The organism is Mycobacterium sp. PTI7, assembly GCF_056679845.1.
In genome coordinates this window covers 5,226,973-5,284,643 of the sequence record NZ_CM155252.1, presented here as the reverse complement: position 1 = coordinate 5,284,643, position 57,671 = coordinate 5,226,973, and the positions used below count along the sequence as shown (strand labels likewise).

Here is a 57,671-nt window from a genome sequence, read left to right as displayed (position 1 = left end):
ACCGAAGCCGGTGGAGCCCACCACCAGGGTGCCGGGCGTGGGACGGGCCATCCGCAGTGCGAAGTAGTCCTCGAGGTGCTCGGCGGGCAGGTCGGCGGCCGTGATCTCCTCGACGTCCTCGTCGAGCAACCGGCTGTGCGCGTGGGCGTGCACCACGATCAGGTGGTCCTCACCGAGCAGGAGTGCGTTGAGGCTCGCGTCGGGGTACAGCTCCCGCAGTTGTGCCACTGCGCGACGAACCGCCTCGGCGAGCGTGGGCGCCGATCGACGGTGCTGGCGGATCAGACCGAAGTACCGCTCGCTGTCGGTGGTGCCGCGCAGCGACGCGGTGACGTCGTCGTCCAGCAGCTCCCCGAGTGGGCCGATCGGCTTGATGGACCCGTTGTGCGCCATGGCGATGCCGTCGGCGACGAACGGGTGGGAGTTCTGCGGCTGCACCGCCAGGCCGTTGGTGGCCCACCGCAGATGCACCATGGACGCCGCCGCCCGCAGGTCGCCGGTCGCGGCGGCGAAGTCGGGGTCGTGCAGTGCGTTGCCGGCCGACACGTGGACCGCGGGGTCCGCCGGGGCGTGCTCGGTGGGTGCGCGGTCCATGGTGGCGACGCCCCACCCGTCGCCGTGGACCTTGGTCAGCGCGAGGAAGTCCGCCAGCACCTCACTGCCCACGGCGTCGACGACCGAGATCGAGGAGGTGGACACGACACCCAGCAGGCGACACATGATCAGCATCCTCCGGTGCAGCGTCTAATGAATCAAACGAAATCTGCCGAATTTAAACATCCTGAAACATTCATGACATAGCTTTCTCGGAGACTCACAGTCCGAACCACCCCCGCGGAAGGAGTCCGGATGCCAGTCGGCGACGCCGAAGGTGAACGGTCACCGGTCGATGCCCGGATCGACGACCTGGTCGCCGACGAGGTCGTCCTGGTCGTCGGATCGATCACCGATCCCGCGGGCGTGACCCGGGGCAAGTACGTCCCCGTGCGGCGCCTGGGCGACTTTCAGCGCTCCGGCATGGGCGTCTCGCCGTCGTGGAGCGTCTTCTGCGTCGACACCGGCATCGCCTTCACCCCCGCCATCGGCGTGACCGGCGACCTCAGGATCCGCATCGACCCCGCCGACGTCCGGCTGATCGGGGACGGAATCGCTTGGGCGCCTGGCTCACTCGGTGATCAGCACGGCGAGCCGGCTGCGCTGTGCACGAGGTCGCTGCTCGCGCGTGCCGAGGCAGCGGCCGCCGACCGCGGGCTCACCGTACGCGTCGGCGGCGAACTCGAGTGCACGATGCTGGCGGCCGACGGCAGCCCCGCGTCCGCCGAACCCTGGTCGCCCTACGGGATCCGCACCTCGCTCGATCGCTCCGCCTTCCTGGTGGACCTCGCCACCACCGCCGAGCGGGCCGGACTCGCCGTCGAGCAGATCCACACCGAGTACGGCCACGATCAACTCGAGGTGTCGCTCGCGCCGGACACCCCAGTCGCCACCGCCGACGCGGTGATCCTGGCGCGCATCGTGCTCGGTCGCGCCGCGGCGCGTCACGGGCTGCGAATCTCGTTCTCTCCCGTGCCGTTCGAGGGTGCGGCGGGCAACGGGGCGCACCTGCACCTCTCGCTGGCCGACGCCGAGGGCCCGCTGTTCTCGGGCGGCAGGGGGCCGCACGGCATCCGGCCCCATGGCGGGTCGGCCATCGCGGGCGTGCTCGACACCCTGCCGGACCTCGTCGGCGTCTACGCCGGTTCCGCCGTCTCCCCGTTGCGGCTCAAGCCCGGCAACTGGGCGGGCGCCTCCGCGTGCTGGGGTCTCGAGAACCGCGAGGCGGCGGTGCGTTTCATCGCCGCGACGCCCGGCAGCCCGCACGGCGCCAACGCCGAACTCAAGCTCGTCGACCCGAGCGCCAACCCCTACCTGGCCACTGCGGCGTTCCTCTCCAGCGCGCTGCGCGGCATCGACCGCGAACTCGACCTCCCCGACGAGATCCCGGTGGACCCGTCGACCGTCGCCGTGACACCACCCCCGCTGCAGACCGCGCAAGCGGCGGCAATCGACGCCCTCGAGAACTCCGCCGTGGCAGCCGAACTGCTCACCCCCGAGGTCGTCGAGGCCCTCGTCGCGGTCCGGCGGCACGAGATCCGCACCTACGGCGACCTGTCGCCTGCCGACGTCACCGAGGCGCTACGCCTCGCCTGGAGCTGTTGACCCCACCCGAACGGAGACAACGATGAGCACGAACGTATCGGCCGACCCACCCGCCGAGGAGTCGCAGCTCCCCCACCGGCGACTGCCGTTCTGGGTCGCGTTGGCGATGTCCGTCGCCCTGGTCGGCCCCACCCTCGCCATGTCCGGCAACGGGCAGGGCCTGATCGCCACCGTGGGCAAGGCCATCCCCCTGGTGTTCCTGATCGGTCTGATCGGCGTCTCGCTGGTGGGGTACAGCTTCATCCGGCTGACCCGCCACCTGAACCACGCCGGCTCGGCCTACGGACTGGTCGGCGGCACCATCGGTCCGCGTGCCGGGTTCTTCTCCGGCTTCGCGATGCTCGGCGCATACGTCGGCTTCGCGATCGGGACACTCGCGCTGACGGCGGCGTTCACCAACGCCTTCATCGCCCAGCTGCAACCCGACGACGAGACCCCGTATCAGGTGCCCTGGCCGGCGGTCGTCGTGGTCGGCGCCATCATCTCGTTCCTCCTCGCCGGCCGCGACATCCGCCTGCTCGCGAAGATCCTGCTCGTGATCGAGGGCATCGGCATCCTGTCGATGGTCGTGCTGGTGGTCGTGATCTTCGCCAAGGGCGGCGCATCGACCACCGGCATCGACTTCAGCGTCTTCACGTTCGACGGCGTCTCCGCGTCCGCGGTGATCAGCGGCGTGGTGGCGGCCTTCCTGTCCTGGGCCGGCTTCGAGGCATGCGCGTCGATGGGCGAGGAGACCGACGACCCGGGCCGCAACATCCCGCGCGCCCTGGCGGGCACGCTGATCCTCACCGGCGTGCTGTTCGTCGTCGTGATGTTCGCGCAGGTGATCGGATTCGGCACGGACGCAGCGGGTCTCGAGGCGTTCCAGGGATCGGGCAACACGCTCGGCGACCTCGGCAGCAGCTACGTCGGCCAGTGGTTCAGCCTGCTGATCATCTTCACCGCGACGGTCGCGGCATTCGGCTGCCACCTCGCCACGTCCGCGACGTCGGGTCGCATGCTGTACGCGTTCGGCCGCGACGGATTCGGACCCAAGGCGCTCGCGACCATCCACGAGGGCACCGGCGGGCCGCGTCTGGCCACCTGGCTGGTGGTGGGCGTCGCGCTGGTGGTCGACCTCGTCTGCGCTGCGCTCGGCTGGCCCGACATGGGCACCGGCAACGCGGCGATCGACACCTATTTCCTGTTCGCCGTGGCGGGTTCGGTGTGCCTGATGGTCTGCTACCTGCTCGTCGAGATCGCGGCCGCCTGGTTCACCACCGCACCGAGGTTCGCCCGGGTGCACGGCGGCAAGGGCAAGGTACTCGGACTGGTGCTGCCGCTCCTGGGTGCCGTCGTGATCGCGGTCGTGCTGTGGTTCAACGTCAAGGACGCCGAGACGTGGTCGGCCGCTCCGCTGCTCGGACTGTACTGGTGCCTGATCGGTCTCGTGATCGCCATCGCCGCCTCGCGCATCGCGAAACGCGTCGGCGAGTCCCTGAGCCGCGAACTGGACCTCACGGCCGCGGCCGCCGAGCAGGGACCCGCGGCCGGCCGATGAGCACCCTCTACGCACGCGACGAGGCCGCCGTCGCCGGCATCGAGAAGTTGCGCTTCTTCCCGCTGGAGGTGGTGTCGGGTCACGGCTCGACGCTGGTCACCCCCGACGGCCGGGAGCTGATCGACCTCTCGGCCACGTGGACCGCCTCCGGTCTGGGGCACGGTCATCCGGCGATCGTGGAGGCGGTGAGCCGCGCCGTCCGCACCGCACCCGGGTCCGGGGGCCTGTCGGCGGTGCACCCCGACTCCGTGGGCCTCGCCGAGGACCTGCTGGCCCTGGTTCCCGGGGACGGGGAGCGACGGGTGTATCTGGGTCACGCCGGATCCGACGCCAACGACGTGGCGCTGCGGGCATGCCGGCACGCCACCGGACGGCGCACCGTGCTGGCCTTCGAGCACGGCTACCACGGTGGCGTGGGCGTCGCGATGGGCGTCTCCGGCGTGCACGTCGACGCCGGCGTGCCGGCCGACCCGGACGCGGTGTTCATCCCCTACCCCAACCCGTTTCGGCCGGACGGGGGTGCGGGCGACGACCCGGCGGCGGTCGACGCCGACGAGGCCGCCAGCCTGGCGCGGGCGGAGCAGGCGCTGTCGGACCACGCGATCGCCTGCCTGATCGTCGAGCCGATCCTGTCCGACGGCGGCCTCGTCGTACCGCCCGACGGGTTCCTCCGCCGACTGCACGACCTGTGCCGCGCGCACGAGGTGCCGATGATCTGCGACGAGGTGAAGATGGGCCTCGGGCGGCCGGGCACGCTGCACGCGTTCGAGCACGACGGCGTCGTCCCGGACATCGTGACGTTCGGCAAGGTGCTGGGCGGCGGGCTGCCGCTGTCGGCGGCGGTGGGGCCTGCGGAGATCCTCGACCACCCGCCCGCCGCAGCACTGCTCACCACCGCGGGCAACCCGGTCTGCGCCGCGGCGGGACGCGCGGTTCTCGCGACGATCGTCGGCGACGGACTGGCCGAGCGCGCCGCGACCACCGGTGCGCTGCTGGCGGATTCGCTGCGGGGCCTCACCGGCTCCCCCGGCGCCGACCGCATCGGCGACGTCCGCGGGCGCGGCCTCGCGATCGGGGTCGAACTCGTCGATCCCGCGACCGGTGCGCGCGATCCCCGGCTCGCCGCGCAGGTCGTCTACCGTGCGTGGGAGTTGGGTGCGGTCGTCTACTACGTTGGCGGCAACGTCCTGGAGATCACGCCGCCGCTGGTGCTCGACGAGGCAGAGGCAGGCCGGGCGGTCGAGATCCTCGGCGCGGCACTCGCCGACGCCGCCGCGGGACGCGTCGACGCCGAGGAGGTGGCGAAGTATGCCGGTTGGTGAGTTGCAGGACGTGTTCGGCGGGGTCGACGTCCCCGACGGGGTCGCGGACCACCTGCGCACCGTCACGCTGATCGACCACCACGTGCACGGCGCGTACGACAAGCCCGTCGACAGAGCCGGTTTCGAGGCGGCCATCAACGAGGGCTCGACGGATCCGGTGCCGTCGTTCATGACCCAGTTCGACTCCCCGCTCGGCCTGTCGATCCGGCGGTGGTGCGCGCCGCTCATCGGGCTCGACGCGCTGGCGGGCGCCGACGACTACTGGGCGCGCCGCAGCGAATACTCCCCCGACGAGCTGGCCCGCGTGATGCTGCCCGCGGCGGGCGTCTCGCGGTGGATCGTCGACACCGGGTTCAAGGGCGACCTGATCACCACGCCCGAGCGGCTGACCGATCTCAGCGGAGTGCCGTCGTCGGAGATCCTGCGGCTGGAACGGCTGGCCGAGGACCTGCTGGAGGGCGGGACGGCACCGGACGACTACCCGGCGGCCTTCCGGGCGGCACTTCGGGCCGCCGCCGACTCCCCGGACGTGGTCGGCACCAAGACGATCGTCGCGTACCGCACGGGCTTCGACGTCGACTGGTCGCGGCCCGACGACGCCGACGTGGTCGCGCGCGCCCGCGCCCTGAGCGGACGGCCCCGCCCGCTGCGACTCGACGACCCGCTGCTGATCGCGTTCGGGGTGCACGAGGCTGCGGCACGAGGACTTCCGATCCAGGTGCACGTGGGGTTCGGCGACCGCGACCTCGACCTGAACCGCACCGACCCCCTGCTGCTGCTGCCGCTGCTGCGCACCATGACTCCCGTCCCGGTGCTGCTGCTGCACTGCTATCCGTTCCAGCGGCAGGCCGGGTACCTCGCGCAGGCCTTCGACCACGTGAACTTCGACGTTGGTCTGGCCATCAACTACCTCGGCGTCCGGTCGACGGGATTGGTCGCCGAGGCGCTCGAAACCGCTCCGTTCGCGAAACAGCTGTACTCGTCGGATGCCTTCGGCCCACCGGAGCTGCACGTGCTGGGATCGGTGCTCTGGCGACGGTCGATGGGCATCGTGCTCGGCGAGTGGGTGCGCGCGGGCGACTGCACGGAGTCCGACGCCGTGCGGATCGTCGACATGATCGGTGTCCACAACGCCGAACGCGTCTACGGGCCGTGACGCACGCGTCGGCGCCACTGTTCGAATCGCTGCGGCGCTTCGTCGAGCGCGACCAGGCACCGTTCTACAGCCCCGGCCACAAGGGTGGCCGGACGTTGGATCCCTGGTTCCGCGACCACATCGCGGCGATGGATCTGAACAACCTCCCCGACACCGACACACTGCACTGCCCGGAGGGGCCGATCCTGGAGGCGGAGCGGCTGATCGCCGACGCCTGGGGCGTGGGCGAGAGCTTCATCCTCGTGCAGGGGTCCACGTCGGGCAACGTGACCGTCGCGCTGTCGGCGCTGCGGCCGGACGAGCCGGTCCTGGTGGCGCGCAACGCGCACAAGTCCGTGCTCGCCGGGCTCGTCCAGGTCGGCGCCCGGCCGGTGTGGCTCGAACCGCGGTGGGACGCACGATTCGGCGTCGCGCACGGGCTGGACGTCGCGGTGGTCGAACGGGCCTTCGAACGCGTTGCGGCGCAGGCACTCTGGATCCTGCACCCCACCTACTACGGCACCACCGGCGACGTCGCGGCGCTCGCGGACACCTGCCGGCGGCACGGCGCCCGGCTCCTCGTCGACGGCGCGCACTCGCCGCACTTCGCGTTCCACCCCGACCTGCCGACACCGGGCGAGCGGGCCGGGGCCGCCGCGACCGTGCAGTCGGTGCACAAGATCCTGTCCGGGCTGAGCCAGGCGGCGGTGCTGCACGTCGACCCCGCCCAGCTCGACACCGCCTCGGTACGCCGGGCGCTGCAGCTCGTCCAGACCACCAGCCCGCACTTCGCGATCATGGCGTCGATCGACCTGGCGCGGCGCGAGATGATGCTGAGCGGACCTGCCCTGCTCGACGACGCCCTCGAACGGGCGCGCCGCACCGCCGAACGGATCTCCGCCATCCCGGGTCTGAGCGTGCTGCGCCGCGACCACCTCGACGGGCCGGGCACCGGCCTGCATCAGCTCGACGAGACGAAGCTGCTGATCGGTACCGCGGGCCTGGCGGCGCCGGCACGGGAGGTGGTGGCCCGCCTGAACCGCGACCACGGTGTCCAGCCCGAGCTGAGCGGCGCCGGACACCTGCTGTGCATCACGACGATCGGGAACACCGACGCCGACGTTGACCGATTGGTGGCGGGTCTGACGGCCATCGCGGCCGACGTCGGGACGCGGGCCGAGGATGACGAGAGCGGCCTGCTCGAGGACCTGCTGGCCGTCCGCCCGGCGACGGTCCTGACCCCGCGCGAGGCGTTCTTCGCCGCCGAGGTCTCGGTGCCGCTCTCGGAGGCGACGGGCCGCGTGGCGGCCGAAGCCGTCACGCCCTACCCACCCGGTATCCCGCTGGTGATGCCCGGTGAGCGCTTCGACGCCGACGTGATCGCACTGCTGCTGGCGTTGCGCCGGGCGGGCAATCCGATCAGCGCGTCGGATCCGACGCTGGACCTGGTAAAGGTGGTGCGCTGATCAGCAGCGCGGCGAGCGGCCCTTCGTGCCCGCCACCCGCAGCACCGATCCGTCGACCCGGCCCATGTCCAGCTCGCCGCCGTTGACGGCGCTCTCCAGCCTGTCCAGCACCGCGGGCACCTCGTCGGTGGTGATCCACAGCGCCACGTCGGCACCGGCCTGCAGTGACTTCAGCACGGCTTCGGCGACGCCGTAGCGCTGGTTGATCGCGCCCATGCTGGACAGGTCGTCGGTGTATACGAGGCCGCCGAACGGAGCACCGCCGTACCCGCCGGAGCGCAGCAGGTCGTACGCCGCCGGGCTGAGGCTGGCGGGCAGGTCGCCGGTGAGTCCCGGAACCTGCATGTGGCCGACCATCACGGCCACGTTGCCCTGCATGGTCAGCGGACCGTAGGGGATCAGGTCGTTGGCCTTGAGCGCGTCGAGCGGGGGCGTGACGACGCCGCCGACGTGCGAGTCGCCCGAGGCGTGGCCGTGGCCGGGGAAGTGCTTGATCACCGGCAGGATGCCCGCGTCGCGCAGGCCCTGGGCGTAGGCGCCGGCGAACTCGACGACCGCCGCGGGATCGGACCCGAAGGACCGGTCGCCGATCACCTCGTCGTCGGACTCGTCGGTGACGTCGACGACGGGCGCGAAGTCGACCGTGATGCCGAGGTTGCGCATCGCCTGGCCGCGCTGGAAGGCGATCGCGCGCACCTCCTCGGGCGTCTTGGTCTGTGCCAGCACGCGCGGCGACGCCTGCACGCCGATGACCGACTTCAGCCGGGACACCCGGCCGCCCTCCTCGTCCACGCTGACGCTCGGCGGCAGCGGCGACGCGGTGTCGGCGAGTGCGGGCATCGTGCCGTCGGACAGCATGCCGAGGTCGGTCCAGCTGCCGATCATGATGCCGCCGACGTGCTGCTGGTCGACGACGGCCGTCGCGTCGGCGGCGCCGGTCACGCCGACGGTGAGCAGCTGGGCGAGCTTGTCGCGGGTCGACAGCGACGCCAGCAGTTCGGCGCCGGCACCGCACGCGGGGCCGCCCGGCGTCACCGGCAGCGTCGTCGAGGTCGAGACGGGCGTGGGTGCGGCGGCGCTGGTCGAGTCGGGGGGCGTCGCACCGCCGGACCCGCACGCCACGGTCATCGCGGAGGCGGCCACCACGGCGCAGAGGGCGCGGGTCCGGGTTCGAGACGGAGTACGGGACGCAGCTCGGGTCGGTGCGAGAGACGGAACCATGGACATCGAGGCTAACGGGTCGCCGTGCTACTTTGGCCCAGTGGATCGGTTCGTCTTGCCTGCAGCGGCCAGCATCGTGGTCGGCCTGCTCCTGGGAGCGGCCGCCATCTTCGGTCTGACGCTGATGGTCCAGCAGGACACCAAGCCCCCGCTCCAGGCGGGCGATCCGGCGTCGTCGGTGCTCAACAGGGTCGAGTACGGCGACCGTACGTAGCACCCCGGCGCACAACTCTCCCGTGTCCCGTCGCTGGCTGTGGTTGGTCGGTGCCGTCGCTCTCGTCCTGAGCTTCGCGCAGTCCCCCGGCCTGATTGCGCCGGACACCAAACTCGACCTCACCGCTAATCCGCTGCGGTTCCTCGCGCGCGCCGCCCACCTGTGGAACGGCGACCTGCCCTTCGGCCAGGCCCAGAACCAGGCCTACGGCTACCTCTTCCCCCACGGCGCGTTCTTCCTCGCCGGCGACGTCGTCGGGCTGCCCGGCTGGGTGACGCAGCGGCTGTGGTGGGCCCTGCTGCTGGTGGTGGGCTTCTGGGGTCTGCTGCGGGTTGCGGAGGCGCTCGGCATCGGCACCACGTCGTCCCGCGTGGTCGGCGCGCTCGCGTTCGCGCTGTCGCCGCGGGTGCTGACCACCATCGGCGCGATCTCGTCGGAGACGCTGCCGATGATGCTCGCGCCGTGGGTGCTGCTGCCGGTGATCCTCGCGCTGCGCGGTGATCCCCGGCTGCGCACGCTGGCCGCCCGGTCGGCGCTCGCGGTGGCGCTGATGGGCGCGGTGAACGCGGTTGCGACACTCACGGGCTGCCTGGCGGCGATCATCTGGTGGGCCGCACACCGGCCCAACCGGCTGTGGTGGCGCTTCACCGGGTGGTGGGCGCTGTGCGGCGCCCTCGCCGTCACCTGGTGGGTGATCGCCCTGCTGATGCTCGGCCGGATCAGCCCGCCGTTCCTCGACTTCATCGAATCGTCCGGCGTCACCACGCAGTGGCTGTCGCTGACCGAGGTCCTGCGCGGCACGTACAGCTGGACGCCGTTCGTCGCGCCCACCGCGACCGCCGGATCCTCGCTGGTGACCGGTTCCGTCGCGGTGCTGGCGACGACGCTGGTGGCCGCGGCCGGACTGGCCGGGCTGGCCCTGCGGTCGATGCCGGCCCGCGGGCGCCTGATCACGATGCTGCTGCTCGGCCTGGCGCTGCTCGCGGTCGGCTACTCCGGGTCGCTGGGCTCGCCGCTCGCCCAGCAGGTGCAGGCCTTCCTCGACGCGTCGGGCACCCCGCTGCGCAACGTGCACAAGCTCGAACCGCTGCTGCGCCTGCCGCTGGCCCTCGGCCTCGCCCATCTCCTGGGCCGCATCCCGTTGCCCGGCAGCGTCCCCCGCACCCGGTGGGTGGCCGGACTCGCCCACCCCGAACGGGACCGGCGCGTCGCCGTCGGCGTCGTGGTGCTCGTCGCGCTGACCGCGGCGACGTCACTCGCCTGGACCGGACGCCTCACTCCGCCGGGCGGTTTCACCGCGATCCCCGGCTACTGGCACGACACCGCGGCCTGGCTAGACGAGCACAACGCGCCGAACCCGGGTCGGGTGCTCGTCGTCCCGGGTGCGCCGTTCGCCACGCAGGTCTGGGGCAACAGCCACGACGAGCCGCTGCAGGTGCTGGGGTCGAGTCCGTGGGGCGTGCGCGATTCGATCCCGCTGACCCCGCCGCAGACCATCCGCGCGCTCGACTCCGTGCAGCGCCTGTTCGCCGCGGGCCGCCCGTCCGCCGGCCTCGCCGAGACGCTTGCCCGACAGGGCATCTCGTACGTCGTCGTGCGCAACGACCTCGATCCCGAGAGTTCGCGGTCGGCCCGCCCGCTCCTGGTGCACCGCGCGCTCGACGGATCGCCCGGACTCGCCGAGGTCGCCCGCTTCGGTGACCCGGTGGGCCCCGGGCTGCTCACCGGGTTCATCAGCGACAGCGGCCTGCGGCCGCCCTACCCCGCGGTCCAGATCTACCGCGTGACCGCGTCGACCCCCACCCGCCCGTACCTCGCCGACGCCGACGCGATGGCACGCGTCGACGGCGCACCCGAGGCGCTGCTGCGCCTCGACGAACGACGGAACCTGCTGGGCGAGAAGCCCCTCGGACCCATGCTGCTCACCGGCGACGCCGAACGCGCCGGGCTGCCCACGCCGCTGGTGACCGTGACCGACACCCCCGCCGCCCGCGAGACCGACTACGGCCGGGTCGACGACCACTCGTCGGCGATCCGCGCCCCCGACGACCCGCGGCGCACCTACAACCGCGTGATGGACTACCCCGCGCCGGCCACCGACCCCGTCTACGGCGCGTGGCCGGGCGGACGCCTCACCGCGTCGAGTTCGGCGGCCGATTCGACCGCGCTGCCCAACGTCGCACCCGCTACCGGCCCGGCCGCGGCCATCGACGGCGACTCGTCGACCAGTTGGGTGTCCAACGCCCTGCAGGCCGCGCTCGGCCAGTGGCTTCGGGTGGACCTCGACCGGCCGATCACCAACGCGACCGTCACGCTGACACCGAGCGCGACGGCCGTCGGCGCACAGGTTCGCCGCATCGAGGTGTCGACGGCCACCGGCACCAGCACGCTGAGGTTCGACGAGGCCGGCAAGCCCCTGACCGTCGCACTGCCCTACGGCGAGACGCCGTGGGTGAAGTTCACCGCGGTCGGCACCGACGACGGCTCGGCGGGCGTGCAGTTCGGCATCACCGACTTCTCGATCACGCAGTACGACGCGTCCGGGTTCGCCCAGCCCGTCAACCTCCGCCACACCGTCGAGGTCCCCGGCCCGCCGCCGAATGCCGATGTGGCGCAATGGGATCTGGGGTCCGACCTGCTAGGCCGGCCGGGCTGTGCGGACGGTCCCGTCGCCGTCCTGTGCGCCGCGGCGATGGCACTGTCCCCCGAGGAACCCGTCAACCTCAGCCGCACGCTCACCGTGCCCGAGGCGACGACGGTGACGCCGACGGTGTGGGTGCGCGCCCGGCAGGGGCCCAACCTCGCCGACCTCATCCGGCCGCCCGGCACCACGCGCGCGGTGGGCGACGCCGATCCGATCGACGTCCTCGGCTCCGCCTACGCCGCCACCGACGGCGACCCGCGCACGTCGTGGACGGCACCCCAGGGCGTCGTACAGCACCGCACCGGCGTCAACCTCGAACTGCGCCTACCGCGCCCCACCGAGGTCACCGGCCTGCGCCTGACGCCGAGCCGGTCGGCGCTGCCTGCCCACCCGACACTGGTCGCCATCGATCTCGGCGACGGCCCGCAGGTGCGGTCCCTCGACCCCGAGGGCGGCGAGCAGACCGTGGCGCTGCACCCGCGCACCACCGACGTCGTCGCACTGTCGATCCTGGACTGGTCGGACGTGATCGACCGCACCGCACTGGGATTCGATCAGGTCAAACCACCCGGCCTGGCAGAGGTGACCGTGCTGGACGACCGCGGCAGGCCCATCGCCGCCGCCGATGCCGCGGCCAACCGCGCGCGGACCATCGACCTGCCGTGCGGCAGGGGCCCGGTCATCGGCATCGCGGGCCAGTTCGTGCAGACGTCGGTGGACGCACGCGTCGACGACCTCCTCGACGGACGGCCCATCCCGGCCCGACCGTGCCGGACCACGCCGATCGCGCTGCCCGCCGGTCAGCAGGAACTGCTCGTCAGCCCCGGCACGGCCTTCGTCGTCGACGGTGTCCAACTTGCAGGTCCCCGGGCGCCACAGGTGCGGCCCGCGCCGACGACGGTCGCCCAGACCGGCGAGTGGTCCAACGACCGTCGCGTGGTCGACGTCGCGGCCGCCGCCGCCGAGCGCGTGCTGGTGGTGCCCGAGAGCGTGAACCCGGGCTGGCGTGCCCGCGGTCCGGACGGGACCACGCTGACCCCCGTGACCGTGAACGGCTGGCAGCAGGGCTGGGTGGTGCCCGCGAACACGTCGGGCACCGTCACGCTCGAGTTCGCGTCCAACGTGCCGTACCGGATCGGGCTGTTCGGCGGCCTCGCGCTGCTGCCGCTGCTGGCGCTGCTGGCGTTCTGGCCGGTCCGCCGACGCGTCACGCTCGAGGCCCCCGAACCCTGGTCGGTGCCGCCCGCCGTCGCCGGAGCGGCGATGCTCGCCGTCGGATGGCTGATCTCCGGGTTCGTCGGCGTCGCCGTCGTGGGCGGGTGTTTCCTCGCGCGGTACCTGCTGCGGTCTTGGCGGTGGCTGGACCGCGCCACCCTGATCGTCGCCGCGGGCGGGCCGATCCTGGCCGGGGCCGGCCTCAGCCAGAACCCGTGGCGGTCGGTCGACGGGTACGCCGGACACGACTGGCAACTGCAGATGTTGGCTCTCGTCGGGGTCGCCGCGCTCGCCGCCTCGATCGTGTGGCGGTCCCGCGACGACTCCTCTTGAAACACTCACGGCCGAGCCGGATTCGGCCGTAGCATCGCGATGGTCGACGGGAGCAGCGATGCAGACGGTGAACACCGCGGCCGGCGCGATAGAGATCGGCGACCTGGGCGTCGTGCTGATGCACGAGCACGTCTTCATCATGACCACCGAGGTCGTGCAGAACTACCCCGAGGGCTGGGGCGACGGCGGTAGACGCGAGGCCGACGCCGTCCGCAGGCTGAACGAACTCAAGGCGCGCGGCGTCGACACCATCGTCGACCTCACGGTGATCGGGCTGGGCCGCTACATCCCCCGCATCGCACGGATCGCCGCACGGACCGACCTCAACGTCGTGGTCGCCACGGGGCTCTACACGTTCAACGACCTGCCGATGCACTTCCACTACCGCGGCCCCGGGGCACCGCTCGGCGGACCCGAGATCATGACCGAGATGTTCGTCCGGGACATCGAGCACGGCGTCGCCGACACGGGCATCAAGGCCGCGATCCTCAAGTGCGCCACCGACGAACCGGGCCTGACCCCGGGGGTCGAACGCGTGCTGCGGGCCGTCGCGCAGGCACACCGCCACACCGGTGTGCCGATCTCCACGCACACCCACGCCGCGTCCCGGCGCGGACTCGACCAGCAGCGCATCTTCGCCGAGGAGGGCGTCGACCCGTCCCGCGTCGTGATCGGTCACTCCGGCGACACCACGGACATCGCCTACCTCGAAGAACTGATCGCCGAGGGCTCCTACCTCGGCATGGACCGGTTCGGCGTCGACGCGTTCCTGTCGACGGAGGAGCGCGTCGCGACGGTGGCCACCATGTGCGAGCGCGGCCATGCCGACCGAATGGTGTTGTCCCACGACGCGTCCTGCTACTTCGACGCGCTACCCGAGGAGACGCTTCCGATCGCCATGCCCAACTGGCACTACCTGCACATCCACGACGACGTCATCCCGGCGCTGCGGGCGCGCGGCGTGACCGACGAGCAGCTCACCACGATGCTGGTCGACAATCCGCGGCGCATCTTCGCCGCCACGGGCGGGTACTGACGGGGTCGACCCGACGATCGAGAACATCACGATGTTCTGGTCGCGGTGCGGGTCCCGGAGGCTGTCGCAGGCCAGCGTCAACGCGCCGAGGTCGGGGTGGTCGAGCCGCTTGATCATGTGCGTCACGGTGACGACGGTGGCGTCGTCCCACAATTCGGCGAACTCGGCGCTGCCGGCCAGCAGATCCGAGATCAGCTCGCGGGTCCTCGGGTCGCGGGGGTAACGGGCTGCGGTCGCCCGCAACTGACCCGCCACGATGCGGGAGAACTCAGCCGCCTCGGTCATGCCGTAGTGCTGCACGACGTTCCCCGTCGGCATGAAGTGCCGCCGTGCGACGTTGCGCTCGCCCGGAGGCAGCGCACCGAAGTCCTCCAGGAGGGTCACGGCCTGGGCGTTCCAGGCCAGCACGTCGAAGCGCGCGCTCAGCACGATCGCGGCGGTGGTGCCGAGCCCGCGCACCAGCTCTGCGACGCTCGGCGTCACCTCCATGCTGGGCTCCGCACCCCGCGGGACGTCCCGGCCCACCAGCAGGAAGAGGTGCCGTCGCGCATCGTCGTCCAACCGCAGTGCCTCGGCTATCGCCTCGACCACCTGCTCGGACGGGCCGCCGCCGCGACCGCGTTCCAGGTTGGTGTAGTGCTCGACCGAGACGTGCGCGAGTTCGGCCACCTCGGAGCGCCGGAGGCCCGGGGTGCGCCTGCCGTGGCCGCCGAACCCGAAGTCGCTGGGATCGAGCCCTTCTCGCACGGCCCGCAGGAACCGCCCGGCCGCCTGTCCATCCATCCCTCGATAGTGGCACGGTCGGGCGGAGGTGCGCATCGTCGTCACCAGTCGACGACCTCGCCCTGATCGCTGAAGAACTGGCCGGTGCGCCACTCGTCGGCCAGGGCGATGGCCACGATGGCCGCCGCGCCCTCGGCGGGATCGCCGGCCCCCGGCGTGGGAGCGCCCTTGGCCAGCCCCGTGGCCCGGTATCCCGGACTCACCGAGAGAACCGAGATCTTCTCGTCGGCAAGCTCTTTGGCGTAGAGCACCGTCAGCATGTCCAGCGCGCTCTTGGAGGCCTGGTAGCCGGCCACGGCGACGTCCGAGTGCGGCCAGTCCGGATCGTTGACCAGCCGGGTCGATCCCAATTCGCTGGACACGTTGAGGATCCGCGGCCGCTCCGAGGCCCGCAGCAACGGCAGGAACGCGTTGGTGACGGCGGTGACCCCCGCGGTGTTGGTGTCGAACGTCTCGAGCAGCGACGCCCGACTCACCGCGGTGGGGGGTTGAGCGTCGCCCACGATGGCGGCGTTGTTGATCAGGATGTCGACCCGCCCGTATCCCTCGGTGACGCGGGCGACGGCAGCGGCGATGGTCGCGTCGTCGGTGACGTCGAGGGTCACTGGGTCGACCTCGAGCCCGCGGGCCTCGAATTCGGTTGCGGCGGCCCTTCCGCGGTCGGGGTCGCGCGAGCCGAGCAGGACGCGTACGCCGGCGGCGGCGAGTTGTTCTGCGAGATGGCGGCCGATGCCGGCGTTCGCGCCGGTCACCAGGGCAACGGGGAGATCAGATGTGGTCATGACTCCATCACAGCGCGGACCGGCCCCGCCAGGGAGGCAGAGCCGATACCACCCTGGGCGGGAATACGGGCGCCACCCACCCGATCAGCGCGCGCGGGCGGGCTCGGTCGCGTCGGTGACCGAGCTGTCCAGCGGCGACGGCCTCCGCCGAAGTTCCCACCGCCGCAGCGCCTCTCGGCACGGTGACTCCACCAGCGCGTAGCTCACCGCGGCGATCGCGAAGCCGAACACCAGCGTGAGCGCCAGCACCACCGGCATGTGACCGTTGAACGCGAACTCGCCGATCACGGGGAACACCATCGCCAGCGCCGCGAGGTGCCAGACGAACAGGCCGTACGACCAGCGGCCCAGCGTCACCATCACCCGACTGCCCAGCCAGCGGTGCGGGGTGTCGGGACGGTCGAGCACCAGCGGCGCGAGCAGCGCGGCGGCCATGAGCGCACCCATCGCCGTCTTGACCACGAACTGGCCGACCGTGCCGGGGGTCAGACCCTCGGGCCCGGCGATCGGCGACGCCGCCACCGCGAAGGTGACCACCACGACGGCGGCCATCAGGCCGCGCCGCCGCGCCAACCGGTGCAGCCGGCCCACGGGACTGACGGTGAGTTCGGCGACGAGCATGCCCGCGGCGAACCAGGAGAAGAACGCCGGCGGCCAGTTCAGCGGATTCACGCCGTACGGCGCGTCGAGGGGCAACAGACCCCACCCGAGGCTGGCGACGGCGACGGCCGCGATCACGGGGATGCGGGCGCGCACCGGCAGCCGGCGGGCGAACAGCGCCAGCAGCGGTAGGACCAGGTAGAAGCTGACCTCGACCGACAGGCTCCACATCTGCGTGAGCCCGGCCGTCAGCGTCAGCGGCACGTAGATCTGTGTCAGGGTCAGGTTGGCGAGCCACACCGTGAGGTCGGCGTTGACGTCGGGCAGCAGCGACAGGATCACCACCACGGCGACCAGGTAGCCGGGCATGATGCGGACGATGCGCGAGCGCAGGTAGTGCCCGGTGGGGGGCCGGTGCCGCAGTCCGCGCGCCGCCGCCGCGTGACCCCGCCAGAGCAGGAATCCCGACAGCGCGAAGAACACGGCGACCGCCAGGTCGAACCTGCCCAGCACCCGGCCGGTGAACCCCGAGGTGTGGCCGGTCTGGAACGCGACGTGGGTGACCACGACGCCGATGGCTGCGCAGGCGCGCATGCCCTCGACGGCAGGCAGGAAGCTGCGGGTGCCGCTGACCTCGTTTCGCGGGTCGCTGCGCTGGAACCGCGCTTGCGCGGACTGCCCACCGTTCGTCACGCGCCCAGTGTGCCCGACGCAGTCCTAGCAGGGCTTCCGGTAAGGACTGCCCTTAGTGCGGGCTGTTAGGGTCAGACGGGTTTGCCCTTGCAGACGTCGAGCGGTGTGCTCGCCCGGTGAAGAAGGAGCACGGTTTGAACCGCGCTGTGGCGCTACGTATCGCGGCGTGCGGGCTGATGGGCCTGGGTGCTGCCCTCCTCATCGCTGCACTCCTGCTGTCCACCTATACCAAGGGCAAGATCGCCAAGATCCCCCTCGACATCGATGCCACGCTGGTCAGCGACGGCACCGGCACGTCGTTCGACCCTGCCTCGCTGGTCGCCGAGAAGTTCGTCGTCAACGAGAACGTCCCGCTGGTCATGCAGCAGGAAGTCAGCGTGGAGGCGCCGTCGAACGCCGACGTGGTCACGCTGCAGGTAGGCGACACGCTTCGCCGCACCGACAAGCAGCAGGAAAACGGTCTCCTGCTCGCGATGGTCGACACCGTCACCCTCGACCGCAAGTCCGCGCTCGCGGTCTCCAGCGACACGAACCCCGGTGGCTCGGTGCAGAAGCCGCGCAGCATCGAGGACGAGGCGCCGCCGACCAACGTCGCGCTGCCCCACGACGGGCTGTCGTACCGCTTCCCGTTCGACACGGAGAAGAAGACGTACCCCTTCTTCGACCCGATCGCGCAGAAGGCGTACGACGCCAACTACGAGGGCGAAGAAGACGTCAACGGGCTGACCACCTACCGCTTCACGCAGAACGTGGGATACGACGACGACGGCACGCTCGTCGACCCGATCCCGTACGCGTCGCTGTACGACAACGACGAGGACAGCCAGGTCACCGCGCGCGCCGAGCTGTGGGGCGTGCCCGCCGAGGATCCCGCCGATCCCGTCACGATGGACCGCTTCTACGCCGCTCAGCGCACCTTCTGGGTCGATCCGGTGTCGGGCACGATCGTGAAGAAGCAGGACCACGGCTACCACTACTACGCCCGCGATCCCCTCAAGCCGGAGGTCACGTTCGCCGACTTCACGCTGACGTCGAACGAGGAGACCGTCGAGTCGCAGGTCGCGGTGGCACGCGACGAGGGTGACACCGTCGGACTGTGGGGCCGCATCCTGCCCATCACGTTCACCGCGCTGGGCCTGGTCGGACTGGTCGGCGGCGTGCTGCTCGGCTCGTTCACGCTGCGTGCCGAGTCGGCGCTCATCGATCCGGGCCTCGACGAGGCCGACCACGGCTTCTTCGGCCGGCGCCCCACCGACACCGGGCCGATGCCCGCGGCGGAGGCGCAGACCGAGAAGTTGCCCACCCAGCGACCGTCGTCCGACCCACCGCCGGACAGACCGGTCTGATCCGGCGCGGTTGGGCGGCGCCGGCATACGCGCTGGCACTCACCCTGCTGATCACCGGGCCGCTGCTGGCCCCGGGTTACCTGCTGCTGCGCGACGCGGTGTCGACGCCGCGGTCCTTCCTGACCGACGCCGCGCTCGGCCTGTCCGAGGCGGCGCCGCGCGCGCTGCCGCAGGACTTCCTGGTCGCGGTGCTGTCGTCGGTCCTCGACGGCGGCGTGGTGGTCAAGGCGCTCCTGGTCGCCGGACTGTGGGCGGCCGGCTGGGGTGCGGCGCACCTGGTGGCGACGGTGGTCCCCGATGCCGGCCTGCCCGGCCGGTTCGTCGCGGCGACGCTGGCGATCTGGAACCCCTACGTCGCCGAACGGCTGCTGCAGGGCCACTGGAGTCTGCTCGTCGGCTACGGCGCCCTGCCGTGGGTGGCGGCGGCCGTGCTGCGGGCGCGCAGCGGCACCGGCGGCTGGTGGCCGGTGATCGGGTCGATCGCCGTGGCCGGGCTGACGCCGACGGGTCTGATGCTCGCCGCGGTGGTCGCGTTGGCGTCGTGCGCGGCGCCGGGTGACGGGCGGCCCCGCTGGGCCTGTGCGGCGGTGTCGCTGGGCGCCGCGGTCGCCGGGGCCCTCCCGTGGCTGGTGGCGTCGACCGCCGCGGATTCGCTCGCGTCGTCGCAGGCCGTCGGCATCTCGGCGTTCGCCGCGCGGGCCGAGCCGGGCCTGGCCACGCTGGGCAGCCTCGCCGGCCTGGGCGGCATCTGGAACGCCGACGCGGTCCCGTCGTCGCGGACGTCGCCGTTCGCGGTGCTCGCCACCGTCGTACTGCTGGCCGTCGTGGCGATGGGCGTGCCGACGGCGCTGCGCCGCCCGGGCGCGGTCCCGCTGCTGGTGCTCGCAGCGCTCGCCGTCGTCGTGCCCGCGCTGATGGCGACCGGTCCGGGGCTGGCGGCCGTCGAGTCGGTCGTGCGCACGGTCCCGGGCCTCGGCGTGCTGCGGGACGGCCAGAAGTGGGTGGCGCTCGCCGTCCCCGGCTACGTGGTGGCCGCGGGCGCCGCGACCGTCGCGCTGCGGCACCGGGTGCCGGCCGTGGCGACCGGCGCCGTGTGCTGCGCGGCGCTGGTGGCGGTGCTGCCCGATCTGGCCTGGGGTGTCGGCGGCAAGATGACCGCGGTGCACTACCCGGCCGGGTGGACCGCAATGGCCGCCGCCGTGAACGCCGATCCGCGGCCCGTCGCCGTGCTCCCGCCGGACAGCATGCGGACCTTCGAATGGTCAGGCAGCGCACCGGTTCTCGATCCGCTGCCACGCTGGCTGTCGGCCGACGTGCTCAGCACCGGCGACCTGGTGATCGGCGGCGAACTGATCCCCGGCGAGGGGACGCGGGCCCGCGAGGTCCAGCGTCTGCTGCTCACAGGGGCCGACGCCGACGCACTGGCCCGGGCGGGCGTGGGTTGGGTGGTGGTCGAGTCGGGTGCCGCGGCACTGGACCTGCCGACGGCCTACCGGGACGACGATCTCGTGCTGTACCGGGTGGGCGGTGACCAGCCGCCCGCCGCGCACCGGGGGCTGCTGATCGCGGCGCACCTGGTGTGGCTGGCGACGATCGCCGCGGCGGTCGTGGGTGCGATCGTCGGGGCGGTGCGTCGCCGCGGGGCCGCTAGACCAGCCCGCTGACGGTGCGCCCGTCGACTACCGCGTCGAGCACGGTCCGCATCGCGTCGGCGCTCTGCGCCCAGGAGAACTCGCCGCTGCGCAGCTGCGCCTTCACGCCGAGCTGCTCGCGCTGCACGGTGTCGGACAGGAGTTGCCGCAGCAGTGCGACGAGGTCGTCGACGTCGTCGGCCAGCAGTCCGGTGACGCCGTCGACGATCGAATCGGTGAGCCCACCCGACGACCGGTAGCCGATGGTGGGCACGGCGTGCTGGGCGGCCTCGATCACCGCGAGCCCCCACCCCTCCTTACGCGACGGCAGCACGTGCACCCAGCTGCGTTGCAGGACGTCGTGTTTGGTCCACTCGTCGACGTGGCCGTGGAACACGACGGCGTCGGTGATGCCGAGTCGTGCGACGTGGGCAATCAGCTTGTCGTCCCACCAGCCGCCGCCGAGCACCTCGAGCCGCAGCCCCGGCACGTCCGGCAGCAGGCGCGCGACGGCGTCGAGTACGTCCTCGATCTGCTTGTGGGGCACCAGCCGCGACAGCACGGCGACGGTGGGGGTGCTCGCCCGCGGCGAGGTCAGGGTGTCGGCGGGCGCCTCGTCGACGCCGTTGCGGACCACGGCGACGTCACCCGGCCGCACCCCGAGGTCGGCCAGGTCGCGCGCGGAGGGCAGCGACACCGTCACGTACTGGTTGCCGCGGTGGGCGCGCGGCGACAGCCACGATTCGACGAACCAGCCGATGCGGCTCAGCACCGGACCGGCGACCGGCCACTGCTCCCGATGGCAGTGGTGGACCAGGACCACGGCGCGGCGGCCGAACGCGACGCGGGCCAGGAAGGGGATGCCGTTCTGGGTGTCGAGCACGACGTCGGGCCGGGTGGCGCGCAGCGGGCCCAGCCCGATCCGCGCGGCCAGCATCGCGAGCATCGCCAGGACGTACACGCTGTAGGGCCCGCCGGCGCGATGGATCGCGACGCCGTCGACCACCTCGCGGCGGGCGGCGCCCGCGTAGCGCGCGGTGCGGAGGGTGACGTCGACCCCGGATGCGGCGAGCCGCGCGCCGATGCGCTGCAGGTACGTCTCGCTGCCCCCACCCTGCGGGTGCCCGGTGTCGCGCCAGCACAGCAGCAGCACCGAGCGGACGGGCCGCGGGCTGACGTGGGTGGACGGGGACATCGAGGAGCCAGCTTAGTCGCCCGTCGAGTGGCCGGTTATGGCACGCTGGCCGCCCAGATCCGCGTGACAAGTGGCCACTCGGCAACGGATGGAGGCGACCGGTGCAGGCCCTGACGACGTTCGCCCGGCGCGCCACCCTCGCCCGGTCGGTGCGACTGCTCGGCGAGTTCCGTTTCGAGCAGAGCGATCCGGCCCGCTTCTACGGGGCATTGGCCGACGACACCGTCGCGCTCGTCGAGGACCTGTGGACCGGCGTCACCGGAGCGGCGCCTCGCGGACAGACCGTCCTCGACGTCGGCGGCGGTCCGGGGTACTTCGCCAGCGCCTTCTCCCGCGCCGGCCTGCGGTACGTCGGCGTCGAGCCCGATCCCAGCGAGATGCACGCCGGACCGGCGGGCGACCCCGGCGCCGGGACCTTCGTACGGGCCTCCGGCACGGCGCTGCCGATCGCGACCGGCAGTGTGGACGTCTGCCTGTCGTCCAACGTCGCCGAACACGTCCGCGACCCGTGGCGGCTGGGTGCCGAGATGCTGCGCGTCACCCGGCCCGGCGGCCTGGTGGTGCTGTCGTACACCGTGTGGCTCGGCCCGTTCGGCGGCCACGAGATGGGGTTGACGCACTACCTCGGCGGCGCCCGCGCGGCCGAGCGGTACGCCCGCAGACACGGCCACCGACCCAAGAACGACTACGGCTCGTCGTTGTTCGCGGTCTCGGCCGCCGAGGGCCTCGACTGGGCGGCGAGTACGGGCGCCCTCGTCGCCGCATTTCCCCGCTACCACCCGCGATGGGCGTGGTGGACGGTGCGGGCACCCCTGCTCCGCGAGTTCGCCACGAGCAATCTGGTGCTGGTGTTGCAGCCGTCCTGAATCCGCGAACTGCAACAGGTTCTCGTTTCACGATCCGGTCGGTACTGTGACACACATGACACAGAGCACGGCGTTCAAGACCGAATGGGACAAGCTGTTCATCGGCGGCAAGTGGGTGGAGCCGTCCACGTCGGACGTCATCGAGGTGCGCTCGCCCGCCACCGACGAGGTCGTCGGAAGGGTGCCGCTGGCGTCGGAGGCCGACGTCAACGCCGCATGCGCCGCGGCGCGAAAGGCGTTCGACGAGGGTCCATGGCCGCAGATGTCGCCGCAGGAGCGCGGTGACGTGCTCGCCGCCGCGGTGAAGATCATGGAGGAGCGTGCCGACGAGCTGAAGTTCCTGCTCGGCGCCGAGACCGGCCAGCCGCCGACGATCGTCGACATGATGCAGTACGGCGCCGCGATGTCGGCGTTCCAGCACTACGCGGGTGCCGCCGACAAGTTCACCTGGCGCGACTTCCGCGACGGGGTCTACGGACAGACCATGGTCGTGCGCGAGCCGATCGGCGTCGTCGGCGCCGTCACCGCGTGGAACGTGCCGTTCTTCCTGGCCGCCAACAAGCTGGGTCCCGCGCTGCTGGCCGGCTGCACCATCGTGCTCAAGCCCGCCTCCGAGACGCCGCTGTCGGTGTTCGCGATGGCCCAGATGTTCGCCGAGGCCGGCCTGCCCGAGGGCGTGCTGTCGGTCGTGCCGGGCGGCGCGGAGACGGGCCGGGCGCTGACCGCGAACCCCGAACTCGACAAGTACACGTTCACCGGCAGCAGCGCCGTCGGCAAGGAGATCGCGAAGATCGCCGCCGAGAACCTCAAGGCCTGCACGCTGGAACTCGGCGGCAAGTCCGCAGCGATCATCCTCGAGGACGCCGACCTCGACTCGACGCTGCCGATGCTGGTGTTCTCCGGCCTGATGAACACCGGGCAGGCCTGCGTGGGCCAGACCCGCATCCTCGCGCCGCGGTCGCGCTACGACGAGGTGGTCGAGAAGCTGTCGGCGGCCGTCGCGGCGATGCCGGTCGGGCGTTCCGACGACGCCGGCGCGATGATCGGCCCGCTGATCTCCGAGAAGCAGCGCGAGCGCGTCGAGGGCTACATCAAGCAGGGCGTCGACGAGGGTGCGCGGATCGTCACCGGCGGCGGCCGTCCCGAGGGCCTCGACAGCGGCTGGTTCGTCGAGCCGACCGTGTTCGCCGACGTCGACAACTCGATGGTGATCGCGCAGGAGGAGATCTTCGGTCCCGTCCTCGCGGTGATTCCCTACGAGACCGAGGAGGATGCGATCCGCATCGCCAACGACTCGGTCTACGGCCTCGCGGGCAGCGTCTACACCCAGGACAACGACAAGGCGATGAAGATCGCGTCGAAGATCCGCACGGGCACCTATGCCGTCAACATGTACGCCTTCGATCCGGGCGCCCCGTTCGGTGGCTACAAGAACTCCGGCATCGGTCGCGAGAACGGCTGGGAGGGCATCGAGTCGTACTGCGAGCAGAAGAGCATCCTGCTGCCGTTCGGCTACACCCCGGAGTAGCGCCCCACCCCCGCACGAACCTCCGCCGAACGTTGGTTACCGTCACGCTTTTTCCGAAATACCGTGACGGTAACCAACGTTCGCGGCGTTTCTGGGGCTAGAAGGCGTTCTCGGCGAGGTCCATCGCGGTCAGGTCGGCATCGGCGATGACGGCCCGCACGGCGGACAGCCGCGGCAGCACGTTGGCGGCGAAGAACCGTCCGACGGCGACCTTGCCGCGGTAGAAGTCCGCGTCGCGATCCGACGGCGCCGCCTCGAGCGCAGTCAGCGCGATGTCGGCGTGCCACAGCAGGAGCCAGCCGATCAGCAGGTCGCCGACCGCCAGCAGGAACGGCACCGACTGCAGGCCCACCCGGTACACCTCGCGCGGCTCCTCGCTCGACGCGGCGAGGTAGCCGGTGAGCGAGGCGACCATCGCGCGGACGTCGGCCAGCGCGGCCGCCAGCGTGATGCGGGCCGTCTTCAACTCCACGCGCTCGGCCGAGTCGGTCACGAACGCGTCGATGCGGCCCAGCACGTGGTCGAGCGCCCGCCCCTTGTCGCGGACGATCTTGCGGAAGAAGAAGTCCTGCGCCTGGATCGCGGTCGTGCCCTCGTAGAGGGAGTCGATCTTCGCGTCGCGGACGTACTGCTCGATCGGATAGTCCTGCAGGTAGCCCGAACCACCCAGCGTCTGCAGGCATTCGGTGAGGCACTCGTAGGAGCGCTCGGAGCCGACGCCCTTCACCAGCGGCAGCAGCAGGTCGTCGACGCGGTGGGCCATGGCGGCGTCGGCGCCCGAGACGATGCCGGCGGCGACGGGGTCCTGGTGCGCGGCGGTGTAGAGGTACAGCGCGCGCAGTCCCTCGGCGTAGGCCTTCTGCGTCATCAGCGACCGCCGGACGTCGGGATGGGAGACGATCGGCACCCGCGGGGCGGCCTTGTCGGTCATCTGCACGAGGTCGGACCCCTGCACGCGCTGCCGGGCGTAGTCCAGCGCGTTGAGGTAGCCCGTCGACAGGGTGGCGATCGCCTTGGCGCCGACGGCCATTCGCGCGAACTCCATGACCTTGAACATCTGCACGATGCCGTTGTGCACGTCGCCGACCAGCCAGCCGACGGCAGGCCGGTCGTGGGCGCCGAACGTGAGTTCACACGTCGCCGACGCGGTCAGCCCCATCTTGTGTTCGAGTCCGGTGACGTAGACGCCGTTGCGCTCGCCGGGCTCGGCCGTCTGCGGGTCGGGCAGGAACTTCGGCACGAAGAACAGGCTCAACCCCTTGGTGCCGGGCACCGCGCCGACCGGCCGGGCCAGCACCAGGTGGGCGATGTTCTCGAACAGGTCGTCGCAGTCGCCGGAGGTGATGAAGCGCTTTACGCCGTCGAGATGCCATGTGCCGTCCGGTTGTTCGACGGCCCGGGTGCGTCCCGCCCCGACGTCGGAGCCCGCGTCGGGTTCGGTGAGCACCATCGTTGCGCCCCAGTTGCGTTCGACGGCCAGCGCGGCCCAGTGCCGCTGCTGGGCGTTGCCCTCGTGGAAGAGCACGTCCATCATGGGCGGGCCGTCGAGGTAGAAGAACGCCGCGGGCTGCCCGCCGACCAGGAATTCGTTGATGGCCCAGCGGATCATGGCCGGGGCGGGCGTGCCGCCGATCTCCTCGGCCAGCCCGATGCGGGTCCAGCCGCCGCGCTGCCAGACGCGGACAGACTCCTTGAACGACTCGGGCAGCGACACCGAGTGCGTGGCCGGGTCGAACGTCGGCGGGTCGCGGTCGCCGTCGGCGAAGGCGGCGGCCAGCGGCCCCTCGGCCTGGCGGGCGGCCTCGTCGAGCATGTCGCGCACGGTGCCGGCGTCGAGATCGCCGTAATCGCCTGCGCCGAGGACCTCGTCGAGGCGCAGCACCTCGAAGAGGTTGAACGCCAGGTCGCGACCGTTGGCCCGGTAGTGGCCCACGACGTCAGAACCCGTCTTCGTCGAGGTCCATCGCCACCAGGTCGGCGGCTGCGACGATGCCACGGTCGGCGGTGAGGCGCGGCAACACGTTCTGCGCGAAGAAGCGTGCCGCAGTGATCTTTCCGGCGTAGAAGTCCCGGTCCCGTTCGGACGGCGACGCGTCCAGCGCGTGCAGGGCGACCTCGGCGCCGCGCAGCAGCAGCCAGCCGATCACCAGGTCGCCGACGGCGAACAGGAACCGGACGGACTCGAGGCCGAGCCGGTACAGCTCGCGCGGCGACTGCTGCGACTCCATCAGGTAGCCGGTCAGGGTGGCGACCATCGCCTGCACGTCGGCCAGCGCGGTGGCCAACAGCACCCGCACGTCCGCGAGTTCGGGTCGCGCCGAACCGCTCTCGACGAAGGCCTGGATCTGCCCAGCGAGGTGCCCGAGCGCCACGCCCTGGTCGCGGGCGATCTTGCGGAAGAAGAAGTCCTGCGCCTGGATCGCGGTGGTGCCCTCGTACAGCGAGTCGATCTTCGCGTCGCGGATGTACTGCTCGATCGGATAGTCCTGCAGGAAGCCGGATCCGCCGAACGTCTGCAGCGACTCGGTGAGGGTCTGGTAGGCGCGCTCCGACCCGACGCCCTTGACGATGGGCAGCAACAGGTCGTTGACCCGTTCGGCGAGTGCGGCATCGGCGCCCGAGACCACCGACGCGGCCGACGGATCCTGGTGCGCGGCGGTGTAGAGGTACAGCGCGCGCAGTCCCTCCGCGTACGACTTCTGGAGGAGCAGCGCCCGCCGGACGTCGGGGTGGTGCAGGATGGTGACCCGCGGTGCCGCCTTGTCGGTCATCTGCGTCATGTCGGCACCCTGCACGCGGGTCTTGGCGTAGTCGAGCGCGTTCAGGTAGCCGGTCGACAGCGTCGAGATGGCCTTGGTGCCGACCATCATTCGCGCGTACTCGATGATCTTGAACATCTGAGCGATGCCGTTGTGGACGTCGCCGACGAGCCACCCCACCGCGGGCCGGTCGTGCGCACCGAACGTCAGCTCGCAGGTGGCGGAGACCTTGAGGCCCATCTTGTGCTCGACGTTCGTCACGTAGACGCCGTTGCGCTCGCCCGGCTCGCCGGTCTCGGGGTCGAAGTGGAACTTCGGCACGAAGAACAGCGACAGGCCCTTGGTGCCCGGTGCGGCGCCGGCCGGGCGGGCGAGCACCATGTGGCCGATGTTCTCGAACAGGTCGTCGGAGTCGCCGGAGGTGATGAAGCGCTTGACGCCGTCGAGATGCCACGTGCCGTCGGCCTGCGGCACGGCCTTGGTCCGCCCGGCGCCGACGTCGGATCCGGCGTCCGGCTCGGTGAGCACCATGGTGGCGCCCCAGTCACGCTCGACGGCCATCACCGCCCAGCGCTTCTGCTCCTCGTTGCCCACCTGGTAGAGGATGTTCGCGAGGATCGGCCCGGCGAGGTACATGAACGCCGCGGGGTTGGCGCCGAGGACGAACTCGGTGACCGCCCACGTGACCATCGACGGCGCGGGCACGCCACCGACCTCCTCGAGCAGTCCGATGCGGAACCACTCGCCCTGCTGCCACGCCCGGAACGACTTCTTGAACGCCGCGGGCAGCGTCACGGTGTGGGTGTCGGGGTCGAACGTCGGCGGATGCCGGTCCGCCTCGGCGAACGACTCGGCAAGCGGCCCCTCGGCCTGGCGCGCCGCCTCGGCGAGCATCTCCCGGACGGAGTCGCCGTCCAGGTCGCCGAACTCCCCGCCTGCCAGCACCTTCTCCAGGTCGAGAACCTCGAAGAGGTTGAACTCCAGATCGCGCACGTTGCTCTTGTAGTGGCCCACTGTCGCGCCTTCCGCCTCGACTCCGCGACGTCAAGGGTAGACCGGCCACCCGCCGGTGGCCGGGGAACGGCGAGGTCAGGTCGCGGGCAGCATCCCCTCGCGACACAGCAGGTGCTGCGGATCGAGTGCGGCCTTGATCGCGTGCTGGACGTCCATGCCGACGGGTCCTGATTCCTCGCGGAGCCACCCCGCCTTGAGCCGGCCGACGCCGTGTTCACCGGTGATGGTGCCGCCGAGCCCGAGGGCCGCGGCGGTGATGTCGTCGAACGCGGCCCGCGCCGCGCGGACGCTCGCCTCGTGGTCGCCGTCGAAGACGACGGTGGGGTGCAGGTTGCCGTCGCCTGCGTGACCGAAGACGCCGATCGTCAGGTCGCGGCGGGCGGCGATGTCCTCGATCGCGGCGATCAGGGCGGTCACCGCCGTCAGCGGCACGCAGACGTCGTCGAGGAGCCAGTCACCGAGACGCTCGAGTGCCGGGAGCGCCTGCCTGCGCGCCTCGAGGAGCATGGCGCCCTCGGCCGGATCGTCGGTGGACACCACGTCGACGGCCCCGGCGCCGCTGCAGATCGCCGCCACCCGGTCGAGTTCCGTTGCCGCGTCGGCCTGGTCGCTCTGCACGAGCAGGACGGCGGCGACGTCGGCACCGAGGTCCATCTGGGTCAGCTCGTCGACGGCGCGCACCGTGGTGCGGTCGAGGATCTCGAGCATGCTGGGCGTCGCCCCCGCCGCGACGATGCCCGCCACCGCCGCACCGGCGTCGGTCAACCGGTCGAACGTGGCCACCATGGTGTGCGGCGGTCGCGGCGCCGGGACGAGGCGCAGCGTCACCTCGGTGACCACGCCCAACGTCCCCTCGGAGCCGATGAACAAGCGCGTCAGGTCGAGCCCCGCGACACCCTTGACGGTGCGTCGACCGGTGCGCAGGATCCGGCCGTCGGCGAGGACCACCTCGAGACCGAGCACGAAGTCGCCCGTGACTCCGTAACGGACGCAGCACATTCCACCGGCGTTGGTGGCGACGTTGCCGCCGATGGTGCAGAAGTCGACGCTGCCCGGGTCGGGCGGGTAGAACAGTCCGGCGCGCGCCGCCGCGGCGCGGACGTCGGCGGTGACCGCGCCCGGTTGGACCACCATCAGGCGGTTCGCCGTGTCGACCTCGACGATGGCGTCCATGCGGTGCAGCGACAGCACCACCCCGTCGGCGGACGCGTTCGCGGCGCCGCTCAGTCCGCTGCCCGCGCCGCGCGGGACCACCGGCACGCCGTGACGCGCGGCCATCCGCAGGCACGTCGCCACGTCCGCGGTCGTGCGCGGGACGAGCACCGCGGCAGGGGTTTCCGACGTGGTCAGCCTCGACTGGTCGCTCGCGTAGGTCGCCGTGACGTCGGGGTCGGTGAGTACCGAGCCCGCGGCCACGAGGTCACGCAGTTCGGCGACGAAGGCGTCCGTGCGGGAGATCCGGACAGACGTCACGACGCCGCGCCGACCGGTTCCGGCGGCCACGTGGACTCCTCCAGCCGGGCCTTGATCGTGCGCTTGACGATCTTGCCGTAGCCCGACATGGGGATCTCGTCCCACACGAAGACGTGACGCGGCAGCTTGTAGCGTGCGATCCGCTCCCCGAGCCAGCCGGTGAGTTCGTCGACGTCGATGACCGTCCCGGGCTCGGCCACGCACACGGCGACACCGACCTCGCCCCAGACCGCGTCCGGCATCCCCAGTACCGCGCAGTGCGAGACCGCCGGGTGCTGCAGCAGCTTCTCCTCGATGTCGCGCGGATACACGTTCGACCCGCCCGAGATGTACATGTCCGACGCGCGTCCCGTGACGTAGAGGAACCCGTGCTCGTCGAGGAGACCGAGGTCCCCGGTGCGAAACCAGCCGTCGCGGAACGCCTTCGCGTTCGCCTCCGGGTTGTCGAGGTATCCGGCGCACACGGCAGGGCCGGCGACGCAGATCTCGCCCTGCTCCCCGGCGGGCAGTTCGGCGCCGTCGTCGTCGCAGATGGCGACCTGCATGCCGGTGCGGGGGATCCCGCAGGTGCCGATCTCGACGCCGGCCGGCGAGGCGTGGTCGTGCAGCCGCGGCGGCAGGACCGTGATGTTCCCGGTCACCTCGCCGAGCCCGTAGTACTGCACCAGCACGTCGCCCAGGACCTCGCGGGCCCGGCGCTGGTCGGTGGCGTACATGGGTGCGCCCGCGTAGATCACGTGGCGCAGCGAGGAATGGTCCCGCGTCCGGGCGTCGGGGTGCTCGGCCAGCAGCTTGAGGATCGTCGGGACGGTGAAGGCGTTGGTCACGCGCTCGCGCTCGACGAGTTCCCAGACCTCGGCGCCGTCCATCTTCGGCGACGTGGTCAGCACGGACGCCGCGCCCGCGGCGACCTGGGGCAGCAGGTGGATGCCTGCGCCGTGCGAGAGCGGCGCCACCACCAGCGACACGTCGGCCTCCGTGGTGCCCGGCATCAGGTCGCACAGGTGGTTGGTGACGACGAAGCCCATCTGGTCGTGCGTCAGCACCGCGGCCTTCGGCGCACCGCTGGTTCCGGAGGTGAAGAAGTACCAGGCGTGGTCGCCGACGTCGACGCGCGCATCCGGCACGTCGACGGCGGCGGTCTGCGCGGCCACCGCATCCGGGCCATCGGCCGGTCCGTCCATCCAGAGCACGCCGGCGGGCAGGTCGACCTGCTCGGCGATCGCGGCCGCGTGGGCGCTGCCGTCGCGGTCGCAGACGATCGCCACGGGCCTGCACGTTCGGGCGATGCCCGCGACGTCGGACGGCGTCAGGCGGGAGTTGGTCGGTGCGATGACGGCTCCGACGCGCCAGATCGCGAACAGCGTCTGCACGTACTCGCACCGGTTGGCGCCGTGCACCAGCACGCAGTCGCCGCGTCCGACACCCCGGGCGGACAGGGCGTGTGCGAGCGAGCTGACGCGATCGTCCAGTTCGCGCCACGTCCAACGCCTTTCGCCGTGGATCAGTGCGGTGTGGTCGGGCAGTCGCCGAGCGGTCTGGGTGAGCAGCCGGGCGAGGTTGACGGCGCGGTTGGCGGCGGTCATCGTGCGGCCTCCAGGACGGTGGCGTAGTTGGCGACGGCCGCACCGCCCATGTTGAACACCGCGGCGCGGTCGGGTGCGGCGAGTTGCATCTCGCCGGCCTCGCCGACGAGTTGCAGTGCGGCCAGCACGTGCTGGGACACGCCCGTCGCGCCGATCGGATGGCCCTTGGACTTGAGCCCGCCGGAGAGGTTGACCGGGAGTCGCCCGTCACGGGCGGTGACGCCCTCGTCGACGATCGTGGCGCCCTTGCCCTGCTCGGCCAGGCCGAACGCCTCGTACTCCATCAGCTCGGCCTGGGTGAAGCAGTCGTGGGTCTCGATCAGGTCGAGATCGTCGAGCGTGACGCCGGCGTCGGTCAGCGCTCGCGCGAAGGCGTCCCGGGCGCCGTCGAAGAACAGCGGGTCGCGGCGCCGTGCGATGGGCAGCGGCTCGGAGGCCTGACCGCGACCGGCGACGCGTACCGAGCGCCGGGCGGTCCGCGCCACGTCGGCCGAGGACACCACCAGTGCCGCGGCACCGTCGGACACCATGGAGCAGTCGGTACGCAGCAGTGGGCCGGCCACCACCGGATTGCGGTCGGAAGGCGTTGCGCAGAAGTCGAACCCGAGGTCCTTGCGCATGTGGGCCCAGGGGTTGGCCAGCCCGTTGCGGTGGTTCTTCGCGGCGATCCGGGCGAGGGCGTCGTGGTGCTCGCCGAAGCGGGCGGCGTACTCGGTGGCGAGTGTGCCGAACACGCCGGCGAAGCTGCCCGCGCTCGCCTCGGTCGCGCGGTGGGCGGCGCCGAGCAGGATGTCGTTGACCTCGTCGGCGGCGGCGTGCGTCATCTTCTCGGCGCCGATCACCAGCGCGGTCCGGCCGCGGCCCGCCTGGATGAAGTCGAGGGCCCCGAACAGGGCGGCACTGCCGGTGGCGCACGCGTTCTCCACGCGGACGGCCGGCACCCGCGCCAACTCCGGATGCCCGACGCCGACGAGCGCCGATTCGAAGCTCTGCCTCGAGAAGCCGTTGTTGAACACTCCCACGAAGATCGCGTCGACGTCGCCAGGCGCGAGGCCCGCATCGTCGACGGCCGCCATGGCCACGTCGGCGATCAACGACTCGACGTCGGGGTTCTCGAGCTTGCCGAACCGGGTGTGGGACCAGCCGATCAGGTGAGGGTTGTCGGTCATGGGGAAAGTGTCGCGGGATTGGTGTGACGCACACCACCTACTACAGTCGAACAGACGCCTCGGCCATTCCTACAGAGTGAGGAATCGGCTGGTGCGGACGAGGAGGACGACGGGTGGCCGACCGCGGCAGGCGCGATCTCGAGCAGTTGGTCGACGACCTCGCCGACCGGTTGCGGCGCTCCGTCGTGGTCGACGACGCGACCATCCGGCTCGTCTACTCCAGTCGGCACTTCGGCGACGAGGACCAGCAGCGCATCCGGGCCGTTCTGCAGCACGACGTCGGCGGATCGGCGACCGCGCACATCCTCGGTAGCGGCGTGGAGACCTGGCCCGCCCCCGGTCCGATTCCTGCCCGCGACGACCTCGGGATGGCCCGTCGCTGGTGCGCCCCGCTGCGGTGGCACGGGCACTTCCTCGGGGTGCTCATGGTCATCGACGCCGACGCGTCGCTCACCGCCGGACAGCTCGCCGACATACACGCGTGCAGCACCGACGTCGCGGCACTGCTGTTCCGCGAGGACGCGGACGACGGCAGACGCCGGCTCGACACGGCGGTGGCCGACGCACTGTCCACCGAATCGTCCCGCAGGGCAACGGGTCTGGCTGCACTGCGGGACGACGACGCCTTCTGCGACACCGGGGAGTGCCGGGTGTCGCTGGTGCGCGTGCTCGGCCAGGTCGATCCGGTCCGCGGCGAGACGGTGCTCCGGTCGGTGCTCGACATCCTCACCCGGACGCGTGCGGCGACCGTCGCCTACGCCGCGAACGGCGCGGAGGCCGCGATCCTGCACACCGGCGCGGCGGCGTCCGACGAGTCGGCGCTCGACCTGGCCGACGCCGTCGTCGAGCGCACGTCGACGACGCTCGGCGGCCACCGGGTGGTGTGCGGCGCCGGGTCCGTCCGGTCCACCGTCGCCGACGCCTGGACGTCGCTCCGCGATGCACAGCGGACGGCCGACTGCCTGCAGCGCATGCCCGCCCTCGGGGACGTGCGCCGCCACGACAACCTCGGCCCGTACGCCGTGCTGATGCAGCTGCCCGAGTCGGCGCTGGACGCGGACGCGCTGCCCGGACCGCTGCGGAGTCTGCTCGACGCCGACCCCAGCCGGACGCTCACCACCACGCTGCTCACCTACCTGGACCACGCCGGCAACAGCCCGCGCACCGCCGAGGCGCTCCACATCCACCGGACGTCGCTGTACTACCGGCTCGGCCGCATCCGCGAGATCACCGGCGCCGACCTGGACGACGGTCGCACCCGACTGACCCTGCACATCGGCCTCGCCCTGCTGCCCATGCTGACCCCGTCGCCCTGACGTCCTGAGCACCGCCTTTCGACAGAGTGAGGAATCGGCGACCGGTAATCCCTCTCGGCAGTGGTGGTGGCGGAGGTCACAGCGCCCAGACACTGGCTGTGCTCGCCGTCACATCCCCGGCGGCTCATTCCACGAGAACGAAGGCCAAGATGGGCACATCAGCCACCACCAGGGCGCAGCGAAAAGTCGTCGTTGCCAGCCTGCTCGGCAACACGATCGAGTACTACGAGTTCTTCATCTACGGCCTGAGCGCCTCGCTGATCTTCAACAAGCTCTTCTTCCCCTCGTTCGATCCGGTGGTGGGGACGCTGCTGTCGTTGACCACCTTCGCGATCGCGTTCGTGGCACGGCCGATCGGCGGCTGGGCCGCCGGCCACTTCGGTGACCGCGTGGGCCGCCGGTCGGTGCTGGTGCTGACGCTGTCCGGGATGGGCGTGGCCACCACGCTGATCGGCCTGCTTCCCACCTACGACACCATCGGCATCGCCGCGCCGATCGCCCTGACGGTCCTGCGGTTCCTGCAGGGCTTCTCGCTCGGCGGTGAGGCCAGCGGCGGGTTCCTGATGGCACTCGAACACGCCAGCGGGGGCAAGCGCGGGCTGTTCACCGGCATCGTCGGCACCGGAAACGTGTGCGGCCTGCTGCTGGCCAACGGCGTCTTCCTGGCCGTGAGCCAGCTCCCGGAGGCAGCGCTGCTGTCGTGGGGTTGGCGCATCCCGTTCCTGCTGTCCGGCGCGCTGGTGATCGTCGCCCTCTACATCCGGCTCCAGCTCGAGGAGAGCCCGGTGTTCGAGGCGGCCCAGAAGACCGGCGCCGTCAGCGGCAGCCCGTCCAAGGAGCTGTTCCGCAACCACTGGCGGCGCGTTCTCGGCGTCGCGCTGGCCAACATGCCGACCAACGTCGTGTTCTACCTCGGATCGGTGTTCGCGCTGGGGTACGCCACGTCCCACGGCGCGAGCCGATCCACCGTGCTGGCCTGCGTCATGGTGACGTGCGCCGTGCTGATCGTGGCCATGCCGTACTTCGGCTCGCTCGGCGATCGCGTGGACCGCAAGAAGATCCTGCTCGCCGGAATCGCACTGATGGCCGCCGCACCGTTCGTCTTCTTCCCGCTGATCGGCACCGGCAACCCGCTGCTGATCCTCCTCGGCTTCCTGATCCTCTTCGCCGGCTTCGCCGCCAACTACGGCGCGCTGAACGCGTTTCTGCCGCACCAGTTCCCGGCACACCTGCGCTACTCGGGCGTGGCCATCGGAACGAACCTCGGCGGCGTCTTCGGCGGAGCGCTCGCGCCCATCATCGCCACCGCGCTGCTGGGCCGATTCGACTCCTGGGTGCCGATCGCGATCTACCTGCTGGTGATCATGGTGGCCGCGGCCGTGGCGACGGCATTGCTCGGCGAGCGCCCCGACGCCCTGCACGACGAGATCGTGCGGGCCGAGGTCGACCCCGCGTCATCCCAGCCGGTCGAGGCGGCGACGGCATGACGGACACCCGCCGGACGGTGGCCTTCATCGGTGTCGGAGCGATCGGTCTGCCGATGGCTCGGCGCCTCGCCGGGGCCGGCCACGCCGTGCTCGCGGTCGAGACGTCGCCGGTGCGCCAGGAGGCGGCCAGACGGGCCGGCCTCACCGTGGCCGCCATGGCGGACGTGGCGTCCGCCGACGTCGTGATCGCGATGGTCGCCACGGCGGACCAACTCGAGTCCGCACTGTGCGGAGATGGCGGCGCGCTCGGTCACGTGCGCGGCGGCGCGACGTGCGTGATCATGTCGACCGTCGGGCCCGCGGCCGTCGAGAAGGTGGCGGCGGCGGCCGGCGAGCACGGGGTGGCGGTGCTCGACGTTCCCGTGACCGGCGGCGTCAGTGGCGCCGAGAGCGGATCGCTGACCCTGCTGGCGGCCGGTGAGCCGGCCACCCTCGCCGCCGTGTCCGACGTGCTGTCGGTCATGGGCTCGATCTTCGAGTGCGGCACCCGGATCGGCGACGGGCAGTCGTTCAAGCTGGTCAACCAGCTGCTGTGCAGCGTGCACCTCGCCGCCGCCGCCGAGGCACTCGAGTTCGCCGAGCGGCTGGGCCTGGATCCGGCGCGGGTGCTCGACGCCGTCGGTTCCGGTGCCGGCGGATCGTGGATGCTGCGCGATCGCGGTCCCCGGATGCTGGCCGAGGACCCGCAGGTCACCGCCACGGTGGACATCTTCGTCAAGGACTCCGGCCTGGCCGCCGACGCGGCCGCCGACGTCGGCTTCGCGACCCCGCTGTTGGCCGCGGCGCACGGCGCCTTCCGCGCGGCCTCCGACCTGGGCCTCGGCCATCACGACGATTCGAGGGTGCGCCGCGCCTACCAGCGGGACGCCGACCGCTGACTCCGCGCGGCGCTCGCCGGGAACCCGCCCGGCACCGCTACCGAGGAGATCCGTTGTCAGCGGGCACTATGCACGGAACCATAATCGCGACAAACGGTCGGTTTGTCCGCACAACGCGGTTCACCTGCCGTTCATCGTGGTGACGGTGTGATTCGGAATACATCCGCAGCATCGGTGTGTTGTCCGATCTATGCTCAGTTGCATAGATCGAGGAGCGCACGATGTGGACCGTTGAAGTGAACGTTCTCGGATTCCGGTTCGCGCGCACCGTGCGCCGCCCCGGGTCACCGAAGGCCTACCCGAGCCGAGGCCGGCTGTACCAGCTGTTCCGTCCGGGAGTCGCCGCCTGAAGCAGGCCGCGGCGGGCAACCCCAGCAAACGGGGCAGCACCCGCACGAAGATGTTGCACAGCGCGGTCGACGCACTGCGTGAACACGGTGCCGCCGGAGTCACGATCGACGAGGTGCTCGCCCGCAGCGGCGCGCCCCGCGGCTCCGTGTACTACCACTTCCCCGAGGGCCGCAACCAGATCATCACCGAGGCACTGCACCTCGCCGGCGAGTCGATCACCGCGCTGATCGACGACGCCGTCGCAGGCGGCGGCACGTCGCTGACACGGACGTTCATCTCCTACTGGGAGCGCGCGCTGGTCGAGAGCGACTTCGCCGCCGGCTGTCCCGTCGCGGCCGTCGCTATCGGATCCGGCGAGGACGAGCCGGATCTCACCGACGTCACCGGCCGCATCTTCGGGAACTGGCGCGATGCCATGGCCCGCGCGTTCGTCGCCGACGGTCTCGACGCACCGGACGCCGAATCCCTGGCCGTCACCAGCATCGCCGCGATCGAAGGCGCGGTCATGCTGTGCCGCTCCACCCGCAGCACCAAGCCGCTGCACGACGTCACCGAACAGATCGAATTCCTCATCCGGGCACGGGAATTCGTGCGTCGCTTCGGAGTACCGCCTCAGCAGTAGCCCGTCACGCGGCCTGCCAACGGGCGCAGACGAAGTCGCCGTTGGTCGCCGACTCGACCAGTGTCCACTCCGATCGCGTCGGCAGGACGCGGGCACCCGCACCCAGGGAGCATGGCGCGTAGCTGACGATCATCTGATCGATCAGGCCGGCCGCCGCGAACTGCGCGGCCACGTCGCCGCCGCCGACCAGCCACACGTCCCGGTCACCGGCGGCGTCGGCCAGGCGGGGATACAGCTCCTCGACGTCGCCGCTGAACGTCTCGACCGGATGCCCGTCCGCGACGATCCCCGGTCGGCTGGTCAGCACCCACGACGGCTGCTCGTACATCCAGTCGCCGGGCTGATCCTTCAGGATCCACTCGTAGGTCGCCGAACCCATCACCAGCGCACCGACCGACGCGGCGAAGGCCTCGTACCCGAACGGCCCCGTCGCATCGTGGTGGCGGCTGGTCAGCCAGTCCAGGCTGTCGTTCTCGTCGACCACGAAGCCGTCCAGGCTGGACGCCGTGTAGTACACGCAGGCCATCAGTTCCTCCTCATCCATTCCAACGGGTCGCCGCGGCCGGTCGAGACGCCGTGGCGGGCGAGCATGCTGCGGGCGGTCTCCCGCCGGTGCGCCGAATACGTCAGGACGTGCGCGACGATCCCGTACAGCTGAAACGACTCCGGCGGGTCGCACAGCGCGTCGATCACGGTGTCGCCCAACCGGCCCTGGGCGGCGTGCTCGTCGACCATCGCCGTCCAGCGGGCGGCGACCTCGCGATGCTCGGCGGCGAGGTCGGCGATGGGCCTGACCGCACCGCGCCGGGGTTGATCGGCCCCGCAGATGCTCGCCAGCCACACCTGCTTGGTCCACACCAGGGCGTCGAGCACTGCGCCGACGCTCGCCTCCTCGCCGTCCCAGTCGAGGACCACCTGGCCGGGCGAGACGGCTTCGCGCCACTGCGCATCGGTGAGGTCGGCGGCCCGGGTTATCAGGTAGCCGGTGTCGTCGAGGTCGTGGGCGACCATGAGTCGGGACACCTCCGGCGCGACGTCGTCGCCGCTGCTGCGCAGCCACAGCGACTCCGGCGGATGGAAGTGCAGACCGTTCGGCGCGGTCAACCAGAAGTCGACGTCGGACGCCTGCGACGGCGGCACGCCGTACGACCGCCGGAACGCGCGGGAGAACACCTCGGGCGAGGACCAGCCCTCGTCGGCGGCCACCGCCGCGACGCCCTCTCCGCGCTGCAGTCGCCACGCCGCGCGCTCCAGCATCACGCGCCGGCGCAGTGCGGCGGGCGGCTCACCGGTCAGCCGGCTGACCTGCCGAGAGAAGTGGAACTCCGAGGCGAACGTGCTGCGCGCCATGTCCGCGACGTCGGAGTTGGCCGCGTCGACGACGGCGTCGAGCAGTTCGCGCAGGCGGTCCCGCCGCGGTGCGCCCCCCGGGCTCGGCTGATCGGTCACAGTGATCGAGTATGTCGCCGCCACCGGCCCGTGGACATGACTTTTCCTGCTGCCTCCGAGTGCGTCCGGGCGCGCACTACTGTGGTGATCGGTGAGCGAATTCGACGCACTCTGTGCCAACGACGACGACCTCGCCGACCTCCGGTCGGCGATACGGGCGTTCCTCGACGCCGACCGCGAGGCCTTCGGCTGGGAGCCCGCGGTCGACTGCTGGCTGTCGAAGTGGGATGCCGCCTTCAGCGTCCGGCTCGCCGACGCCGGCTTCGTCGGGCTCACGGTCCCGGTCGAGTACGGCGGCCGCGGACTCGGCTACCTGCACCGCTACGTCGTCACCGAGGAACTGCTCGCGCGCGGCGCCCCGGTGGGAGCGCACTGGATCGCCGACCGCCAGGTGGCGCCGGCCCTGCTCGCCTATGGCACCGAGGACCAGCGCCGCCGCCTACTGCCCCAAATCGCGGAGGGACGGCTGTACTCCGCCATCGGCATGAGCGAGCACGGCGCCGGATCGGACCTCGCCGCCGTCGCCACCCGCGCGACCCGGACCGACGACGGCTGGTCGCTCAACGGCACGAAGGTCTGGACCAGCGGCGCGCACGAAGCGCACCAGATGGTGGTGCTCACCCGCACCAGCCCGCTCGACCCGGAGCACCGGCACGCAGGCTTCAGCCAGTTCATCGTCCGCACCGACCTGCCCGGCGTCACGATCGACCCCATCGTGCTGATGAACGGTGAGCACCACTTCAACGAGGTGCTGTTCACCGACGTCCACCTCACCGACGACGACCTGCTGGGCGAGCTGGGTGACGGTTGGCACCAGGTGACCTCCGAGCTGGGCTTCGAGCGCAGCGGACCCGAGCGCGTGTTGTCCACGGCCACACTGCTGTTCGCCACCATCCGGGCGCTCGCCGCGCAGGGCGCCGACGATCGGACCGCAGCCGAGATCGGCGATCTGCTGGCCCGGATGATCTCGGTGCGTCAGCTGTCGATATCGGTGGCCCGCGCACTGACGGAGGGTCAGGACGCGAACGTGCGCGCCGCGCTGGTGAAGGACCTCGGCACGCGATTCGAGCAGGACTCCGTCGACGTGGCGGCCGACCTGATCGACACCGTCGACGACGCGGATGCGTTGCGCGCCATGCTGGCGACCGCACGCGTGCACTCCCCGCTGTTCACCCTGCGCGGCGGCACCAACGAGGTACTGCGCGGCATCGTGGCGAAGGGCAGCCGCGAGGCACCCTCGACGACGGACGCCGAACTCCGCGAACTCGTCGACGACATCGGCCGTCGAGCACTCGACGCCCGGGCGAGCACGCCGGTGGTGCCCGAACCCCTCGACGAGGACGCGTGGCGGACGCTGGAGGACACCGGCCTGGCACGGCTCACCAGCGAGCAGGAGGCCGGCGCTGGCCAGGCGGCCGTGCTGCTGCACGGGCTCGCGCGGCACGTCGTCGCCGTCCCCGCCGCCGAAACCGACGTCCTCGCAGCGTGGTTGGCGACGACCGCCGGCCTGAAACTACCCGCGGAGGGCACGGCCACCGTGGCACTGGGCGAGGCCGAGCCGACCGACGGGCGCCTCGTCGGCACCGCGGCCGACGTCCCGTGGCCCCACGCGAGCACAGTGCTCCTCGCCGTCCGCGCGCCCGACGCGACCTACGTCGCCGTCCTCCCGACCTGGACGGGCACGCCCGCCGCCAACCTCGCGGGCGAGTCCCGCACGGCAGTCGACTTCGACGTCGCCCTCGACGACGCGGTCCGGTTGCCCACCGACGTCTACGACGAACTGCTGCGCCGCGGGGCCTGGGCCCGGTGCGTACAGATCGTCGGCGCGTTCGACGCCGCCGTCGCACTGACCACCGCACACGTGCGCGACCGGACGCAGTTCGGCCGTCCGCTCAATGCCTTTCAGGCCGTGCAGCATTCGCTGGCCGGGATGATCGGCGAGGTCGAACGGGCCCGCGCGGTGACCGCGCTCGCCACGGCCGCCGCCGACGACCACGGGTTCGGCAGCCCGCAGGCCGACTATGCGGTGACGGCGGCCAAGGTCGCGGTCGGCCGGGCCGTCGCGTCGGTGAGCACCACCGCCCACCAGTTGCATGGTGCGATCGGCGTCACCGTCGAGCACCGCCTCTGGCTCGCCACCATGCGCGCGCGCAGCTGGGCCGACGAGTTCGGCACCGCCGCGCACCACGCCCGGCGCCTGGGCCGGATGGCGTTGGCCGTACCCGATCCGTGGGACCTCGTCGTCGGGCTCTGATCTCTTGGTTGGGGGGGGGGTCAGCGGGAGCAGTTCGCAGGGCTGACTCGCTTTAGTCCCTAATCCCAACGCATTTCTCATCGAGATGATGCCGTTCGAGTACTCAACAGTGACGGTTTACACCGTTTGAGAGGATTCCACCGTGCGAGCCCTGATCGTTGTCCGACTGTCACGCGTCACCGACGCTACGACATCCCCAGAGCGGCAGTTACAGGCCTGCCAGGAGCTGTGCGCTCAGCGCGGCCACGAGGTAGTCGGCGTCGCCGAGGACCTCGACGTAACTGCTACCACGGCTCCGTTCCACCGTCCTCAGCTCGGAGACTGGCTGACCAACCGGCTCGGTGAGTTTGACGTTCTGGTCTTCTACCAGATGGATCGGATCGTCCGCAGGCTGCTGGACCTTGCCGACCTGATCCGATGGTGCCAGGAGCATGCCGTCTCGATCGTGAGCGCGACCGGGCAGTTCCTAGACCTAACGGCTCCGTTCGGTGCATCGTCGCGTTGCTCATGTCCAAGGTGGCCGAGATGGAGCTACAACGTCCGCGCTGGCAACTACCGGGGAGGCATTCCGCCGTGGGGCTACCTACCCGAGCAGACCAACGAGGGCTGGCGCTTCGCCCAGGCCCCGAGCAAGTGCAGGTGATCCGTGAGGTTGTCGAGCGGGTGCTGACCGGCGAGCCGCTTCGGGGGGTCGCTCACGATCTGACCGACCGGAAGATCGTGACTCCGAAGGATCGGTTCGCGCAGGCGCAAGGCCGTGAGGTACCGGGTTACGAGTGGCACTCAGGACCGCTGAAACGGTCCCTGACGAGTCCGACGCTGCTGGGGCAGGTCGTGGCAGGGGATGGCAAGGGCCGGAAGATGTACGTCCCTGAGGCCGTCATTCGCAACGGCGATGGCTTTCCAGTGGTCCGGGCTGAGCCGATGCTGACTCGGAAGGTGTTCGACCTGCTCGGCGTCGAGTTGGCCGACCGGGAGAACCGGAAGGAGCCGACCAAGCGCAGCGCGGGGTTATTGCTCCAAGTGATCTTCTGCGGCGTCTGCGGACGACCGGCCTACCGGCTGAAGGGCGGCGCGGGCCGCAAGCCTCGTTACCGGGCGCCACGGCTCAGTACCGGGAGCCGTGCGGCAACCGGTCGATCTCGATGGACTACGCAGACGGGCAGGTCGAAGGGCTGATACTTGGCATGCTCGGTGAGTCCGCGCGGCCAGAGCGGTTGTGGAACAGAGGATCTGATCATTCGGCAGTGCTGGCCGAGGTGAATGACCGCCTCGTAGATCTAACGAGCCTCCTCAGCTCGGGCCACCGCCAGGGCACGCCGCAGCGCACGGCGCTGAACCAGCAGATTGCCAGTCTTGCCGTTCGTCAAGCCGAACTCTCGGCCGAGGCCATTAGGCCCGCAGGCTGGAAGTGGCAGCCAACCGGCCAGAAGTTCATCGACTGGTGGGACCGCCAGGACGTGACCGCCCGCAACGTCTGATTGCGGTCGATGGGGTTTCGCATGGACTTCCGGCATCCAGTAGGCGCCCCTGAACCCGGCGTGAACATCGACTTCGGGGATCTCGAAACTATAACCGAGCAGTTGAGAACGAACAGCAACGTGACTCGCTTGCAGGAGCTGTTCGCCTCGATGACCGAAAGCGGCGTAGCTGGTATGGAACTGTCCGCGACGCAACGCAAAGGCATTCGTTCTCGCAGACGGTAGACGGATTGACGTGAGCGACATCGATTGAAGCGGAGTCTGACGGTGGACATCGCTACCCGTAGCGCAGTAGCTCCAGTTCCCATCGCACGAAGTTAATAGCTCTCACCACACCGGGGTGCTCCGGATCGAGCCCCTCGGCTCGGATCGCTTCGCATTCATCGTCAACGAATGGCTAGACGTTGCAAGACCCGGCTCGGTTCCCGTCGCGCTACTCAGTTCCCTGATCTGAGTTGGGCGGCGAGTCAGCGTGCGGTGAATCGACGTCGTCGGTACTGATTTCCGTCTGGATCCCGGACTGGAAACTCTCTAGCGCCGGGGGGCCGATGATGACCCTCCTGTTACCCTTCGAGTCCACAAGCGCGAGTGCCGAGACTTGTGTAACCCAGTATTGGGTGTTCTCTTGGTCAAGTATGCCGCTGATCGACACAAGATCTCCTGGGAAATGCGAAGCCCCAGTCTCGTTGTACTCATCGTCTAGACGCACCCTCACGGTCGACGGTTCTGCGCCATCGATCACCTCTACTACGACCACGCCCGGCCCTTGTGGGTCCTTCCTGCTCAAGTCGGTGATGCGACCAAGGATGTCAACCCGCTGAACCTTGCTGAGTTTTTGCAGCCGTTTGCGCGCCGCTATCAGTGCAGGGCGATGCTTGGCCTCGAAAATCACCGAACTCGACTGCACTTTGCCTGGCCGAGGAACCTTAGGATTCCAATCGATCGAAATCTCGCTTCCTTCGGCGTTGCCTAAGTTTTCGACTACGCCTTTCAACAGGTCGATTGAAACGCCATTATCGACGGTGCTGTCAAATATTTGCTCTTTGTCTTTCGATAAGAACTCGTCGGTAGCGGAGCGAAGTGCAGTCAGGCTGCTTAGAAGCGTCTCTGCGATGTCTCTGCCCGTTATAGCGAAGGCATCATCATATCTATTCTTGGCAGGATCTACGGTCGGCAATGCACCGATCGGCGAGAGTGCCGTGATAATAAAACTGCCTGGCCGGGTTTGACCCATCCGGAGCTGTGCCATGAACTCGCGTGCAATCTTGGGTTGCGAGTGCCCAAACTGCCGTTGCTTGACCGCTGTTGCTTTCGCCGAGGCGCTCAATGTTTTGCGGAAGCCGACGATCTGGCTCTCGCCGGCCTGCCAACTAATCGAACCGCCGATGGAAGGAACATCTTTCCGATTCGTGTATTCGTCCGAGCCTGGCAACTCGATTTCAAGAAGGATGCTTTCTGGCCGCCGCGGGTACACACTTGCTATCCGGGTCAGAACCTCCCGCAGACGAAGTGTGTAGTCCTCGAACGTCGGATCAACTGGAACAACGACGCTAGTAGGCCCGTGCTCGTCGTACACCCATTGGCGGGATACTTGAGGTACACCGCCGGATTGGCGCCAGCCGATGCTGACCAAGAGTGCTTCAACCTCCCGCGGTTGAATGCCGCGGAGTTCATCATCTGAAACCGTTAAAAAATCCACGGCTTCGCCTCCGTGTTACCGACGGTGTGAAGAATGCGGCAGAGTTCCAGAGGCTCAAGCCGTTGCGAATAGGGGACGCGAACGGTCGTCTTTTCCTTGCCGGTCGGTTCCATGCCGTACAGATTGAGCCAGTACATCGAGTGTCGTAGCACCGTGAGGTTGGCACTATTGAAGATCCATTTGTCTATGTCGCTCGGGCACAGCATTACAAGCAGCAGTTTGGGGTGTGAAATGTGAGTGGAAGCGAGCTTGCGGAACTGATCGTTGTCCAGTGTGAAAGGAAAATCACCCGTTGTGTTCGGCACAGATTGATGAGTGCACTTCAACTGAAGGTCGACCTGCGCCTCGACGATGAACTGGTGGTCGACTGAGGTAAGAGTGACGGTCCAGTCGACCGCCCTTCTATCGGGCCTCGGAGGCGCGAGGTCGCAGCCAGCAGCGGCGCTGAGTGCATGCAACGCGCCCTCCTGTAGTAGCTCTTGTGACGCCGTCTTCTCGACCGATCCGCGCTCACGCAATAGAGAGGCCGGCGTCGTCACATACATGCCCTTCCCCCCGAGAACTGGTGTCAACGTATCGATGGAGTGTGACATGACAGCACGCGTGCCGCGGTCGGAACCCTCCTGACCTGGAAGCTCTAGGCAAGGAGACCCGGGTTGGCGCAGGGCTCTGGGATGCTTAGCGGGTGACTGCGACAGTCCCCCCGTACACGGACCTACTCTGGCCGAAGCTACAAACCGCGATCGCGCTTGGTGGCTCCGCTTCAATTGCGGAGTTGAACGCTGCGGTCGTCGACCGCGAGCATTTCTCCGACGAGCAGCAGCAGGTCCTCCACGGGGACGGGCCCCAGACCGAGATCCAGTAGCGGCTCGCGTGGGCGCGGACCTACCTCAAGGGGATGGGCCTCCTCACGAACAGTAAGCGTGGCGTCTGGGCAGTCACCGAGGATGGCCAAGCCGCAACGCCCGAGCAGATTGCTCCGCTGCACGCGGCCTTTGTTGCTTCCAACAACAAGAAGCCGAAGAAGAGCGGCAGTCCTCGCAGGAGAACGGCAAGTCGGACGTGTCTGGCGAGATCGACCAGGTCGAGGCTGAGGCTGAGGACAAGTGGAAGGACGAGCTTCTGGGCACGCTCCTAGCGATGACACCGACCGGATTCGAGCGACTCGCTCAGCGGCTGTTGCGGGAGTCCGGATTCTCTAGCGCAGTGGTCACGGGACGCACCGGTGACGGCGGCATCGACGGGCTGGGCGTTAACCAGATCTCGTTGTTGGGCTTTCCGGTCTGTTTTCAATGCAAGCGATACAAGGGGAGCGTCGGCGCGCCGGCCGTCCGCGACTTTCGAGGAGCGATGGCAGGGCGGGGCGAGAAGGGCTTGTTGATCACCACGGGAACCTTTACAGGCGATGCCCGCAGCGAATCGAAGCGTGACGGTGCACCGCCTATTGATCTCATCGACGGCGACCGGCTTTGCGACTTGCTAAAGGAATACTCCATCGGTGTCGCCACGACGGAGCGAGTAGTTGAGGACGTGAAAGTTGAGCGCGACTACTTCACCTCGCTCGAACCGAAGTAGTGCCACCAATCTCCTCGTCGCGGAGTCGCCCAACCGCTGCGTAACCGCCGTTGGTGGGTGTCAAGTTGAGGCTCGAGGCGTGACCGCTTTCTGCGGACGCCTACGTTTCGGCTTGTCTTCGATCACGCGGGGCGGCATCTCCTCCACTACCGTGTCTGCGTCTGGACCACGGGCGCGAGTATTGATCGTCCCCTGTATGTGAGGTGACCGCCCGCGCGCCATGGTGAGCGCTCCAATAAGCCCCTACGAGAGGCCTGCCACAGGTGGTTCTTGATCACGGATGCTGAGTTGCCGGTGGCACCGCCAGGTGGTCTAGTGGCTTGTCCTGGCCGTTCTTCATCGCATGGATGTAGACCCTTGACAGCAGGGCGAGGTATTCGGGCGTGATGGATCCGCCTGCATGCTCGAACCCAGAGCCGCAATGGTTCGACGTGGCGATCGAATACCAGCGCAGACTAGGGGAATTCGCATCTGAATGAGAGGCGCGGCGGCAGGCCGAGGAGGCGGCGAAGGAAGCACCGCAGGCCACAACAAGCATCGTCATCAGCAGATTGCGAGGGCCGCAACGGGAATCGGGTCGGGAACTATCCCCCTCAACGGCGCTGCCGTGCTATTGGCCGCGCTCTACAGTGGGCACGGAACCGTCAACGGCCACGCCTCCGTATCGGCTTCCTGAACGAACCCGTTGTGGTCGGCGGCTACGAAGATCGCCGAAGCATCAGTCCTCCGGGGGGCCGCGCAGTCCTTCGGAGGACTAGCTTCCTTGCACCCTATGGCCGGGGTTTATCGGCCTGAAGCCCCCACTGACGTTCGATGCGGTCGACTTCGTCTGCGAACGGGTTCTTCATGGCTCTCCCGCTCCCGCCATCGACTACGAGCATCCTGCCTTGCTCGTATCGAGCGATGAACTCCTGCGATAGGTACGGCCTGAGGTCTTCGTACCAGGCGCCGCGAAGAAAGGAGATGCGGAAGTCGCCGATACCCTCAGGGTCGTCGTCGTCCGGCATTGCAGCGATGCCATCGCGCCATGCCTTGATCAGCGCCCGCTGGTGCTCGCGATCGGACCTACGCTTCTCAATGCTCCATTGCGCCCACGGCGCGACGAGCGAACTCAACGCACCCGTGGCCAACCCCGCTGCACCGCCGATGATTGCTGACCAGATTTCCGGTGTCACAACACAATCCCCTCATCGTTACCGACTTATGTTCGCTACTCGTACATGACAGGCGGCAGACCCACTGCCGTCTCCCATTCGCGGACAAACTGTCTGGACACGGCGCAGGACCATTCAGCCACTCCCGCGGTGAGTGCTTGGGAAGGCCACCACGATTCCCAGTCCTGCAACTGCAGGCCGCTCGGTGGCACAAGATGACGCAGGAGTCGCCCCATCCTGTGTTCCTCGTCATCGTCCCACCGCGTTTCTGGCTTGAAATGCACAAGCGCATTCCGCAGTTTGAACAGAGCCGTCACGTCTTGACCCGGTCGGCGGCCAGTGTCAACGCGTGGCTGCGATGCACATGTGAGGACCAAGTCGTACTTATCCATCGCGGACAAGTTGCGATCCAACCGCTCATTGCGGCCGAACTCGGTTAGGAGCGAAACTGTTTGAGGGTCGAGATGCATTAGGTTGACGCTGCGCTGGGGATCGTCTTCTCCAGCATCCCGAAGTACCTCGTTGACACGAGCCTCGACGAATGCAATCGCTCCCATGATGGCCCCGACGGTGTGCGCCTGGACGTCGAGATCGCTCCTGGTTGAACCAACTGCGTCCAGCTCGTCCTGCTTTCCGCGAGCAAGCCGTGAGAGATGTTCGGCCATACGGCAATGCTGGGCCGCGAAGTACAGCCTCATTCCGGGCATGGAAACCGTGCCATCCTCGAGCTGTTCCCGGATGGACGTGTCGGTTTCATGGGCTGCTGCTCGCCAGAACTCACAGTCCGAGAGGCTAGACCCGTCCGGCGACTGCCGCCAGGAGGCGATTAGCCGAGGCCGCCCATCGGCTGCCACATAAGGGCAGGCAGGCCGACTGATTCGTGTCAGCACCGGATCAGCTGGCACCCCAGGGGGTTACCCCCGGCCCCTGGTCCCCGACCGGTCGGTTATGCAGATGAGGCATCAGATGCGTCGCATAGCCATGTTTTCCGTGATCGCCACTTTCCGCCAGGTTGCGTTCGCAGCCCCTTTGACCTGGGGTGACCTCCGAAACGAGCCCCCGATGTGGCTCTCTTAGCATCAGAAAGGAGCCTTGGATTGGCCGGAAACGAGGCTGAAAGGCCACGAATACCGAAGTTCCCGACCGGCCTCAAGGCGCGCGGAAAGCGTCTATGGATCGAACTCCACGTGTCCGCAGACTTCACAGGATGCCCCGAGACCCGGACGTTTGTTGAGGAACCGTGCTAACTCTCGGACGAGGTAGCACGGTCACACAAGCTCATCCGCGCAGCAGGCGCAGACACGCGGGTGACCGGCTACAACGGACAGCCCACATCGATGCCTGAAGTCGATGATCTTCGGAACAGTCAGGCGCTGTTGCTGTCGATGATCAAGTCGATACGTCGGGTGACCGATGACGACGCTGACGGCAAGATGACCCGCTGCCAAGCAGGCAGATTCGCCACCGATGCAGGTGGCACGGCTGATGAGAGCTGCGAAGCGCCATCGCTGCGCGGCTGCCAGCCCGGAGGCATCCGGTCCCAGCATCGTGGACCTGCTGCGGGCTCGACTCACCGGCTCGGCGATACCAACGCTGCCAATGGGGCGGTGACTTCTCCAGGTGCGCGGGAACTGACCGACCAGCTCCGCGCCAGGCTCTGCAGGGCGCCGGGACATCCCGGCCCTGAGACCTGCCGGTCCTGCCAACTAGGTCAGCAAAGCCGACCCGCTCAAGGCGGCTACGGCACGACCGAGCCGATCACCCCACCAACCCATGAACACGGCTGTCCGTTGTTGTGAGAGCCAGATAGGAAAGAGTTAATAAGTCTGCTAGACAACAAAGCCCGGTACCAGTCCTGCATCGTCTACCCCGAAGTCCTTGTGATCGACGGCGACGGCAACAAGCGCACCAAGCCGTCCGGCAGCGGCATCCTGGCCCGAGCCCGTATCCAGCCGATCGGTACGCCGACCGAGACCACCGAAGGCGGGTTCAACTCCAAGAGCAGGAACAGCCTGCGCTTTCCCCACTCCTTCGAACGGGAGCACGGGGTTCTTGGCGCTCAGTCGCGGATCGAGTGGAAGGGGAAGCGGTACAGCTTGGAAGGTGAGGGCTGGGACTACAACAGCAGCCGCCGGACGGCACACGTCAAGAACGTCATGCTGAGGAAGTGATCCCATGGCGTGTAAGAAGCCTCTGACCGGGCCAAACAGGTACAAACCCATGCCGAAAACCAGAAGGCCACGACCAGGGGTCGTGGCCTTCTGCCGTTGCTGCACGGTTGCAGCCGATGCAGCTTCACTTGGATGCCACCGTCCGTGGTGAGTTTGGAGAGTTCGACCCTGGACGGGGACGAACTCCACGTTAGAAGCTTGTTCAAGCCCGGTCAAGCACAGACGCCACTCCGAAACAAAGTGTCGATTCAACTGCTGAAGGGCATTGACGTATGCGCGAGTGGCAATGCATCCTTCTAGAAGGGAACAAATCCGTGTTCCCCGTCAGAACCGCAGCAGTTTCGCCGGTTGCAGCCGGGCTGTGGCGATGGCTCGCTTGGAACGGGCCCCTGGTGGGGCGTTGGAGAGTATCTAACTTCGCTCGCGGGGACCTCGAAGCCCCACGAACGCAGGCTTCACGTCCGCCAGGGGCTTCGATCCTCCATCCGCACCGGACACGCGCGGAGAAGGAGCGTAGCAATGGCTACGATCGATTACCCAGGGGGCTTCGATTTCCCCTATCAACCGGATGAACCGAGCGAATCCCGCGCGAAGCAGCGCTGGATCAAGGTTGCCATCTCCGGCTTCGCAGCGTGCCTTTCGTGGGTGGTTGCTTTGCTCGTACACGACGGTCCTCTCGTCGAAATCCATGAGCTGCATGTCTTCAGCGACAACACTGTTGTCGTTCAGGACTTCAAGATCGATCCCGCGATCGTCGTAAGGACGCTCCCGCCACCGCCGCCGCCGGAACCTATGGTCATTTACCTTCCCCCAGTGTGCGGTTGCGCTTAGAACTAATTGTTGAACGCCCTCAGGCCATCCGGGTCTGGGGGCTTTTACTGTGGGCCGCGGCCGACTTGAGATGTGAATCTGTTTCGTACTCCGCGGTGGACAACCTGGCCATCGGCTCACGCGTCCAGCACCTGCGCCACCCGAGCCTCCACGACGTCGCGGTCGCCGAGATCGTCGACGTCGATGCCGAACCGGTCGCGCAGCGCGTCGACCACCTGCGCCGCGGTGTCGAACCGGATCTTCTCGCTGCCCTCGCGGCGGTGGATCGCGAGGTTGCGGCCGCGCAGGTTGTACCGGGCGTCGTCGGTGACGAGTGCCGCGCTGAGTCCCACCACGAACACCGACCGCGGATGGGTCGAGACGTACCAGCTGCCCACCTCGAGATCGATGCGCGGCTGCGGCCTGGTGCCGAACGCGTACAGCGCCTGCCACTCGTCGCGCACCAGCGCCTCGAGCACCAGGTCGTCGCCTCGGGCCACGATGCGGTACGGCTCGATGCGCGTCTGCTGCACGGGGCCCACCTCGAGCCGGATCGGCGACGGCAGCGTCTGACCGCCGAAGCCGACGTCGACCAGGAAGGGCGCGTCGCCACCGAGCACGGTCACCCACAGCACGTTGTGGGTCATCGCCGGCAACGGTGCGTCGGGCGGTGCCATCCACACGACGCGTCCGGCGAGGCGCTGCACGTCGTAACCCAGCGCGTCGAGGACGTACCCGAGTAGCCCGTTGTGCTCGTAGCAGTAGCCGCCGCGCCGGCGATCGACGAGCTTGTCGGCGAGCACGTCCGGGCTCAGATCGTCGACAGGTACGCCGAGCAGGGGATCGAGGTTCTCGAACGGGATGGTCCGACCGTGCGCGGCGACGATCGCGTGCAGCACGTCCGGCGTCGGGTCGGTGGGACCGGAATGGCCGATCCGGGCGAGGTAGGCAGCGGGGTCGAACGTCACGGATCCATCCTGCGACCTTCACCGCGGTTGAGGTCAACGGCTCACCTGACCTGCGTTGTGATCAGAGCAACTGCGCAATGCGGTGGTTACCGGGACAATGGGAGTCATGACGAAATTGACGTGCGCGCTGGTGGTCGCAGCCGCGACGAGCCTGTCGGTCCTGAGCCCGGCCGTGGCCTCGGCGGACACCCCCAGGACCCTGGTCCCGCTGCTGAGCAACTACAAGAGCTGCGACTTCATCCAGCAGGACTTCGTCGACGCCACGGGCTACGGCCGGGGAGTGGCCCACCTCAGCACGTCGGGCAACACCGTCACCGCCGACGTCGACCTCGCGACCGGCGTGCCGAACACCGTCTACGACGTGCGGATCATCCAGACCCCCCGGGCCTCGCTCGGGTGCCTGCCGGGTGCCGCGGGCGTCGTCTCCGGCCTCCTGCGGACCGACCCCGGCGGCGCCGGACACACCACCGTCGCGGGTCCGATCGACGCGAACGCCACCGGCGCCTGGGTGATCATGTCCCGTCCGTCCGCGTACTCGCAGACGCCGGTGGAGTTCTACACCTCGGAGTTCATCGTCAAGGTCTGACGTGACTATGGAGTAACCCTCGGCGCCGGTTACGATCCGGAAACTAGAACACGTTCCAATCCTGCCGAGGGGTAGCCATGGCCGCGAACGACGTGGAACCGACCGATTCGACACCCACCGAGGTCACCAAGTGGGATCCCGGCCTCACCGCGAAGGTGATGGGGGTGCTCCGCCCGCTGATCAAGGGGTACCACCGGGCGGAGGTCCGCGGACTCGACGACTTCCCCGCGGGCGGCGCGCTGGTGGTGGGCAACCACTCGGGCGGCCTGTTCGCGATGGACGTCCCGGTGTTCGCGACCGGCTTCTACGAGCGGTTCGGCTACGACCGGCCGATCTTCACGCTGTCGCACGACATCCTCTTCATGGGCCCCACCGGCGACCTCTTCCGAAAGACGGGCTTCATCGGGGCGAGCCACGAGAACGCCGACGAGGCACTGCGCTCCGGCGGCGTGGTGATCGTGTTCCCCGGTGGTGACTACGACGTCTACCGACCGACGCTGTCGGAGAACACGATCGACTTCGGCGGGCGCACCGGCTACGTCCGCGCCGCGCTGAACGCCGGCGTCCCGATCGTCCCGTCGGTGTCGATCGGCGGGCAGGAGGCGCAACTGTTCCTGTCCCGTGGCGAGTGGATGGCGAAGACGCTGCGCCTGGACAAGCTGTTGCGCGCCAAGATCCTGCCCATCTCGTTCGGCTTCCCGTTCGGGCTCTCGGCGGTGCTCCCGGTGAACCTGCCGCTGCCGACCAAGATCGTGACGCAGGTGCTGCCCGCCATCGACGTCGTCGCCGAGTTCGGGGAGAACCCGGACGTGGACGAGGTCGACGCGCACGTGCGCCACGTCATGCAGCGTGCCCTCGACGAACTCGCCAGGGAACGCCGGCTCCCGGTGATCGGCTGACATGTCGCTCGTCGATCGCCTCGGCACCTCCGTCGGACTGGTCACCACCATGGCGCGCGCCGGGGTCATCACACCGATGCGACCGGACCGCTACGTGCGCATCGCCGCGGCCATGGCTCGCGAGAAGATGGGCGTCACATCGGGTTTCGCCGCCGCCGCACAGCGTTGCCCGGACCGTCCCGGTCTGATCGACGAAATCGGCACGCTGACGTGGCGGGAGGTCGACCAGCGCGCCGACGCCCTGGCCGCCGGACTGCAGGCCCTGGGCGCAGCGCGTGTCGTCGCCATCATGGCCCGCAACCACCGCGGCTTCGTCGAATCGCTGATCGCCGCCAACCGCATCGGTGCCGACGTCCTGCTGCTCAACACGTCCTTCGCCGGCCCGGCCCTCGCCGAGGTCGTCGAGCGCGAGGGCGCCGACGTGATCATCTACGACGAGGAGTTCACCGCCACCGTCGACCGTGCCCTCGCCGACGCACCCGGCACGACCCGCATCGTCGCATGGACCGACAGTGGCGCCGACCTGACCGTCGAGGGGCTGATCACGACCCACCTCGGCGAGCATCCCGAGCGCGCGTCGACCAAGAGCCGCACCATCCTGCTGACGTCGGGCACCACCGGAACGCCCAAGGGCGCCAGCCACTCCGGCGGCGGGCCGGACACGCTCAAGGCGATCCTCGACCGCACGCCGTGGCACGCCGAGGAGACCACCGTCGTCGTCGCCCCGATGTTCCACGCCTGGGGCTTCTCGCAACTGGCGTTCGCCGCGTCACTGGCGTGCACCATCGTCACGCGACGCAAGTTCGACCCCGAGGCCACCCTCGCCCTCGTCGACACCCACCGGGCCACCGGATTGTGCGTCGTTCCAGTCATGTTCGACCGGATCATGGATCTTCCCGAGGCCGTGCGCGCCCGCTACAGCGGACGCACGCTGCGCTTCGCCGCCGCGTCCGGGTCGCGCATGCGTCCCGACGTCGTGACCGCCTTCATGGACCAGTTCGGTGACGTCGTCTACAACAACTACAACGCCACCGAGGCCGGCATGATCGCCACGGCCACCCCGGCCGATCTCCGCGCCGCCCCGGACACCGCGGGCCGGCCCGCCGAGGGCACCGACGTCACGATCCTCGACCCCGACTTCCGGGAACTCCCCGCCGGTGAGGTGGGCACGATCTACGTCCGCAACTCCACCCAGTTCGACGGTTACACCTCGGGCGCCACCAAGGACTTCCACGGCGACTACATGTCGTCGGGCGACGTCGGGTACCTCGACGACGCCGGGCGACTGTTCGTGGTCGGCCGCGACGACGAGATGATCGTCTCCGGCGGCGAGAACGTGTACCCGATCGAGGTGGAGAAGACCCTGGCCGCGCACGCGGAGGTCGCCGAGGCGGCCGTCCTCGGCGTCGACGACGAACAGTACGGGCAGCGGTTGGCGGCGTTCGTCGTGCTGACCGAGGGCGCGTCGGCGGGCGTCGACGATCTGAAGGCGCACGTACGCGAGAACCTGGCGAACTACAAGGTGCCGAGGAGCATCACGGTGCTGGAAGGTTTGCCGCGGGGCAGCACTGGCAAGATCCTTCGACGTGAACTCTCCGATCTCGCTGCGCGCGATGCGCCGTAGGCGCCGCTTCCCGATCGTCCGCGCCGCCGTCGAAGTGCTCAACGCCGCGAACGCGGTGCAACCGCTCGGCCGCGAGGGTTACGTCACGATCCCGGTGTTCTTCCTGGGCTGGCCCACCGGTGAGGCCGCGCCCGTGATCGCCGGCGCCTCCGCGCTCGACGCGCTGCGGCGCGGCATCCGCGGCGACTTCCGCGGGACCGGCGGGCGAATCGCGTTGGGGCTCACGGCCGCTTCCTGGGGGCTGCTCGGCTACGTCTACGCCAGGAACAGGCGATCCCAGCCCGCGTTCGAGGAACCGCTGCGCAAGGCCCTCGGCGACGACTACGTGACCGTCGCCAAGGAGGAACGGCGTCGCCGTCCCGGCGGCGTACTGCGCACGTCGTGGTCGCGCCGCGCGTACGTCAAGAAGACCGACGTCGTGCGCTACGGTCCCCACCGCGCCAACGTGGCCGACATCTGGCACCGGTCCGACCTGCCACTCGACGGCAAGGCGCCCGTGCTGCTGCAGGTGCCCGGCGGGGCCTGGGCGATCGGCATGCGCCGGCCGCAGGCCTATCCGCTGATGGGACACCTCGCCGAACGCGGCTGGATCTGCGTGTCGATGGCCTACCGGATCAGCCCGCGCCACACCTGGCCCGCGCACATCATCGACGTGAAGCGGGCGCTGGCATGGGTCAAGGAGAATATCGCCGACTACGGCGGTGACCCGGAGTCGATCTCGATCACGGGCGGCTCGGCGGGCGGGCATCTCTGCGCCCTCGCCGCACTGACGCCGAACGAACCGCAGTGGCAACCGGGCTTCGAGGACGCCGACACCTCGGTGGTGTGCGCCGTACCGATCTACGGCCGCTACGACTGGTTCACCAGCAAGGGATCCGGCCGGCCCGAGTTCATCTCGATCCTGCAGAAGTTCATCGTCAAGCGACCGTTCGCCGAAGCGCGCGGCCTGTACCTCGAGGCGTCGCCGATCACGAAGGTCCGGGCCGACGCCCCACCGTTCTTCGTGCTGCACGGCGAGGACGACTCGATCATCCCCGTGCAGGAGGGCCGCGACTTCGCCGACGCCTTGTCGGCCGTGTCGCAGAACCCCGTCGTCTACGCCGAGATCCCGCACGCGCAGCACGCATTCGACTTCTTCGGGTCACCGCACGGCGACTACACCGCGCAGGCCGTCGGACGGTTCCTCGACTGGGTGCGCGCCAAGCGCGCCTAGGGGGCCATCGCGTTCTCGACCACCGTCAGCTCGGCGGAAAGACCTGCTGCCGTGCGGATCTCGACGAACGCCCGCACCATGGCGTCGGTCAGTTCGTGCGGATCATCCAGCGTCGCACCGTCGGACAGCACCGACACGTTCAACTGGTCGACGTAGCTCCACACCGTGATGTTCAGCCCGCTGCCCGTCGTCAACGGGCCCACCGAATAGATCTCGGTGACCAGGGCGCCGCCCACCCGGCCGTGCTCGCGCGGGCCGGGGACGTTGGAGATCGGCAGGTTCAGCACCTTGTTCTGGCCATCCTTCTCGGCGAGCCAGCCGAACAGCCGCTCCGCAGGCGCGGGCGGGAAGTAGGCCGACCACCGGCTGACGAGTTCCGGCCCCATCAGGTGGTGGGTCTCCTTGGCCTCGACGGCCGCGTCGTGGACGGCCCGGACGCGCTCGAGCGGATCGTCGAGCTGGATGGGCACCACCATCATGACGCCGGTGAAGTAGTTGCCGGACATGCGATCCCGCGAGAAGTCGAAGCTGACGGGCACCGACGCGAGCAGCGGATGGTCGGCGTGGTGGTCGTACTTCAGCGACAGCTCGCGCAGCGCGCCCGCCGAGATCGCCAGCACCATGTCGTTGATCGTCACGTCGAGGCGTTTGCCCGTCTCCTTGACGTCGGCGAGTGCCAGTGTCGCGGTGGCGAACTTGCGCGTGGCGTCCACGCGGTGGTTCATGAACGACGGCGGTGGGGTGAACGGCCGGGTGAGTTCCGGCGACAGCTTCTTCGTGCTCTTGCGTACCCGTCCGATGCCCTCGGCGGTGTAGCGCACGGTTGCAGGCAGACGCTGGATCTGACGGAGGTGGTCGACGAAGGCGGAGCGCACCAGCTCCGTCTTGGCAGGCGCGGGATCCGTTGCGTACGAATCACGGTCGGCCTGCGGGCTCGTCTCGAGGTCCATTCCACGCGCGAGCAGGTTCGCCGACGCCACCCCGTCGGCGAGGGCGTGATGGATCTTGCCCAGCACGGCGATCCGACCGTTCGCGAGACCCTCGATGAAGTACATCTCCCACAGCGGCCGGCTGCGGTCGAGCGGCGTGCTCGCGATCTCGCCGATGGCCTGGTCGAGTTCGCGGCGGCCACCCGGGCTCGCGACGCGCCACGGGCGGACGTGATAGTCGAGGTCGACCTCGCAGTTCTCCCGCCACATCGGGTGGTGGAACTTGAACGGGATGTCGATCAGCTCGTAGCGGAACGGGTCGAGCTTGTAGAGCCTGCCGTGGATCACCTGGCGGAACTCGTCGACCCCGAACTGCCGGCCGTTCAGTTGCGAGATGTCGATCACGGCGAGCTTCAGGGTGTGCATGTGCACCGTGGGGGTCTCGGTGTAGAGCAACACCGCATCCCACCCGCTGAGCCTCTTCACCGGACACCTCCACCGACGAGCGCGTGCGCCGTCGAGCGCATGCGCGAGGGGAACTCCAGACGCGAGGCTATATAACCTGCTTCGACCCCATCACCGTGTGGTTTCGGTGAACCTGGTTGAGGAACAAGCCGATTGCGCGGGCCATCGGTGCGGTGCGCGCGCCGTCGGTCATGTCGAAGCCGTGGCCGGCCCCGGGCAGTTCGACGTAGCTCACCACCGATCGCGACACCCGCTTGAGCTTCTCGACGAAGTCGCGGGCCTGCTTGACCGGGATGACCGTGTCACCGGATCCGTGCACCACCAGGAACGGCGGCGCGTCCGCCCGCACCTGGGCCAGCGGCGACGCCTTGCGGAACACCTCCGGGTGCCGGTCGATCTTCCGCTTGACGACGACGCGTTCGAGGAAGTCGACGAAGCGTGCGCGCTCCACCGTCGACCGGTCCTCCCAGCAGTAGCGGCCGTAGATGCCGATCACCGCGTCCACCGACGTGTCCGACCCCTCGGGCAGGTCGGCCTGCAGCTCCGGATCGTTCGGGGTGAGACCCGCGAGCGCGGCGAGGTGCCCGCCCGCCGAGGTGCCGGCGATCGCGACGAAGTCACGGTCGCCGCCGAACTTGTCGACGTTGGCACGCGCCCACGCGATCGCGGTCTTGACGTCGGTGATGTGTTGCGGCCAGCGGTTGTTCGGCGCCACGCGATAGTCGATGGACAGGCAGACCCACCCCATCTCGGCGAGGTGCGCCATCAACGCGTAGCCCTGCAGGATGCGGCTGCCGTGCACCCACGCACCACCCGGGACGAAGATCAGGACCGGCGCGGGCTGCGCGGGAAGTTCCTTGGGCCGCCACACGTCGAGCAGTTGCGACGGGTGGTCGCCGTAGCGCACCGACGAACGGTAGACGTTGCGGCGGTGCTCGAGCGCCTTCCACACCGGCGGGGTGCCGTCCGGTGCAGGCCACTCCTCGTTCAGCGCATCGGCGTTGACGACGCCGCGCAGCGCGGATTGCGCGACGGCACTCGCGGAGTCACGGTCCCTCTTGCGCAGTTCTCCCGCACCGGGGGCGAACATCGACTTGGCGGCGGCACCGATCAACTCCGGGGCCTGCCGCACGCCCCAGATGCTCATCGCGGTCATGCCGCCGAGCGGCTCGAGGTGCTTGCCGACGACGGGCAGCGAGGCCGCGCCCACGCTCATGGCGAGCAGGTAGTCCGAGGGGCCCGCGGACATCAGCCACCGGAGTCGCGTCGTCATCGTTGGGCCTGGATACCGGACGTCCGGTCGAGCCGTCATTTCGCGACTGTACCCCCGTGGTGGGTAGGCAGACGACAGATGAGCGAAGTTGTTCACACCTGACGTCACGAGGTGGTTGAGTCGAGGCCGTGGCCATCTCCGCACTCGCCCTCACCGACGACCACCGAGCCGTCGCCGATTCGGTATCGGGCCAGCTCGTGCGGCTGAACGCCCGGTCGCTGGCACGCGACACGCTCGCCTCCGGATCGAGTCACCCGCCCGCACTATGGGCGGCCGCGGCGGACCTCGGCTGGCAGGGCCTCGCGATCGCCGAGGAGTTCTGCGGCGCGGGTGGCGGCCTCGCCGAACTGGCCGTCGTCCTGGAGGTGCTGGGCCGGGAACTGGCACCGGGGCCGTTCCTGCCGACCGTGGCCGCAGCCGTCGTGATCGACCGCTGCGGATCGGATCACGTTCGCCGGCAACTACTTCCGGGCCTCACCGACGGGTCCGCGGTGGGTGCCATCGGCCTGTCCGGCTCGATCGCGGTGGGCGACGGAGTGGTGACCGGCGAAAGCCCCGCGGTGTTGGGCGCCCCGGATGCCGGCGTGTTCGTCCTGGTCAGCGGCGACGACGTGGTGATCCTGGACGCCGACGACGTGACCGTCACCGCGCTCGACTCGCTCGACACGACCCGCAGCATGGGGTCCGTCGCCGCACGCGACGTCACGGTGGACGAGG

The 57,671-nt window shown here is 69.6% G+C and carries 49 protein-coding genes and 3 pseudogenes (2 of these 52 only partly in view); 31 read left to right on the top strand and 21 right to left on the bottom strand.

The annotated features are described in order from the left end of the window. Positions 1-720, bottom strand: the 5' portion of a protein-coding gene (locus AC1MEY_RS25455; protein ID WP_480228120.1) for a class II glutamine amidotransferase. It extends 93 nt beyond the left edge of the window; the window shows 720 of its 813 coding nt (coding positions 1-720); it begins with the start codon at positions 718-720; the stop codon falls past the left edge of the window. 129 nt (positions 721-849) lie between these two features. Here AC1MEY_RS25455 and AC1MEY_RS25450 point away from each other — a divergent pair, with 129 nt between their 5' ends. Genes AC1MEY_RS25450 through AC1MEY_RS25430 form a run of 5 tightly spaced genes read left to right on the top strand, consistent with a single transcriptional unit; the run spans position 850 to position 7,662 of the window. Continuing rightward, positions 850-2,199: a type I glutamate--ammonia ligase gene (locus AC1MEY_RS25450; protein ID WP_480228119.1), complete on the top strand. Its 1,350-nt coding sequence runs from the start codon at positions 850-852 to the stop codon at positions 2,197-2,199. 22 nt (positions 2,200-2,221) lie between these two features. Further along, positions 2,222-3,739: an APC family permease gene (locus AC1MEY_RS25445; RefSeq protein WP_480228118.1), complete on the top strand. Its 1,518-nt coding sequence runs from the start codon at positions 2,222-2,224 to the stop codon at positions 3,737-3,739. Next, complete coding sequence (locus AC1MEY_RS25440; RefSeq protein WP_480228117.1) at positions 3,736-5,061, top strand: aspartate aminotransferase family protein; 1,326 nt, start codon at positions 3,736-3,738, stop codon at positions 5,059-5,061. The genes AC1MEY_RS25445 and AC1MEY_RS25440 overlap by 4 nt, the downstream gene beginning before the upstream one ends. Continuing rightward, complete coding sequence (locus tag AC1MEY_RS25435) at positions 5,048-6,217, top strand: amidohydrolase family protein (protein ID WP_480228116.1); 1,170 nt, start codon at positions 5,048-5,050, stop codon at positions 6,215-6,217. Before AC1MEY_RS25440 ends, AC1MEY_RS25435 begins: the two co-directional genes overlap by 14 nt. Further along, positions 6,214-7,662, top strand: a complete 1,449-nt coding sequence (locus AC1MEY_RS25430) for an aminotransferase class I/II-fold pyridoxal phosphate-dependent enzyme (RefSeq protein WP_480228115.1) — start codon at positions 6,214-6,216, stop codon at positions 7,660-7,662. The genes AC1MEY_RS25435 and AC1MEY_RS25430 overlap by 4 nt, the downstream gene beginning before the upstream one ends. Here AC1MEY_RS25430 and AC1MEY_RS25425 read toward each other — a convergent pair whose 3' ends face one another. Further along, complete coding sequence (locus AC1MEY_RS25425) at positions 7,663-8,883, bottom strand: glycoside hydrolase family 3 N-terminal domain-containing protein (protein WP_480228114.1); 1,221 nt, start codon at positions 8,881-8,883, stop codon at positions 7,663-7,665. A gap of 40 nt (positions 8,884-8,923) precedes the next feature. Between AC1MEY_RS25425 and AC1MEY_RS25420 the strand changes: the two genes are divergently transcribed. Genes AC1MEY_RS25420 through AC1MEY_RS25410 form a run of 3 tightly spaced genes read left to right on the top strand, consistent with a single transcriptional unit; the run spans position 8,924 to position 14,325 of the window. Next, a complete protein-coding gene (locus AC1MEY_RS25420; protein ID WP_163796397.1) occupies positions 8,924-9,097 on the top strand; it encodes a DUF2613 domain-containing protein in 174 nt (57 codons plus the stop codon). 22 nt (positions 9,098-9,119) lie between these two features. Further along, the gene (locus tag AC1MEY_RS25415; protein ID WP_480228113.1) at positions 9,120-13,289 is read left to right on the top strand and encodes an alpha-(1->3)-arabinofuranosyltransferase domain-containing protein; all 4,170 of its coding nucleotides are present in this window, start codon (positions 9,120-9,122) and stop codon (positions 13,287-13,289) included. 58 nt (positions 13,290-13,347) lie between these two features. Beyond that, a complete protein-coding gene (locus AC1MEY_RS25410) occupies positions 13,348-14,325 on the top strand; it encodes a phosphotriesterase family protein (protein WP_480228112.1) in 978 nt (325 codons plus the stop codon). Between the two features lie 75 nt (positions 14,326-14,400). Here AC1MEY_RS25410 and AC1MEY_RS25405 read toward each other — a convergent pair. From AC1MEY_RS25405 to AC1MEY_RS25395, 3 genes and pseudogenes are all read right to left on the bottom strand, one after another. Then, positions 14,401-15,108 (bottom strand): annotated as a pseudogene (locus AC1MEY_RS25405) (helix-turn-helix transcriptional regulator); the annotation flags it as partial. A gap of 41 nt (positions 15,109-15,149) precedes the next feature. Beyond that, positions 15,150-15,890 (bottom strand): SDR family NAD(P)-dependent oxidoreductase, encoded by a 741-nt coding sequence (locus tag AC1MEY_RS25400; RefSeq protein WP_480228111.1) that lies wholly within the window; start codon positions 15,888-15,890, stop codon positions 15,150-15,152. Positions 15,891-15,974: 84 nt separating this feature from the next. Beyond that, positions 15,975-17,084 (bottom strand): acyltransferase family protein, encoded by a 1,110-nt coding sequence (locus tag AC1MEY_RS25395; RefSeq protein WP_480231670.1) that lies wholly within the window; start codon positions 17,082-17,084, stop codon positions 15,975-15,977. A 233-nt stretch (positions 17,085-17,317) separates the two neighbouring features. Between AC1MEY_RS25395 and pgfA the strand changes: the two genes are divergently transcribed. Continuing rightward, complete coding sequence (gene pgfA, locus AC1MEY_RS25390) at positions 17,318-18,529, top strand: cell envelope lipid trafficking protein PgfA (RefSeq protein ID WP_480228110.1); 1,212 nt, start codon at positions 17,318-17,320, stop codon at positions 18,527-18,529. Further along, on the top strand, positions 18,526-20,193 hold the full coding sequence (locus AC1MEY_RS25385; RefSeq protein ID WP_480231669.1) for an MmpA family trehalose lipid delivery protein: 1,668 nt from the start codon (positions 18,526-18,528) through the stop codon (positions 20,191-20,193). Before pgfA ends, AC1MEY_RS25385 begins: the two co-directional genes overlap by 4 nt. On the opposite strand, the gene AC1MEY_RS25380 is transcribed toward AC1MEY_RS25385, so the two are convergent. Beyond that, entirely contained in the window at positions 20,177-21,355 is a 1,179-nt protein-coding gene (locus AC1MEY_RS25380) for a glycosyltransferase family 4 protein (RefSeq protein WP_480228109.1), read from the bottom strand. The two genes, AC1MEY_RS25385 and AC1MEY_RS25380, sit on opposite strands and share 17 nt — an antisense overlap. Before the next feature lie 101 nt (positions 21,356-21,456). Between AC1MEY_RS25380 and AC1MEY_RS25375 the strand changes: the two genes are divergently transcribed. Then, positions 21,457-22,221 (top strand): class I SAM-dependent methyltransferase, encoded by a 765-nt coding sequence (locus AC1MEY_RS25375; protein WP_480228108.1) that lies wholly within the window; start codon positions 21,457-21,459, stop codon positions 22,219-22,221. A gap of 55 nt (positions 22,222-22,276) precedes the next feature. Then, positions 22,277-23,749, top strand: coding sequence for an aldehyde dehydrogenase (locus AC1MEY_RS25370; RefSeq protein ID WP_480228107.1), 1,473 nt, complete (start codon positions 22,277-22,279; stop codon positions 23,747-23,749). Between the two features lie 97 nt (positions 23,750-23,846). Here AC1MEY_RS25370 and AC1MEY_RS25365 read toward each other — a convergent pair whose 3' ends face one another. The 5 genes from AC1MEY_RS25365 to AC1MEY_RS25345 form a co-directional block, all read right to left on the bottom strand. Continuing rightward, positions 23,847-25,682, bottom strand: a complete 1,836-nt coding sequence (locus tag AC1MEY_RS25365) for an acyl-CoA dehydrogenase (RefSeq protein WP_480231668.1) — start codon at positions 25,680-25,682, stop codon at positions 23,847-23,849. A 4-nt stretch (positions 25,683-25,686) separates the two neighbouring features. After that, a complete protein-coding gene (locus tag AC1MEY_RS25360) occupies positions 25,687-27,522 on the bottom strand; it encodes an acyl-CoA dehydrogenase (RefSeq protein WP_480228106.1) in 1,836 nt (611 codons plus the stop codon). 75 nt (positions 27,523-27,597) lie between these two features. Then, on the bottom strand, positions 27,598-28,980 hold the full coding sequence (locus AC1MEY_RS25355) for an FAD-binding oxidoreductase (RefSeq protein ID WP_480231667.1): 1,383 nt from the start codon (positions 28,978-28,980) through the stop codon (positions 27,598-27,600). 11 nt (positions 28,981-28,991) lie between these two features. After that, positions 28,992-30,581, bottom strand: coding sequence for an acyl-CoA synthetase (locus AC1MEY_RS25350; protein WP_480228105.1), 1,590 nt, complete (start codon positions 30,579-30,581; stop codon positions 28,992-28,994). Then, the gene (locus AC1MEY_RS25345; RefSeq protein WP_480228104.1) at positions 30,578-31,750 is read right to left on the bottom strand and encodes a thiolase domain-containing protein; all 1,173 of its coding nucleotides are present in this window, start codon (positions 31,748-31,750) and stop codon (positions 30,578-30,580) included. Before AC1MEY_RS25345 ends, AC1MEY_RS25350 begins: the two co-directional genes overlap by 4 nt. 113 nt (positions 31,751-31,863) lie before the next feature. On the opposite strand from AC1MEY_RS25345, the gene AC1MEY_RS25340 reads away from it, so the two are divergent. The 5 genes from AC1MEY_RS25340 (at position 31,864) to AC1MEY_RS25320 (ending at position 36,404) form a co-directional block, all read left to right on the top strand. Next, positions 31,864-33,066, top strand: coding sequence for a PucR family transcriptional regulator (locus AC1MEY_RS25340; protein WP_480228103.1), 1,203 nt, complete (start codon positions 31,864-31,866; stop codon positions 33,064-33,066). A gap of 149 nt (positions 33,067-33,215) precedes the next feature. Next, complete coding sequence (locus AC1MEY_RS25335; RefSeq protein ID WP_480228102.1) at positions 33,216-34,553, top strand: MFS transporter; 1,338 nt, start codon at positions 33,216-33,218, stop codon at positions 34,551-34,553. Next, on the top strand, positions 34,550-35,431 hold the full coding sequence (locus AC1MEY_RS25330; protein ID WP_480228101.1) for an NAD(P)-dependent oxidoreductase: 882 nt from the start codon (positions 34,550-34,552) through the stop codon (positions 35,429-35,431). The genes AC1MEY_RS25335 and AC1MEY_RS25330 overlap by 4 nt, the downstream gene beginning before the upstream one ends. A gap of 221 nt (positions 35,432-35,652) precedes the next feature. After that, positions 35,653-35,781 carry a hypothetical protein gene (locus tag AC1MEY_RS25325; RefSeq protein ID WP_480228100.1) on the top strand — a complete coding sequence of 43 codons (129 nt, stop codon included), beginning with the start codon at positions 35,653-35,655 and terminating at the stop codon, positions 35,779-35,781. Positions 35,782-35,831: 50 nt separating this feature from the next. Then, positions 35,832-36,404, top strand: coding sequence for a TetR/AcrR family transcriptional regulator (locus tag AC1MEY_RS25320; protein ID WP_480228099.1), 573 nt, complete (start codon positions 35,832-35,834; stop codon positions 36,402-36,404). A 4-nt stretch (positions 36,405-36,408) separates the two neighbouring features. Here AC1MEY_RS25320 and AC1MEY_RS25315 read toward each other — a convergent pair whose 3' ends face one another. Beyond that, positions 36,409-36,930, bottom strand: a complete 522-nt coding sequence (locus AC1MEY_RS25315) for a dihydrofolate reductase family protein (protein ID WP_480228098.1) — start codon at positions 36,928-36,930, stop codon at positions 36,409-36,411. Then, entirely contained in the window at positions 36,930-37,853 is a 924-nt protein-coding gene (locus AC1MEY_RS25310; protein ID WP_480228097.1) for a helix-turn-helix domain-containing protein, read from the bottom strand. The genes AC1MEY_RS25315 and AC1MEY_RS25310 overlap by 1 nt, the downstream gene beginning before the upstream one ends. A 91-nt stretch (positions 37,854-37,944) precedes the next feature. On the opposite strand from AC1MEY_RS25310, the pseudogene AC1MEY_RS25305 reads away from it, so the two are divergent. The 5 genes and pseudogenes from AC1MEY_RS25305 to AC1MEY_RS25285 all read left to right on the top strand — a co-directional run. Continuing rightward, a pseudogene (locus AC1MEY_RS25305) lies at positions 37,945-39,075 on the top strand (acyl-CoA dehydrogenase family protein); the annotation flags it as partial. Beyond that, a complete protein-coding gene (locus AC1MEY_RS25300; protein ID WP_480231666.1) occupies positions 39,064-40,107 on the top strand; it encodes an acyl-CoA dehydrogenase family protein in 1,044 nt (347 codons plus the stop codon). The pseudogene AC1MEY_RS25305 and the gene AC1MEY_RS25300, both read left to right, overlap by 12 nt. 142 nt (positions 40,108-40,249) lie before the next feature. Next, positions 40,250-40,750: a recombinase family protein gene (locus AC1MEY_RS25295; protein WP_480228096.1), complete on the top strand. Its 501-nt coding sequence runs from the start codon at positions 40,250-40,252 to the stop codon at positions 40,748-40,750. Beyond that, a complete protein-coding gene (locus AC1MEY_RS25290; protein WP_480228095.1) occupies positions 40,747-41,286 on the top strand; it encodes a recombinase family protein in 540 nt (179 codons plus the stop codon). Before AC1MEY_RS25295 ends, AC1MEY_RS25290 begins: the two co-directional genes overlap by 4 nt. Positions 41,287-41,354: 68 nt before the next feature. Continuing rightward, complete coding sequence (locus tag AC1MEY_RS25285) at positions 41,355-41,588, top strand: hypothetical protein (protein WP_480228094.1); 234 nt, start codon at positions 41,355-41,357, stop codon at positions 41,586-41,588. Positions 41,589-42,021: 433 nt separating this feature from the next. Here the strand turns inward: AC1MEY_RS25285 and AC1MEY_RS25280 are convergent, their stop codons facing one another. Together AC1MEY_RS25280 and AC1MEY_RS25275 are read right to left on the bottom strand one after the other, a co-directional pair. After that, on the bottom strand, positions 42,022-43,287 hold the full coding sequence (locus AC1MEY_RS25280; RefSeq protein WP_480228093.1) for a type II toxin-antitoxin system HicA family toxin: 1,266 nt from the start codon (positions 43,285-43,287) through the stop codon (positions 42,022-42,024). Next, the gene (locus tag AC1MEY_RS25275) at positions 43,275-43,880 is read right to left on the bottom strand and encodes a DUF4365 domain-containing protein (RefSeq protein WP_480228092.1); all 606 of its coding nucleotides are present in this window, start codon (positions 43,878-43,880) and stop codon (positions 43,275-43,277) included. Before AC1MEY_RS25275 ends, AC1MEY_RS25280 begins: the two co-directional genes overlap by 13 nt. Before the next feature lie 92 nt (positions 43,881-43,972). On the opposite strand from AC1MEY_RS25275, the pseudogene AC1MEY_RS25270 reads away from it, so the two are divergent. Next, positions 43,973-44,862: pseudogene (locus AC1MEY_RS25270) on the top strand (restriction endonuclease). 274 nt (positions 44,863-45,136) lie between these two features. Here AC1MEY_RS25270 and AC1MEY_RS25265 read toward each other — a convergent pair. From AC1MEY_RS25265 to AC1MEY_RS25255, 3 genes are all read right to left on the bottom strand, one after another. Further along, positions 45,137-45,406, bottom strand: coding sequence for a hypothetical protein (locus AC1MEY_RS25265; protein WP_480228091.1), 270 nt, complete (start codon positions 45,404-45,406; stop codon positions 45,137-45,139). Positions 45,407-45,632: 226 nt separating this feature from the next. Next, a complete protein-coding gene (locus tag AC1MEY_RS25260; protein ID WP_480228090.1) occupies positions 45,633-46,037 on the bottom strand; it encodes a hypothetical protein in 405 nt (134 codons plus the stop codon). 35 nt (positions 46,038-46,072) lie between these two features. Then, entirely contained in the window at positions 46,073-46,681 is a 609-nt protein-coding gene (locus AC1MEY_RS25255) for a hypothetical protein (RefSeq protein ID WP_480228089.1), read from the bottom strand. A gap of 642 nt (positions 46,682-47,323) precedes the next feature. On the opposite strand from AC1MEY_RS25255, the gene AC1MEY_RS25250 reads away from it, so the two are divergent. The 3 genes from AC1MEY_RS25250 to AC1MEY_RS25240 all read left to right on the top strand — a co-directional run bounded on the left by AC1MEY_RS25250 (position 47,324) and on the right by AC1MEY_RS25240 (position 49,018). Further along, positions 47,324-47,815 (top strand): hypothetical protein, encoded by a 492-nt coding sequence (locus AC1MEY_RS25250; RefSeq protein WP_480228088.1) that lies wholly within the window; start codon positions 47,324-47,326, stop codon positions 47,813-47,815. An 81-nt stretch (positions 47,816-47,896) separates the two neighbouring features. Then, positions 47,897-48,187, top strand: coding sequence for a hypothetical protein (locus AC1MEY_RS25245; RefSeq protein WP_480228087.1), 291 nt, complete (start codon positions 47,897-47,899; stop codon positions 48,185-48,187). 519 nt (positions 48,188-48,706) lie between these two features. Next, a complete protein-coding gene (locus AC1MEY_RS25240; RefSeq protein ID WP_480228086.1) occupies positions 48,707-49,018 on the top strand; it encodes a hypothetical protein in 312 nt (103 codons plus the stop codon). 116 nt (positions 49,019-49,134) lie between these two features. Here AC1MEY_RS25240 and AC1MEY_RS25235 read toward each other — a convergent pair whose 3' ends face one another. Then, positions 49,135-49,965, bottom strand: coding sequence for an arylamine N-acetyltransferase family protein (locus AC1MEY_RS25235; RefSeq protein WP_480228085.1), 831 nt, complete (start codon positions 49,963-49,965; stop codon positions 49,135-49,137). Between the two features lie 106 nt (positions 49,966-50,071). Here AC1MEY_RS25235 and AC1MEY_RS25230 point away from each other — a divergent pair, with 106 nt between their 5' ends. From AC1MEY_RS25230 to AC1MEY_RS25215, 4 genes are all read left to right on the top strand, one after another. After that, the gene (locus tag AC1MEY_RS25230; protein ID WP_480228084.1) at positions 50,072-50,551 is read left to right on the top strand and encodes a hypothetical protein; all 480 of its coding nucleotides are present in this window, start codon (positions 50,072-50,074) and stop codon (positions 50,549-50,551) included. A 77-nt stretch (positions 50,552-50,628) separates the two neighbouring features. Beyond that, entirely contained in the window at positions 50,629-51,450 is an 822-nt protein-coding gene (locus AC1MEY_RS25225) for a lysophospholipid acyltransferase family protein (protein ID WP_480228083.1), read from the top strand. 1 nt (position 51,451) lies between these two features. Next, positions 51,452-53,074, top strand: coding sequence for an acyl-CoA ligase FadD12 (gene fadD12 / locus AC1MEY_RS25220; RefSeq protein ID WP_480228082.1), 1,623 nt, complete (start codon positions 51,452-51,454; stop codon positions 53,072-53,074). Beyond that, the gene (locus AC1MEY_RS25215; RefSeq protein ID WP_480231665.1) at positions 53,064-54,287 is read left to right on the top strand and encodes an alpha/beta hydrolase; all 1,224 of its coding nucleotides are present in this window, start codon (positions 53,064-53,066) and stop codon (positions 54,285-54,287) included. The genes fadD12 and AC1MEY_RS25215 overlap by 11 nt, the downstream gene beginning before the upstream one ends. On the opposite strand, the gene AC1MEY_RS25210 is transcribed toward AC1MEY_RS25215, so the two are convergent. Continuing rightward, positions 54,284-55,702 (bottom strand): WS/DGAT/MGAT family O-acyltransferase, encoded by a 1,419-nt coding sequence (locus tag AC1MEY_RS25210; protein WP_480228081.1) that lies wholly within the window; start codon positions 55,700-55,702, stop codon positions 54,284-54,286. The genes AC1MEY_RS25215 and AC1MEY_RS25210 overlap by 4 nt on opposite strands. A gap of 67 nt (positions 55,703-55,769) precedes the next feature. Continuing rightward, on the bottom strand, positions 55,770-56,993 hold the full coding sequence (locus tag AC1MEY_RS25205) for an alpha/beta hydrolase fold domain-containing protein (protein ID WP_480228080.1): 1,224 nt from the start codon (positions 56,991-56,993) through the stop codon (positions 55,770-55,772). Positions 56,994-57,082: 89 nt separating this feature from the next. On the opposite strand from AC1MEY_RS25205, the gene AC1MEY_RS25200 reads away from it, so the two are divergent. Next, positions 57,083-57,671: the 5' portion of an acyl-CoA dehydrogenase family protein gene (locus AC1MEY_RS25200; RefSeq protein ID WP_480228079.1), read on the top strand. 1,571 nt of this gene lie beyond the right edge of the window; only the first 589 of its 2,160 coding nucleotides appear in the window; the start codon lies at positions 57,083-57,085; its stop codon lies off the right edge, out of view.

Bases quoted from the DNA above. Each gene is read 5' to 3' on its own strand.
- AC1MEY_RS25345 (WP_480228104.1), bottom strand. From the start codon at position 31,750: ATGACCGACAACCCTCACCTGATCGGCTGGTCCCACACCCGGTTCGGC.
- AC1MEY_RS25225 (WP_480228083.1), top strand. From the start codon at position 50,629: ATGGCCGCGAACGACGTGGAACCGACCGATTCGACACCCACCGAGGTC.
- AC1MEY_RS25410 (WP_480228112.1), top strand. From the start codon at position 13,348: ATGCAGACGGTGAACACCGCGGCCGGCGCGATAGAGATCGGCGACCTG.
- AC1MEY_RS25230 (WP_480228084.1), top strand. From the start codon at position 50,072: ATGACGAAATTGACGTGCGCGCTGGTGGTCGCAGCCGCGACGAGCCTG.
- AC1MEY_RS25440 (WP_480228117.1), top strand. From the start codon at position 3,736: ATGAGCACCCTCTACGCACGCGACGAGGCCGCCGTCGCCGGCATCGAG.
- AC1MEY_RS25275 (WP_480228092.1), bottom strand. From the start codon at position 43,880: ATGTCACACTCCATCGATACGTTGACACCAGTTCTCGGGGGGAAGGGC.
- AC1MEY_RS25325 (WP_480228100.1), top strand. From the start codon at position 35,653: ATGTGGACCGTTGAAGTGAACGTTCTCGGATTCCGGTTCGCGCGCACC.
- AC1MEY_RS25425 (WP_480228114.1), bottom strand. From the start codon at position 8,883: ATGGTTCCGTCTCTCGCACCGACCCGAGCTGCGTCCCGTACTCCGTCT.
- AC1MEY_RS25335 (WP_480228102.1), top strand. From the start codon at position 33,216: ATGGGCACATCAGCCACCACCAGGGCGCAGCGAAAAGTCGTCGTTGCC.
- AC1MEY_RS25265 (WP_480228091.1), bottom strand. From the start codon at position 45,406: ATGACGATGCTTGTTGTGGCCTGCGGTGCTTCCTTCGCCGCCTCCTCG.
- AC1MEY_RS25240 (WP_480228086.1), top strand. From the start codon at position 48,707: ATGGCTACGATCGATTACCCAGGGGGCTTCGATTTCCCCTATCAACCG.
- AC1MEY_RS25450 (WP_480228119.1), top strand. From the start codon at position 850: ATGCCAGTCGGCGACGCCGAAGGTGAACGGTCACCGGTCGATGCCCGG.
- fadD12 (WP_480228082.1), top strand. From the start codon at position 51,452: ATGTCGCTCGTCGATCGCCTCGGCACCTCCGTCGGACTGGTCACCACC.
- AC1MEY_RS25255 (WP_480228089.1), bottom strand. From the start codon at position 46,681: ATGGCCGAACATCTCTCACGGCTTGCTCGCGGAAAGCAGGACGAGCTG.
- AC1MEY_RS25205 (WP_480228080.1), bottom strand. From the start codon at position 56,993: ATGACGGCTCGACCGGACGTCCGGTATCCAGGCCCAACGATGACGACG.
- AC1MEY_RS25380 (WP_480228109.1), bottom strand. From the start codon at position 21,355: ATGTCCCCGTCCACCCACGTCAGCCCGCGGCCCGTCCGCTCGGTGCTG.
- AC1MEY_RS25315 (WP_480228098.1), bottom strand. From the start codon at position 36,930: ATGGCCTGCGTGTACTACACGGCGTCCAGCCTGGACGGCTTCGTGGTC.
- AC1MEY_RS25400 (WP_480228111.1), bottom strand. From the start codon at position 15,890: ATGACCACATCTGATCTCCCCGTTGCCCTGGTGACCGGCGCGAACGCC.
- AC1MEY_RS25350 (WP_480228105.1), bottom strand. From the start codon at position 30,581: ATGACCGCCGCCAACCGCGCCGTCAACCTCGCCCGGCTGCTCACCCAG.
- AC1MEY_RS25435 (WP_480228116.1), top strand. From the start codon at position 5,048: ATGCCGGTTGGTGAGTTGCAGGACGTGTTCGGCGGGGTCGACGTCCCC.
- AC1MEY_RS25445 (WP_480228118.1), top strand. From the start codon at position 2,222: ATGAGCACGAACGTATCGGCCGACCCACCCGCCGAGGAGTCGCAGCTC.
- AC1MEY_RS25330 (WP_480228101.1), top strand. From the start codon at position 34,550: ATGACGGACACCCGCCGGACGGTGGCCTTCATCGGTGTCGGAGCGATC.
- AC1MEY_RS25320 (WP_480228099.1), top strand. From the start codon at position 35,832: ATGTTGCACAGCGCGGTCGACGCACTGCGTGAACACGGTGCCGCCGGA.
- AC1MEY_RS25370 (WP_480228107.1), top strand. From the start codon at position 22,277: ATGACACAGAGCACGGCGTTCAAGACCGAATGGGACAAGCTGTTCATC.
- AC1MEY_RS25215 (WP_480231665.1), top strand. From the start codon at position 53,064: ATGCGCCGTAGGCGCCGCTTCCCGATCGTCCGCGCCGCCGTCGAAGTG.
- AC1MEY_RS25395 (WP_480231670.1), bottom strand. From the start codon at position 17,084: ATGCGCGCCTGCGCAGCCATCGGCGTCGTGGTCACCCACGTCGCGTTC.